This is a genomic window from Caulobacter sp. 1776, from assembly GCF_040545685.1.
GTDB lineage: Bacteria > Pseudomonadota > Alphaproteobacteria > Caulobacterales > Caulobacteraceae > Caulobacter.
The window spans coordinates 393321-446062 of sequence record NZ_JBEPMI010000005.1 but is presented as its reverse complement, the minus strand read 5'-3'; the positions used below and the strand labels follow the sequence as shown (position 1 = coordinate 446062).

Here is a 52742-nt window from a genome sequence, read left to right as displayed (position 1 = left end):
TCGGGCGCTGCTTGGCTGGAGCCAAGCGGTCGCCGCGGACGCGATCGACCCCCATCTGCTTCTCCTGCTCGAGCAGGCGAACCTTCTGATGCGCGACAACGGCCAGCGCCGAAGCCGCCTGCGGGTTTCGCGCCTGGCTGGAATGCTGTTCCTGCACTCGGCCTTCCCCGCCACGGCGAGCGACGCGGTCTTCCTTGGGCCGGATTCGTATCGCTTCGCGCGGCTCATCCAGGCATCGACCCGGGGCGACAGCGTCGGCTCGATCGCCGAGATCGGGTGCGGCGCCGGGGTGGGTGGGCTGGTCGCGGCGCGGCTTCATCCCGAGGCGCGATTGGAGCTGGGCGATGTCAACGCCGCGGCCCTGGAGCTCGCGGCGGTGAACGCGGCCCATGCCGGCGTGATCGCCCAGACCCGTCGGAGCCACGGCATGGCCGATCTGCCGGGCCCCTACGACCTGATCGTCGCCAACCCGCCCTACATCGCGGGGGCGTCGGGGCGGACCTACAAGGACGGCGGCGATTTGCACGGCGCGCGCGTGGCGCTCGACTGGGCGGCGCAGGCGCTCGAGCGGCTGACGCCAGGCGGCAAGTTCGTGCTCTACACGGGCAGCGCCATCCTCGACGGCGGAGCCGACGCCCTGCGCCTGGCGCTGGAAGGGCTGCTGGCGGGCCGGGCCTACCGACTGACCTACGAAGAGCTCGATCCAGACATCTTCGCCGGCGAGCTGCGGCGCGGAGCCTATAGCGACGTCGAGCGGATCGCCGCTGTTGGCGCGGTGGTCCAGCGCCTGGCCTAGCCGACCACGGCGGGCTGGCCCAGCGGGCGGCGCGTTTTCAGGTTCAGCCCGTCGCCGCTGGCCAGGACATGCAGGCGCACGTCGAAGATCGACAGGGCGCGCTCGGCCCGCGCTTCGGCGATGTTGGAAGCGCTGACGCCTTCGGCGTCGACCACATAGACCGCGCCGCTGCCGATCACCTCGAAGGCGTGGTTCTGCAGGATGATGGCGGTGTCCTCGTCGATCCCGACCCCGAGCACACGCGGGCTCTGAGCCACCGCCCCCAGCAGCCTCCCGATCCGGCCGCGCTCGGCGAAGTGCTGGTCGATGATCGTGTCGCGCACCAGACCCAGGCCCGGCGCCATCTGAAGGTCGCCGATCCGGTGGGTTTCGGCGCTGGAGCCGCGCACCATCATGGTGTCGCTCATGACCGACGCGCCCGCCGAGGTGCCGGCCAGCACGCCGCCGCCGCGCCAGATCTCGCGGATCCGCGCCTCGATGGGCGTGTCTCCGATCTGGCTGCTGATCCGAAGCTGGTCGCCGCCCGAAAAGAACACGCCGGCGGCGGCGTCGAGCAGGGCGAGCTTTTCGGCGGCGTGGGTTTCGGCGCGATCCTCGATGTAGAGTTCGACCAGATCGGTGACGCCCAGCGCGGCGAACGCCTTCTGGTAGGTTTCGAAGTAGCCGTCGGGCTCGTGCGAAGCGATGGTCGCCAAGACCAAGCGACCGCCTTCCAGGCGTTCGGCGACGGCCTTGAGGATGACCATCTCGCCTTCCTTATCCTCATGGCCCCCGATGATGATCAGCGGGCCCTCGGCGGCGGTATTGGTCATGCAAGGTCCTTTCGGGCGTCTTCGGCCCGGTTGACGAAGGCTCGGGCCGGCTGGGAAGCGCTGGCGTGGGCGACCGCGAACTGAGCGCTCGTGTGGTCCCAGTCGATGCGGCCGGCCGCGTCGATCACGATCAGCCCGGCCTCGCCGCCGACGCGCGCGAGGTGGCTCAGGGCCGTCTCGATCGCCGGGCCCGGCGGCAGGGTTTCCAGCCCTTGCATCAGACGGGCGGCTAGGGTGGTGCGGATCAAGCTTTCGCCGTCGCCCGAAAGCGACACCCCACCGACGGCGTTGTCGGCATAGAGACCGCAGCCCGGCAGCGGGCTGTCGCCGACCCGGCCAGGATGGCAGCCGCTCAAGCCGCCCGTCGAGGTCCCCGCCGCGATATTGCCGTGTCGGTCCAGGGCGACACACCCGACCGTGTCACAGCCGCGATCGTCGGGGCCGGCGGCCAGAAGATCGGCGGGCGCGCAGAATTCGCCACCGTGGGCGCGGGCGAAGGCCTCGGCCCCCTCCCCGACCAGCAACACCGGAACCTCGGGCAACATGGCCGCGGCCACCGAGATCGGGTGGCGCAAGGTCTTGACTGCGGCCACGCCGCCGACGGCCAGGGTCTGGCCATCCATGATCGCCGCGTCGAGCTCGACCTCCCCCCGGGCGTTGCGCACCGCGCCGCGGCCGGCGTTGAAGGTGGGGTCGTCCTCCAGGGCCCGCACGGCGGCCACGACGGCGTCGAGCGCGCGGCCTCCGGCCTCCAGGACGGCTTGGCCCGCCCCGAGCGCGGCCAGGCAGCCGTCGCGGTGGATCTGCTCCTGGCCCGGAGGAATGTCCTTGGCCCCGCCATGGACGATGATCGCCCATCGGTCCCGTCGCGAGGGCTCAGACATGGGCAAGGCCTGGCTCCGCGGCCGTGATAGACGAGGCCGTCGCGGCGGGCTCGAACGCGGTCACCTGCTTCCAGACCGCGTCGACGGCGGTGGGGAAGATCAGCACCAGATCGCCGGTCCGGGCCATGCGCAGAGCCGCCTCGACCGAGCGCGTCTCGCTGAGGATGCGGTGGATGCGCTCGCTCAGGAAGCCGGCCCCGAGCGCGCCCTCCGTGAGCAGGGACAGCACCGAACCCGCGGGCCGGCCGCGGCCGTCTGGACGTTCGCGGAAAATCAGGTCGTCGAACATCTCCGCGGCGATGGCGCCCATTTCCTGGATGTCTTCGTCGCGGCGGTCGCCCGGGATGCTGACCACGCCGATGACGCGATTGACGTTCGGGCGCAGCTGGGCGACGAGCTCGCCCATCGCGCGCATGGCGCCCGGGTTGTGGGCGTAGTCGACGATGACCCGAAAGCCATGGCCGTCATGGACATTGAACCGTCCCGGGTTTTCGGCGTGGGAGGACGTGAAGGCGCCCAGAGCCGCCGCCATGACCGTGGGGCTGGCCCCCAGGCCATGGCCGGCGAGGATCGCGGCCAAGGCGTTGGCGATGTTGAACCGAGCCAGGCCGTTCAAGGTCGAGGGAAGTTCGTTGGCGTGCATCAGCGGCCAGCGCTCACCCTTGTCGTAAAGGACCAGCTCTCCGCCATGGATAGACGGCTCCAGGGCGGCCAGCAGGCCGCCTTGGGCGACGTGCTTCTGCAGGAACGGGCTCATCTCGAAGCCGCCGCGCAGGGTGAAATAGCCAATCCGTCCGCCGGCGTGGCGGGCCATGCGCAGGGTCAGCGGATCGTCGGCGTTGAGCACGCTGACGCCGCGTCGCGACACCGCCTCGGTGACGATCGACTTGACGGCGGCTAGGTCCTCCAAGGTGTCGATCCCCTTGAGGCCAAGATGATCGGCCGTAACGTTGAGCACGATGCCGACATCGCAACGATCGAAGGCCAGGCCCTCGCGCAGCATCCCCCCGCGAGCGGTCTCCAGAACCGCGACCTCGACGGTCGGATCGCGCAACACCATCCGCGCGCTCTTGGGCCCGCTGGCGTCGGCCTCCAGGATGCGTTCGTCATTGATGTAGACGCCGGTGGTGTTGGTCAGGCCCACGGTCTTGCCCATCTGTCGGGCGATGCGGGCGACCATGCGCACGACGGTCGACTTGCCGTTGGTGCCCGTGACCGCGACGATGGGAATGCGGCTGCGCGCTCCCGGTGGGAAGAGTTCGGCGATCACGGCCTTGGCCACGTCGCGCGACTGGCCCTCGGACGGCTCCAGATGCATGCGGAACCCCGGCGCGGCGTTGACCTCGACAATGCCGCCGCCGGTTTCTCGGACCGAGCGGGTGATGTCGGGGGCCATAAAGTCGATGCCGGCCACGTCCAGACCCACCGTGAGCGCGGCGCGGCGAGCGATGGCGGCGTTGTCGGGATGGATGACGTCAGTGCGGTCGATCGCCGTGCCGCCGGTCGAGAGGTTGGCGGTGGCGCGCAGGGTGACCACCGCGCCGGGCGCGGGGATCGACTCCAGCGACAGCTGGGCCCGAGCCAGCATTTCCCGGACCTGATCGTCGATGACGATACGGGTCATGACCTGTTCATGCCCCGCGCCCCGACGCGGATCGCGGTTCACCACCTCGATCAGCTGGGCGACGGTGCTCTGGCCATCCCCCGTCACCTGCGCCGGCGCCCGCTCGGCCACGGCCACGACCTGGCCGCCGACCACGAGGATGCGATAGTCACGTCCAAAATATTGTTCTTCGACAATCACCCGCCGCCCATGCTTGAGGGCCTGCTCGAAGCCCCAGGCGATCTGCTCGGGTGTCACGAGGCCAACGCTGACGCCCCGGCCGTGATTGCCGTCCAGCGGCTTGAGCACCACCGGCCCCTTGATCCACTCGGCGTGAGCCATGGCCTCGTCCAGCGTGCGCACGACCGCGCCGCGGGGAACCGGCACGCCGGCCGCCGCCAACAGACTCTTGGTCAGCGCCTTGTCGCCCGCGGTCTCGACGGCGATCAGGCTCGTCTGGCCCGTAATGCTGGCGCGGATCAGTTTGCGCCGGGCGCCCCATCCCAGCTGGACGAGACTTTGGTCGTTCAGGCGTTGGACCGGGATGCCGCGCCGGCGCGCCTCGTTGGTCAACGACCGCGTGGTGGGCCCTAGTGCTTCACGGCGGGCGATCGCCTGCAAGCGTTCCAGCGTGCGCTTCAGATCGAACAAGGGCGGCGCGAGATCGGTGAGCGATGGCGCGATCGTCGCCAGACCCTCGAGGCCCTGCAGCTCGCGAGGCAACAGGCTATGAACCAGCTCGATGGCCGCTCGGCCAGCGGCGCGGCCCAGGTCCTCGCCTTCGTAGGCATAGAGAACATTATAGACCCCGGGCCTGCCCTTGACCGACCGGGTCTTGCCCCGGCCCAGAGCCACGCCCGCCAGTTTCTGCAGCTCCAGGGCCACATGCTCGATGACATGGCCAAGCCAGGTGCCTTCGCGCATGCGCAGGACCAGACCGCCATGGGTCTTGTAAGAGCAGCCGTGCGCCTCCAGGCCCGGCAAGGCGGCCAACAGGCGATCGGTGAAGCCCTGGATCCGGTTGGTCGGCCAGGCTTCGAGCGGGCCAAGATCAAGTTGGATCCGCACCATCGGACGAGAGGCGTAGAGATGGGGACCGCGATAGGTCGCGACTTCGAGCACGCGCATGGTTCAGGCCGCCTTCGCGGAGACTTGGGAGACCTCGGCGCCAGCGATCTCACAACGCGCCAGAAGAATGTCGCGGATGACCAGGGCCGCGGCCTGTTTGCGGGTCGGGGCCAAGCCTTGCGCGCGAAGCTGGCCATACGGCGCGAAGGTGCGCCAAAGCCAAGCGCCCTGCCCGGTCGGCGCGATCGAAAAGTGCGTGGTCTCGTCCCGCGAGGGCGGTTGGAGCGACCGGCCCGCCAGGAAAAGGCTATGCGCGCGAGCGGTCATGCCGGAACTCCCAAGGGATAGGCAAAGTCGCTCGCCGCGGGCGTCCAGGCTTCGACCACGGTGGCCCGGCGCGGGCGGACCCGGACCGTCGCCGCACAAGGCCAGGCGCGCGCCAAGGCCTCGGCTTCGGCGATCGCGCGCCGACGGGCCGAAAAGAACAACACTTCCCCGGTGTCGGCGATCTTCACGCACCAGCCGCCGTCATAGGGAAGAACCTCAAATACGCTGGCCATGAGGCTTACTCCGCGGCGTAGACGAGCGGGTGAGTGTGAGCCCAAAGGTGGGCTCGGTAGGTGTCGAAGCACTGCTCGCCGCAGATCAGGCGCATCAGCGCGCCCTCGGCGATGAAGCGCGCCCGGGTGGGATCCTCCGCCACCAGGGGGATCAAGGCCTCCGCGTTCCAAGCCTTGGAATGTTCGACGTCGAGGTGGGCGTGCAGCGCGAAATATTTACGGGCCTCGGGCGAGACGCCGACGCGCTTGAGGCCCGCGTCGACGCACGAGACCCGGGTGGGCGCGGTCAGCTCGACCACGCCCAGCGCGCCAATGGAGTGCCAGGCATAACGCCGGGTCGTGGCGAAGGCGGTCATGGTGTTGGCCAGGCACAGGGACTGCCACAGCGTCGTGTCGATCGTCGGCGCAAGGCCCAGGGTCGCGGTCGTCCGCGACAGCATCGGGCCATGCATGCCCTTGGCGTGACCTCGTCCCATCTCGTCCCAGTAGTTGCGGGCCAGTTCGAGCTTGGCGCGGTCGGGAATCTTGACCTGGGTCAGCGCCACCAAGTCATCGAAGCCGGCCTCGCCGGCCGCCTCCTGGGTCAGGAACCATTTCAGATCCTCCAGCGACGCCGCGCCTTCCAGCCAATCGAACAAAGGATCCCATTGGCCAGGACCGTGATCCTTCAAGGCTTCGAACCAAGCCACGAAGGCCTCGGCCTCTTGCGGAACGTTGTCGACCAGTGGAGCGACGTGACCGCGGAAGGCTTCGATGAACTCGCCTTCCAGCCGCCGCATCCAGCCTTCCTCGACGATGTCCTCGCGCCAATCGGGCGTGGGCGCCTGGGGAGAAAGACGGCGATGGTTCCAGTGCGCCAGCCCCTTGTGGAGGGCGTCGGCGTCAGGAAACTGCGGATTAAAGGCGCCCAAACGGGAAAGGCGTTCGCCACCGAACATACTGCTGCTCCGGACAAAAACTCGGCGAGGCGGCGGTGTTTGCAGGGTGTCCATGCCGCTTCCTCCTGATTGCATTGGTCGCCTCGACGGCGGGGAGTTGCGAAAACGGAGCCCTTCATCCAGCGTTCCAATGTCGACGACCCGGCTCAAGGGCGGAGGGGCCCAAAAACCCCAGGCGCGTGGGCGCTAAGGCCCAACCGACGCGAAAAATGAGGGCTTCATTTGATGGCCGCGCCGGCCGGGGTGGCCTCGCAGGCGGCGACGGGCGCGGAGGCCTAGTCGGCCGCGCCGCGGGCCGACCGCAGCCGCAGCGCCACCGCCTCGCTGTCGCCGCCCACGGCCAGGACGGTGTTGCGGATCGCTTCGGCGTCGACCCCCAAGCGCTTGGCCCAGCGCTCGACAGCGCTCGCGTCGTCGGGGTCGATGGTTTCGACGTGGCCCTGCTCGGCGCGATCGGCGGCGTCACGCAGACGCGCCCCCGTCTGGCGCGCCGCCTCCGGCGTCATGGAAACCCCCGTCGCGCCGGGACCGCGCATGGCGACCTCGCCCTCGACGGGGTCGACCTGGCTGGGCTGATCGAAAGGCTCGCGGGACATGGGCGGTCTCCTTGCCACCACAACCACCATTTCCCGCTCGGCGTTCCCCCATCCATGCCTCGGAGCCGCGACGGGAACGGTTTGGCCGAGTCGCGGATTCGTCTTGGCGAAGGAGGACTTACCGCCATGTCCAAACGCGAACTCATCGAACCCACGTCCGGCGACAAGCGCTACGCCCGCCGCGACGACCACGGCCGGTTTTCCGAGCAGGTTGATGTCGGCAAGTCGCTGGCCGCCGACCGGCGCCAGCACGCCAAGCATGACGCCGGCCCTGGCCAAGGCGACCGGGGTGACCGCCAGAAGGCCTGAAGATGCCCTCGTCGGTGATCAAGACCTTCGCCTATGACAGCCAGCGCCAGGTCCTGACCATCACATTCGTCAGCGGACGCGCCTACGCCTATCAGGACGTTCCGGCCGGCGTCGCCGACGGCCTGCGACTGGCCTTCGCCAAGGGCCAATACTTCAACAGGGCGATCCGTGACCGGTTCGACGCCAAGCCGTTGGCGCCCTCGTCTCGCCCATGAACGCGAACCAAGGCCGTCCTGACCCTTCGTCGTGGCGCGACCACGAGGAGGGTCAGCCTCTTGACGTCATCCGGCGAGGACCTAACTCATCCCATGCTTGCCGGGCGCCGAAAGGGTCCGGTGTCGGGCGTTCGCCTTGGCGTCGCCCCTCGTGTCCAACTTGCTTGCGAGAAGATGGAAATGAGCACCGCGTTTGACTTCACTCCAACCTATAGTTCGATGATCGGCGCCGACCGCATGGGCGATCGGGTCGAAACCGCGCTACCCGCCGTGGCGTGAGGCGTTAGCCATGCGGCCCCATTCATCTTCGCCAGAACCGGCTCGTCCAAGGCCTCTACGGCCCGCGGTCGGCTTCCTACATCCGCTCGAGGTTCTCAAGGATCGCGACCTCGACCTGGCGGCCAAGCGCGAGATCCTCGCGGCTTGGGCCTCCGACGCGAGCGCGGTGGAAGACCGACCGGCTCAAAGATGGCTCCTGGGGACGCCAACCCCCGTGCCGCTCACCGAGGTTCTCGCCGCGCTGGGCCGTCTGGATAGGGTCGAGTCCCATTGAGTGTCTCCCCCTTCGCAGCGCCACGGCGCTTCGGTCGCCATCAGCGTATCCAGACGGGTGCGCGGATCCCGCCGGCCTTGCTCAGAGATACGCGCGCGCGCAGGAGTGGAAGGATCAAAGTCCCCTACTCCGCCCCTTCGCGCTCCAGCAGCGCCTTGGCCGCGGCCTTCTCGGCTTCCTGCCGGGACTTGCCCTTGGCGATGGCGGGGTCGACGCCCTTAACGGCGACTTCGACGGTGAAGACCGGGGCGTGGTCGGGTCCCGAACGGTCCAGGACGCGGTAGGTCGGCAGCGGCCGGCCCTGGCCCTGGGCCCATTCCTGCAGCGCGGTCTTGGGGTCGCGCGGCTTGCCCTCGCCGGCGCGGTCGAACTCCTCGGCCCACAGGGTCAGGAACACCTGGCGCGCCGTGTCGAGACCGCCGTCGTGATAGAGGGCGGCCATCAGGGCCTCGGTGGCGCCGGCCAGGATCGAGTCGGTCTCGCGGCCGCCGATCTTGCTGGACGAGGCCGACAGCCGCAGAGCCGGCCCCAGCTCGGCCAGGCGAGCGACGCGGGCGCAGGTCTCGCGGCTGACCAGGGCGTTGAGGCGCGGGGCCAGCTCGCCTTCCTTGGCCTTGGGGAACCGCTGGGCCAGGGCCTCGGCGGCCAGCAGGCCCAGGACACGATCGCCGATGAACTCCAGCACCTCGTTGTCGCGGACCTTCTTGGCCCCGTCCCCGACGCTGGCGTGCGTCAGGGCGCGTTCGAGCAGTTCGCGGTCGTTGAACCGATGGCCGATCCGGCGCTCCAGGTCGCCGACGGCGGCGACCCGTCTATCCATGTCCGGCGATCACTTCAGCACGTGGAAGAAGCGGCTGGGACGGGCGTTCAGGAACCAGGTCCACGGCTTGAACAGGCTGGCCTCGGCATTCCAAGACAACAGGATGATCTGGGCGCGGCCGACCAGGTTCTCGGCGGGCACGAAGCCGACCCCAACCTCATCGCCGATATATTGGTCCAGCTCGTAGTCCCACTTGCAGGCGCTCGCCTTGAACGGCGAGACGCCCGGGTCGAAGCGGCTATCGGCCGAGTTGTCGCGGTTGTCGCCCATGAAGAAATAGCAGCCGGCCGGCACGGTGTAGACGCCGGTGTTGTCGCCGCGGCTGTCGGGGCCGAAGTCCTGGGTGTTGTACTGGCGGCCTTCCGGATTGGTCTCCTGGAAGCGCTGGACCTGCTGGGTGAAGCCATAGCCGGTGTCGACCAGGGCCGGGGCCTGTTCCTTGCGCGGCAGAGCCTTGCCGTTGATGTAGACCTGACCGCCGCGGATCTGGATCTTGTCGCCCGGCAGGCCGATCAGGCGCTTGATGTAGTCGGTGCGATTGTCGCGCGGCAGCTTGAACACGATGATGTCGCCGCGAGTGGGCGCGTGTCCCAGGATCCGGCCCTTGATGATCGGCGGGCTGAACGGGATCGAGTGCTTGCTCCAGCCGTAGCTGAACTTCGACACGATGATGTAGTCGCCCTGATAGAGGTTGGGCTCCATCGAGGCCGACGGGATCGTGAAGGGCTGGAACAGCAGGACCCGCAGCACCAGGGCGATGCCCAGGGCGTAGGCGACGGTCTTGATGATCTCGATGAACTCGGCGACGGCGCCCTTCTCTTCGGGCGGCGTGAGGTCGTCGGCGGCGTCGGTCATGCGGGCGCGGAGCTCTTCGAAGATGGATGGCCGGCGAACCGGTTCGGCTTTGCTAGACGGGCTTGGCTACTGGAGCAAGTGCGGCGCGTTAGCTTGGCTTTGCGGCGAAGGTTGGACAGGTCCTCAGACCTTGGGCAAGGCCTCGATGATCACGAACGCCTGGGCGTAGGGGTGATCGTCGGTCAGGGACAGGTGGATCACCGCCTCCATGCCGTCCGGCGTCATCGCCTTCAGGCGCTCCAGCGCGCCGCCGGTCAGGGCCATGGTCGGCTTGCCCGACGGCAGGTTGACCACGCCCATGCCGGCCAAGTGCACGCCGCGCTTCAGCCCGGTGCCCAGGGCCTTGGAGCAGGCCTCCTTGGCCGCGAAACGCTTGGCGTAGCTGGAGGCGCGGTCGGGCTTGCGCTCGGACCGCTTGCGCTCGATCTCGGTGAAGACCTTGTGGGTGAACCGGTCGCCGAACCGTTCGAGAGACTTCTCGATCCGGCGGATGTCGCACAGGTCCGAGCCGATCCCGATGATCACGCGGCCGCCTCGAGCCGGGCCGCGTCCATCAGGAGCCGCATCCGCTGGATGGCCTGCGGCAGGCCCACGAAGATCGCCTCGCCGATCAGGAAGTGGCCGATATTGAGCTCGGCGATCTGCGGGATGGCGGCGATCGGCTTGACGGTGGCGTAGTCGATGCCGTGGCCCGCGTGGACCTCGAGGCCGAGATCGGCGGCCAGGGCCGCGCCGGCCTTCAGGCGCTCGAGGATGGCCTCGGCGCGGTCGACATGGCCCTCGCGGGCGGCGTCGCAATAGGCGCCGGTGTGCAGCTCGATGACTTGAGCCCCAGCCGCGGCCGAGGCGCGAATCTGGTCGGGATCGGCCTCGATGAACAGCGACACCCGCGCGCCGACGGTGCGCAGGCGAGCCGTGGCGTCGGCGATGCGGTTCTGGCCCTTCACGACATCGAGGCCGCCTTCGGTGGTCACTTCTTCCCGGCGTTCAGGGACCAGGCAGGCGGCGTGCGGCTTGGCCCCCAGGGCGATGCCGACCATCTCGTCTGTGACCGCCATCTCGAAATTCAGCGGCTTGCCGCGCTTGTGGCAGAGGTCGGTCAGCACTGCGATGTCGGCGTCGCTGATGTGGCGACGGTCCTCGCGCAGGTGGGCGGTGATGCCGTCGGCGCCGGCGGCCAGGGCCAGCTCGGCCGCGCGGACGGGCTCGGGATACGAGGAGCCGCGCGCGTTCCGGATCGTGGCCACGTGGTCGATATTGACGCCAAGACGCAGCATGGCTCAGCCTTTCAGGCGGCGAGAACCCGGGTCCTCGATCGGGATCGCGGCCAGCTCCGGCGGCAGGGCGTCGGCGGGATAGGCCGGGACCTCCAGGCTGCACAGCGAGATCAGCGGCACGCCGACATCGACCTTGCCGCCCGAGCGGTCGACGATGCAGGCGGCGGCCACGACGTCGCCGCCGGCGGCCTTGATCGACTCGATGCACTCGCGCGACGACAGGCCGGTGGTGACGATGTCCTCGACCATCACGACCTTCTGGCCAGGCTCCAGGTGGAAGCCGCGACGGAACTTGAAGGCCCCGCCCTCGCGCTCGACATAGATCGACGGGACGTTGAGGTGACGGGCGGTCTCGTAGCCGGGAATGATGCCGCCGACGGCGGGCGACACGGCGACGTCGACCTGGCCGACCTGGGCGATGATCTTCTCGGCCAAGGCCTTGCAGAGCCGCTCGCAGCGCTCGGGACGCATGAACACCAGGTTCTTCTGCAGGAAGACCGGGCTGTGCAGGCCGGAAGACAGCACGAAGTGGCCTTCGCGCAGGGCTCCGGCGGCGCGGAATTCGTCGAGGACGTCGTCATTGGTCATGAGCGCTGGATATAGAGCAGGAGCCTGAGTCTTCAAACGCCGGCTTGTGCGAACCTTGCATTGGGGCGGACTTTTGGGCTCTACCGCGCGTCATGACCGAAGACATCAAACGCCCCCGCGTCGGCTGCGGCGCGGCCATCCTCGACGACCAGGGCCGCCTGCTGCTGGTCAAGCGGGTCAAGAACCCCGAGGCCGACCACTGGGGCGTGCCCGGCGGGAAGCTCGACTGGGGCGAGGCGGCGCGGACCTGCGCCGAGCGCGAGATTCACGAGGAGCTCGGCATCGTCATCAAGGCCGGCCGTGTGCTGGCGGTCACCGACATGGTGGCCGAGGACTATCACTGGGTGGCGATCACCTATGCCATCGAAAGCTTCGAGGGCGAGCCGGCGATCCAGGAAACCCACGCGCTCCACGAATGGGGCTGGTTCGCCCTGGACGCCCTGCCCGCGCCGCTGACGGCATCGACTCGGGACGCGGTGGCGGCGCTGAAAGGGCTGTCCTAGGCGCCTCAGTCGTGGCGGCGTTCCTCGTCGTTGGCCTGGAACGACCGCTTGGCGTGGGGATCATGGCCGTGATGGACGTCGCGCTCGCCGCCGCCGCCCGACTTGCGGGCGTGCTGGCCGCCGTGGTCGGGATCGTCGCGGTCCTTCACCACCGGATCCGGCCGGGGCTTGTCGCGGTTCTCGTGGCTGGCGCCGGGACCGCCCCAGCGGTCGACCTTCTGTTCGCCTTGCATCTTCATGCTCCGCTCGTTGAGACAGGGATGAAGACTAAGCGTCCGCCGCTGGCGGGTGTTCCTAAGGCCTAGCCTCGTGTCCGGTCCACCGTCTCGACCGACGGACACGCCCGCAGGGCGGCCGAGATGTTGGTCAGGTGCTTGGCGTCGCGGACCTCGACATCGATGTCGGTGTCGAAGAAGTCGCTCTGCCGGTGGTGCATGCGCAGGTTGACGATGTTGCCGCCGGCCTCGCCGATGATCGTGCAGACCAGGCCCAGCACGCCGGGCGCGTTCTGGATCGTGGCGTGCAGGCGGGTCAGCGAGATGGTCGAGCGTTCGGCCTCGGGCGTCCAGTTCAGGTCGCGCCACAGCTCTTCGCGGTCCTCGAACTCGGCCAGGCGCGGGCAGTCGATCGTGTGGACGTCCAGGCCCTCTCCGTCCTCGCGCAAGATGCCGACGATGCGGTCGCCGGGCACCGGGCTGCAGCAGTGGGCGAAGTGCAGGGAGACGCCCGGCGTCAGCCCGCCACCGCGCACATACAGCGTCGCGCCCTTGCCGCCCTCGATCTTGCGGCGCGCCGTGGCCGCCTCGCGCTCGGAGTCCTTCATGCCCGGATAGGCGGTTTCCAGCACCTGGCTGGGCGAGACGCGCCCGCGACCGACCGCGTCGAACAGCGCCTCGTCGCTCTCCAGCGCGAAACGTTCCAGGATCGGCCGCAGGGAGACGTCCTTGAGCTTCTTGCCGGCCCGCTCGAAGACCTGCTCCAGCGAGGCCCGGCCCAAGCGCAGGAACTCTTCCTTCTCGGTCTGGCGGATGTGACGGCGGATGGCCGAACGGGCGCGGCCTGTCACGGTCAGCGAGCGCCAGTCCGGCGGCACCACGGGCTTGGAGCCACGCACCACCTCGACGACGTCGCCATTGACCAGCGGGGTCCGCAGCGGCTTCAGCTCGCCGTTGATCTTCACGCCGATGCAGGTGTCGCCGACGCTGGTGTGGACGGCATAGGCGAAGTCTAGCGGCATGGCCCCGCGCGGCAGGCTGACCAGCTTGCCCTTGGGCGTGAAGACGAACACCTGGTCGAGGAACATCTCAAGCTTGGCGTGCTCGACCAGCTCTTCGCTGTCGCCGCCGTGCTCCAGCACCTGGACCAGCTGGCGCAGGTTGGCCAGCGGATCGCGACCGCCGGCCGCCTCCATGCCTTCCAGGTCGAGGCCGTAGGAGGCGTCCTTGTAGCGGAAGTGGGCGGCGACGCCCTCTTCGTTGACCCGGTCCATGTTCTCGGTGCGGATCTGCATCTCGATGCGCATGCCGCGCGGCCCCACGACCGTGGTGTGCAGCGAGCGGTAGTTGTTCCGCTTCGGCGTCGAGATGTAGTCCTTGAAGCGATCGGGCACGCTGGACCAGGCCCGGTGCACGACGCCCAGGGCGCGGTAGCAGTCCTCCTCGCTGTCGACGATCACGCGGAAGGCGTAGATGTCCGACATCTGCGAGAAGCCGATCGATTTGCGCTGCAGCTTGCGCCAGATCGAATATGGCGACTTTTCGCGACCGAAGACGCGGGCCGGCAGGTTCGAGGCTTCCAGCCGCGCGGCGATTTCCTGGCTGACCAAGGCCACCGCCCCGCCCTGCTCCTCGCGCAGCGAGTCCAGGCGGCGCATGATCGCGTCGCGAGCCACCGGATTGGTGTGCTGGAACGACAGCTCCTCCAGCTCGACGCAGATCCTGTGGCAGCCGATGTTGCGGGCCAGCGGCGCGTAGATGTCGCGCGTCTCGCGGGCGATCCGCTCGCGCTTGGCCTGGTTCTTGATGAAATGCAGCGTCCGCATGTTGTGCAGACGGTCGGCCAGCTTGACCAGCAGGACGCGGACGTCCTTGGAGATGGCCAGGATGAATTTGCGCAGGTTCTCGGCCTGGCGCATGTGCTCGGCCTGAAGCTCGAGCTTGCTGAGCTTGGTGACGCCCTCGACCAGTTCGCCGATCTCGTCGCCGAACAGCTTGGCGATCTCTTCCTTGGTGACCGGGGTGTCCTCGATCACGTCGTGCAGCAGGGCCGTGACGATGGTCGCGGTGTCCAGCCGGTACTCGGTGAGGATGCCAGCCACCTCGATCGGGTGGGCGTAGTACGGGTCGCCGCTGGCCCGGGTCTGCGAGCCGTGCATGCGCATGGCGTAGACGTAGGCGCGGTTCAGCAGCGCCTCGTCGGCGGTCGGGTCGTAGGCGTGGACCCGCTCGATCAGTTCGTACTGGCGAAGGAACTTGCGCGGCTTCGGAGCCGGGGTCTCGACGGCCGGGGCCGGAGACGAAGACGCGCCCGAGTCCCCCCCAGAAGCGGGAAAGTCGGGCGCGCGTTCAGACGTAGCGGTGTTTGGGGCCGCTTCGAGGGTCAGAGGGTCTGCGCCTTCGGGGCTCAGTACCGCTCCTCCTGACCACCGTCGCGGTCGCTCTGCAGCGCGCGAACCAGTTCCAGTTCGCTCATCTGCATGTGGCTCGGATCAGCCAGCAGGGCCAGGGTCTCGGCCTCTTCCTCGGCTTCGGTGTGCTCATCGACGCGCTGCAGCGTGCTGATAAGGTGTTCCTTCAGGGCCTCGTGGTCGATCACGTCGTCGGCGATCTCACGCAGGGCGACGACGGGGTTCTTGTCGTTGTCGCGATCGACCATCAGGGCCGCGCCGGCCGAGATGCCGCGAGCGCGGTGCGCCGACAGCAGGACCAGCGAGAAGCGGTTCGGAACCTTCTCGACGCAATCTTCGACGGTGACGCGGGCCATGGAATTCCTCGGGCTGAGAGCCGTAGCAATCGCAAAATAGGGCTCCGGGCGGCGTTACGCAACGCCGCAGGAGTGGAGTCCCAGCTTTCGCGAGGGGGCGCTTATGCCGTGTTCGCGGGTCAATGTCCAGGGCGGAGCTGGGACGGACATCAGCCAGCCCACCAAACATCCGTCATTCCCGCCCTTGTGGCGGGAACCCCTGGTTCAGCTGATACGTGCGATGCAAGCAAGCCGCCGGCGGCTTGCCCCTACTGCACCTGCGGCGGACAAAGGGGTTCCCGCCACAAGGGCGGGAATGACGGGGGTTAGGAAAATCGGCGAGTTGAATACCGCCGCCCTGCTCATTCAGCGCCTACCACACCTTCACCCGCTTCTCCGGCGGCAAGTACATCGAGTCCCCCGGCTTCACGCCAAAGGCCGCGTACCAGTCATCCAGGTTCCGCACCGTGAAGGCGCGGTACTGGTCCGGCGCGTGGCCGTCGGTGATCAGCTGCTGGCGCAGCGCCGCCGGCCGCGAATAGCCGAGCCAGCTCTGGGCGTAGGCCAGGAAGAAGCGCTGGTCGCCGGTCATGCCGTCGATCACCGGCGCCGGCTTGCCGCCCAGCGAGGCGTGATAGGCGTCCAGCGCCGCGCCCAGGCCGGCGACGTCGGCGATGTTCTCGCTCAGCGTCTGCTTGCCGTTCACCGCCAAGTCCGGGAACGGCTTGTAGGCGTCGAACTGGTCCGCGAGCGCGGCGCCGGCCTTCTGGAAGTGGTCGAAGTCGGCCGGGGTCCACCAGTTGCGCAGGCGCCCTTGACTGTCGAACTGCGCGCCCTGGTCGTCGAAGCTGTGACTGATCTCGTGGCCGATCGTGGCGCCGGTCGCGCCGTAGTTGGCGGCCGCGTCGCTGTTCAGGTCGAAGTTCGGCGGGGCCAGGATGGCGGCCGGGAAGTTCAGAGCGTTCAGGATCGGTAGGTTCACGGCGTTGACCGTCTGCGGCGTCATCACCCACTCGCCGCGATCGACCGGCTTGCCCAGCTTGGCCAGGGCGGTGGCGTAGTCGAACGCCTCCGAACGCCGGACATTGCCCAGGGCGTCGCCGCGCACCACCGCATAGCCGGAATAGTCGCGCCAGGTGTCCGGATAGCCGACGCCCACCTTCAGCACGGCGACCTTCTTGCGAGCCTCGGCCTTGGTGGTCGGGTCCATCCAGTCCAGGCCGTCGATGCGCTTCTCGAAGGCGGCCTTCATGTTGTCGACCATGGCCGTGACCTCGGCCTTGGCCTCGGCCGAGAAGTACTTGTCGGCGTAGAGCTTGCCGACCGCCTCGCCCAGGACGGCGTTGGTCGAGCCCACGGCCCGCTTCCAGCGCGGCGACAGGGCCGGCGTGCCCTGCAGCGCCTGACCGTAGAAGGCGAAGCGCTCGTCGACGAACGCCTTGGGCATCACGTTGCTGTAGTGGTCCAGCAGGTGGAAGGTCAGATAGTCCTTCCAGGTCTCCAGCGAGACGCCGGCCACGGCCTTGCCCAGGCCGGTGACCATGGTTGGATGCCAGACGATGAAGCGCGGCTGGCCCGACAGCTTGGCGGCGGCGAAGAACGCGGTCCAGTCCAGGCCCGGGGCCTTGGCCGTGAAGTCGGCCGGGGTCCAGCTGTTGTTGGCCTTTTGCACGTCGGCGCTGTCGGCGCGCGTGCCCGAGGCCTGGGCCAACTGGGTCTCCAGCGCCATGATCGCCTTGGCCTTACCCGCCGGGTCGGCGATCCCGCCCAGGGTCAGGATCTTCTCGACGTGAGCCAGGTACTTGGTCCGAGCCTCGACCATCGAGGCTTTGTCGGAAACGTAGTACTCGCGATCCGGCATTCCTAAGCCGCCCTGCAGCAGGAACGGCGCGTACTTGCTGGTGTCGTCGAACGCCGGCGAGACCCACAGGCCCAGCACGTTGTCGGTATAGAAGTCCGTGGAATTCAGGGCGTCGACGTCGGCGCGGATGTTGCCGCCCAGCACGGTCGCCAGCTGCTTCTTGTCCTTGATGGCGGCGATGCGGGCCAGATCCGTCTTCAGCGGCGCCAGGCCCTTGGCCTCGATGGCCGCCTCGTCCATGTAGCTTGCGTAGTAGTCGCCGACCTTCTTGCCGTCGCCGGTCCCGCCCTTGGCGGCGTCCTGGATCAGGTCGACCGTGCGCTTGCTGGCTTCCTCGGTCATCACCGCGCTCTTGCCGTAGCGGCTGCGGTCGGCGGGGATTGGGTGGGCCTTGATCCATTCGTTGTTGGCGTAGGTCCAGAAGTCGTCGCCCGGCTTGATCGTCTTGTCGATCGAGGCCAGGTCGACGCCACTGTTGGGCCCCGTTTGGGTCTGAGCGAAGGCGGCGGGAGCGGCGGTCAGCAGCGCGCAGACGGCGGCGCAGGCGAGCAGCGAGCGGGTCAGGTTCATCGGGCCAATCCTGGAAGCGCCCCTCTGGCCGGAGCGCTTGATGCGGAAATTTGGCCGGACTATGGGCGCCGCGCGCTCCGTTCGGGGATTAAACTTTGGCAATGGAGCGCGCGTCACGCCCCACGGTGGCCATGGCCGCCAGACGAAAGGCGGGCTCGCCGCTGACCGGATGGATCCAGGCCGAGGCCAGCTCGACCAGCGGGCCCATCACGAACAGGCGCTCGTGGGCGCGCGGGTGCGGCACCCAGACGTCGTCCTCAAGCACCGTCCGGCCGTGAGCCACGAGATCGAGGTCCAGGGTGCGCGGCGCGTTGGCCTCGCCCCTAGCCCGACCGAAGCGTTCCTCGACCCGATGCAAGGCTTTCAACGTCTCGACCGGCGGCAGGTCGGTCCGCACGATGGCCACGCCGTTCAGATAGTCGGGACCGGACGGGTCGGGCCAGGCCGCCGACGTCCACCAGGTCGAGCGCGTGACCAGCGCCATGCCCTCGTCCGGCAGCGCGGCCAGGGCGGCTTCCAACAAGGCCTCGCGACTCGTATAGGCTCCGGCCATATTGCAGCCGAGCGCCACGATAACGGCCTCGTCCAAGTCATTTTGAGCGACCTGATTTTTCAAGGGATTACCGTGACCTTCTATCCGACCGACCGCATCGCCCTGTTCATCGACGGGGCCAATCTCTATTCCGCCGCCCGGGCTCTGGGCTTCGACATCGACTACCGCAAGCTGCTCGACGAGTTCAAAAAGCGCGGCGTCCTGATCCGGGCCTATTATTACACCGCCATCGCCGAGAACGACGACTATTCGCCGATCCGGCCGCTGGTCGACTGGCTGGACTACAACGGCTTCACCCTGGTGACCAAGCCGGCCCGCGAGTTCACCGACAGCCAGGGCCGCAAGCGCTGGCGCGGCGACATGGACATCGAGATCGCCGTCGACATGCTGCAGATGGCCGAGACCGCCGACCACCTGGTGCTATTCTCCGGCGACGGCGACTTCCGCGCTCTGGTCGAAGCCGTCCAGCGCAAGGGCCGCCGCGTCACCGTGGTCTCGACCATGAAGAGTCAGCCGCCGATGACCAGCGACGACCTGCGCCGCCAGGCCGACAACTTCGTCGACCTCGCCGACCTGGGCGGCATCATCGGCCGTCCGCAGCGCGTTCAGCCCCGCCCGGTGTCGGACAACCGCACCCCCGCCGAACGCGAAGCCGACGACGAGTATTGAGATGAGCCAGGTCTCCAACATCGCCGGTGAGGTGGTTCCCAACCCCGCCGAACCGCCGCGCGACTGCCCGCTGTGCCCGCGCCTAGTGGCCTATCGCCGCGAGAACCAGGCGCTCTATCCGGACTGGTTTAACGGCCCCGCCCCCTCGTTCGGTGACAAGGACGCGCGGCTGCTGGTCGTGGGCCTGGCCCCCGGCCGCAAGGGCGCCAACCGCACCGGCCGGCCGTTCACCGGCGATTATGCCGGGACGCTGCTCTACGAGACCCTGATCAAGTTCGGCTTCGCCACCGGCAAGTTCGAAGCCCGCCCCGACGACTCCCTGAAGCTGGTCGGCGCGGCGGTGACCAACGCGGTCCGCTGCGCGCCGCCCGGCAACAAGCCCGAGACCTCGGAGGAGAACAACTGCCGCCCGTTCCTGACGGCGCGGCTGGAGATGTTCCCGAACCTGAAGGCCATCGTCACCCTGGGCGACGTCTCCCGGCGCAACATGCTCAAGGCCCTGGGCCTGAAGGCCTCGGCGGGCATCCCGGGCCACGGCTCGGAGTTCCAGGCCGGGCCCTACCGGATCTTCAACAGCTATCACTGCTCGCGGCTGAACACGAACACCGGCCGCCTGACGACGCCGATGTTCGAGGACCTGTTCGCCCGGGTGAAGGCGTATCTGGACCAGACGCCGTAGGGTCGAGTTTCGGTCAAGCTCCGGATCATCCACCCCCAGTGTCATCCCGGAAGCCTCGCAGAGGCTATCCGGGACCCAGGGGCCAAGCGCAGTGCGGCGGCCCCTGGGTCCCGGCTCTACGCTTCGCTTCGGCCGGGATGACACATGAGGTGCGGTCTGAAACGAGCCTCACCGCGCCTTCATCCAGCCGTTGTCGCTCAGCCAGTTGACCAGCAGGTTCGGCCAGCTCTTCAGCGAGGCCTGCTCCTTGCGCAGGCCCATGTTGAAGGCGTGGCCGCCGGCCTGGAACAGGTGCAGCTCGACCGGGACCTTGGCGGCGCGGAACTTGGGCAGCAGGTCGGCAAGCGGCGCCGAGCAGCATTCGTCGTCGTTCGCGGCGATCATGAAGGCCGGCGGCGTATCCGATGGAACCTTGTCGGGCGCGCCCAGGGGGCCGGGATAGACCAGCACCTGGAAGTCCGGCCGGGCGCTGACGTCGTCGATCGCGTCGATCCGCGGATCCTTGGCGCCGCCCTGATAGACCTCGAGGTTCACCAGCTCGCCGCCGGCCGAGAAGCCCATCAGACCGATCCGCTTGGGGTCGATCCCGAACTCGGCGGCGTGGCCGCGCACATAGCGCACCGCCCGCACGGCGTCCTGGCGAGCATGGTCGATCGTGTAAGGCGAGCCCTCCTCGCGGAACAGCCGATACTTCACGACGAAGACCGCCACGCCCTTGGGGTTCAACACCTTGGCGACGTCGTCGCCTTCCGAGTGGATCACCAGGATCCGGTGGCCGCCGCCCGGCAGCACGACCAGGGCCGCGCCGTTGGCGACGTCCTTGGGCGGCAGATAGGCCGTGACCGAGGGATTGTTGACGCTCTTGAGCCAGTAGTCGGCGGCCTGCTCGGGAATGGCCTTGCGGCTTTCGAAGCCCGGCGCGCCGTTCGGCCACAACGGAGTCTGCTGCTGGCCGTAGGCTAGGCCCGGCGCGAGCAAGACGGCGGCGAGGGCCAGCGCCCTCACAGCTTCACCGTCCGCCCTTCCCTCGCCGCGCGATAGATGGCCTCGATCAGGCGCAGGTCCTTCAGCCCCTCCTCGCCTGACACCAGCGGCTCGCGGCCGGTCAGGATGCATTCGGACAGGTGGTCCAGCTGGGCGGAGAACTGGTTCTTCGGCTGCGGCGCCGGCTCGCGCGGCGTGGGCGGCCCGCCCAGCGCGGCCCGCATCGCCTGGCCCTGGTAGCTGGTCGCCGGATCGATCTCGACGAAGCCCTTGGGGCCCGTGACCCGATAGCGATTGAAGTTGGCGCTGTAGGCCGAATAGCAATTGGCCGTCGCGCCCGACGGGAACAGCAGCTGGAAGCTGATGATGTCCTCCACCTCCTTGAAGCGCGGGTCGGACCGGTCGGTGGACGTCATGGCGTTGACGGCCACCGGCTCCTCGCCGGTCAGGTAGCGGGTGGCGTTCAGGCTGTAGATGCCGATGTCCATCAGGCTGCCGCCGCCGGCCAGGGCCTTGTTCAGCCGCCACTGCTTGGGATCGCCGATCGTGAAGCCGTGGTCGGCCACCACCGTCCGCACCGGGCCCAGCGCGCCGTCGCGGATCAGCTTGATCGCCTCGATATTGTGGGCCTGGAAACGGCTGCGATAGCCGATCATCAGCTTGCGCCCGGCCTTTTTGCAGGCCGCGATCATCGCCTCGCAGTCGGCCGCCGTGGTGGCCATCGGCTTCTCGCACATCACGTGCTTGCCGGCCTTGGCCGCTCGTTCGGTGAAGGTGCGGTGCAGGCTGTTGGGCGTCACCACATAGACGATGTCGACGTCGGGATTGTCGGCGATCCTGTCGAAGGTCTCGTAGCTGTAGCGGTGGCTTTCCGGGATTCCGTATTGCTCGCCGAAGGTCTTCAGCTTCTCCGGCGTGCCGCTGACCAGGGCCACGAGCTTCGAGTGCTCGCACTCGGCGAAGCGCGGCATGATGATCTTGGTGGCGTAGTAGCCCAGGCCCAGGATCGCGTAGCCGAGCTTGCGGCCCGGCTCGGCGGCGCGGGCGCCCAACGGCAGGGCCGTCACGCCGGCCGCGAGGCCGGCCGCCAGGAACGCGCGTTTGCTGATCTCGCTCATGACAATCTCCTACCAGACAGCGCCCGAGGTCCTGGTGCGCAGCCGCGCCAGGACGTGATTTGAAGTCAGGAACAGGGTCTTGCCGTCCTCGCCGAACGTGCAGTTGGCGGTCGCGAAGCCCGTCTCGATCACGCCCAGCAGCTTGGCCTCGGGCGTCAGGATCAGCACGCCGCCGGGGCCGGTGGCGAACAGCCGTCCCCGAGCGTCGACCCGCATGCCGTCCGGCAAGCCTGGTCCGCCGGCGGTCTGCAGTTCCATCGCATCGAAGAACACCTCGCGGCTCGTCGGCAGACCGTCGGAGCCCAGGTCGTAGGCCATGATCACCGGCCCCTTCGGATCCGAGACGGCGACATAGAGGCGCTTCTCGTCAGGCGACAGCGCCAGGCCATTCGGGAAGGTCAGCTTGTCGTCGACCACCACGACCTCGCCGTTCGGCCGGCGCAGATAGACGCCGTTGAACGCCAGCTCCTTGATCGGCGAGGCGTCCAGGCCTTCCAGGCCGTAGGGCGGGTCGGTGAAATACAGCGCGCCCTTCAGCGCGCCGCGCCGGCCTGCGATCACGTCGTTGGGGCTGTTGAAGCGCTTGCCCTGGAAGCGGTCGACGATGACCGTCTTCTTTTTCGTGGACCGGTCCAGCCTCGAGACCGCGCGGTTGCCGTGGTCGCAGATCACCACCTCGCCAGCCGGGTCCAGGGTCATGCCGTTGACGCCCGGCTCGCGGAAGGCCGTGGTCGGCGGGCCGTCATAGCCGGACGGCTTGAGGAAGACGGTCTTCCCGTCCCTCTCGCTCCACCGGTACATCGTGTTGCCGGGCACGTCGGAGAACAGCAGGCAATGCTGATCGCGGATCCAAACCGGCCCTTCGGACCAGATCATGCCGTCGGCCAGCTGCTCGATCACCGCGTCCGGCGCGATGACCTCGTCCAGCTCGGGCGACAGGCGGCGGATCCGGCCGATATGCGGATAGGCGGGCGCGGCGGCCTCAGCGGTCATCGATCGTCCTCCGGCGATCAAGGCGGCGCCCGCGCCGAGCACGGCGCCCAAGGCAGCGCGGCGGGTCGTCATGGCGGATCTCCGCTTCTGATTTTTGTCAGACGCTAGAAATCATGACAGCGATGTCGTCACAACCGGCCATCGACTAAAGTCTCACCCTGGGCACCGCATCGAGCCACCGGGCATAGGCCGCTTCGCGCTCATGCGCCTTCAGGCCCGGCGCCAGGGTCTCGGCGGCGGGACTGACCTCGGCGGCCGCCTCGACCGAGGCGTAGAGCCCCGCGCCGACCCCGGCGAACAGGGCCGCGCCCAGGGCGGTCATTTCCTGATAGCTGGCCCGCCGCACCGGGACGCCCGTCAGGTCGGCCAAGCGCTGCGAGAACCAGGCGCTCTTGGACATGCCGCCGTCGATGCGCATCTGCGCCGCCTCGCCGAACGCCGAGGGCGCGTCGGCCCGCATGGCCTCGATCAGGTCGCGGCTCTGCAGAGCGCAGGAGTCGAAGGTGGCCGCCGCGATCTCGGGCAGGCCGGCGTCGCGGGTCAGGCCGAAAATCCCGCCGCGCGCCTCGGCGTCCCACCAGGGCGCGCCAAGGCCCGTGAAGGCCGGCACGACGACGACGCCGTGATCGGGCTTGGCCGCCCGCGCCAGGGCCTCGGCGGCGCGCGGGCCACCGGTGATGCCCAGCCCCTCGCCCAGCCACTGAATCGCGGCGCCGGCGACGAAGATCGAGCCTTCCAGGGCGTAGGTCGTCTTGCCGTTCACCCGGGCCGCCACCGTGGTCAGCAAGCGCGAGCGCGACACCGGACGCGTCTCGCCCGTATTGACCAGCATGAAGCAGCCGGTGCCGTAGGTGGCCTTCATCTGCCCGGGGGCCACGCACCCCTGCCCCATCAGCGCCGCCTGCTGGTCTCCGGCCACGCCCCGGATCGGGACCTCTCGGCCCAGGATCTTGGCGTCGGCCGCGCCATAGTCGTCGACGCAGTCCAGCACCTTGGGCAGCAGAGCGCCGGGCACGTTGAACAGATCCAGCATCTCGGCCGACCAGGCTTGCGCCGCGATGTCGAACAGCAGGGTGCGCGAGGCGTTGGTGGCGTCGGTCGCATGGACCGCCCCACCCGTCAGCCGCCAGATCACCCAGGTATCCATAGTGCCGACCAACAGCTCGCCCGCCTCGGCTCGCGCTCTGGCGCCGGGGACCTTGTCGAGAATCCAGGCGATCTTGGTCCCCGAGAAATAGGGATCCAGCAGCAGGCCGGTGACCTCGGTGACGCGCGGCTCATGCCCCTCGGCCTTGAGCCTGGCGCAGACCTCGGCCGTGCGGCGGTCCTGCCAGACAACCGCCGGATGGATCGGCCGGCCGGTCCTGCGGTCCCAAATCACCACCGTCTCGCGCTGGTTGGTGATGCCGATCGCGGCGACGTCGGCCGCGCGGCCCGAACTCTCGACCGCCTCACGCAGCACCGCCACGCAGGCGGCGTAGATCTCCTCGGCGTCATGCTCGACCCAGCCATCGGCCGGATAGCTCTGGCGCAGCGGCCGCGAGGCCTCCGAAAGGGGCTGGCCGGCGCGGTCGAACAGGATGGCCCGGGTGCTGGTCGTGCCCTGGTCCAGGGCCAGGATCAGGTCTTGGCTCACGTGTCCTCCGCTCAAGCTTGCGACATCTCGACGCGGTTAGGGGGCGTCGGCGTTCTTGGCCTGTTTAAGCATGTTTTCATTTGGGGGCCGCAAGGTCATCCTTATCGGGTCTTCTGGATTCGAGGAGGCTGGTCATCCAAGCCATCGAAATCGCTTCGCTCATGAAGCTGGCACGCAGTCGCGAGGCCGGTGATCGTGAACGCCTGCTCACCGGCATCATCGATCTCTGCGAGGCCGGCCAGGCCAGCGGCGAGCCGACCCATCCCGATATCCAGGCCCTGCTGAATTCGATCTTCATGACCCTGGTGGTCGAGGCCGAGCGCGACATCCGTCATCGGCTGTCCGAACGCCTGGCCGACGCCGACTGGGCCCCGTCGGCCCTGATCAACATCATGGCGCTGGACGAAATCGAGATCGCGCGTCCGATCATCGCCCGCAGCCCGGTGCTGCAGGATCACGACCTGATCCGCCTGCTGGTCCAGGCCACGCTGGAGCACCAGATCGAGATCGCCCGCCGGCCGAGGCTGCAGGCGGCGGTCGTCGAGGCGATCATCGAGCGGGACGAACCGGCCGTACTGACCGCCCTGGCCTCGAACGACACCGCCGACATCTCGCCCACGGCCATGAGCCGGCTGGTGGATCGCTCGCGCGAAGTGGTCGCCCTGCGCTCGCCGCTGGCCCGCCACCCCAAGCTTTCCAGCGATCTGGCGGAACAGCTCTACCTGCTGGTCGGCCGTACGCTGCGCGACACCCTGACCAGCCGCTTCAGCCTGGATCCAGTCAAGATGCAGGCCGCCGTCGACGAGGCTCTGCGCGCCTCGCATCGCGGCGACTCCGACAACGAGATCGGCCCGGTAGAACTCGATGAGGACCGCGAGGAGATGGAGCGCTCGCTGATCGAGAAGCTCGACTCCGCCGGCCAGCTGCGGCCCGGCTACCTGCTGCGCGTGCTGCGCGAAGGCCGCCTGCAGCTGTTCGTCATGGCCCTGGCGCGCCTCGGCAAGTTCGAGGCCGCCCAGATCCGCCGCGCCATCGACAGCGGCCGCCCCGAACTGCTGGCCCTGGCCTGCTCGGCCGTCGGCATCGACCGCAGCGTCTTCCCGACCATCCTGGAGCATGTCCGCCAGCTGAACGGCGGCCGTCCGGGCGGCGGCGAGGAAGGCGTGCGGCGCGCCGCCAGCGCCTTCGGGCCCTTCACGCCCGACATCGCCGGCATGGCGTTCCGGCAGGCCGTCGGCTCCGCCTGACCACCGGTTTGACAAGCGGCCGGGCTTCCCGCCTCTTGGCCCCATGTACCAAGCGCAACCCTTCGTGACTCGGCTGTCCTTCAAGGCCAGCGATCGGCCCGAAGCCCAGGAAGCGCGCGAACGCCTGACCGCTCGCTATGGCGATGTCGGCGAGGAGAACGCCCAGGCGATCGTCGCCCTTGGCGGCGACGGCTTCATGCTGGAGACGCTACACGAGGCGATCGCCAGCCAGACCCCGATCTACGGCATGAACCGCGGCTCGGTCGGCTTCCTGATGAACGAGTACAGCGAGGACGGCCTGCTGGAGCGGATCAACGCCGCCGAGCGCGCCGTCATCCATCCGCTGGCCATGGTCGCCATCGATTCGCGCCGGACCCAGCATCGAGCCCTGGCGATCAACGAGGTCTCGCTGCTGCGCCAGACCCGCCAGACCGCCAAGCTGCGCATCTCGATCGACGGCAAGGTGCGGATGGGCGAGCTGGTCTGCGACGGCGCCCTGCTGGCCACGCCCGCCGGCTCGACGGCCTACAACCTCTCCGCCCACGGCCCGATCATTCCGATCGACGGCCGGGTGCTGGCCCTGACGCCCATCTCCGCCTTTCGCCCCCGCCGCTGGCGGGGCGCCCTGCTGCCGCAGTCGGCCCGCGTGACCTTCGAAATCCTGGAGGCCGACAAGCGCCCGGTCAGCGCCGTGGCCGACAATTTCGAGGTCCGCGACGTGCTGGAGGTCCATATCTCCGAGGATCGCGCGACCTCGCTGTCCATGCTTTTCGATGCGGGCCGCAGCCTTGAAGAAAGAGTTCTGGCCGAACAATTCTCCGCCTGACTTGAAGACCTCCTGGGACACCTGAGACGTTGGGTCGCATAGAAACCCTGGTCTCATCCAATGTTAACGCCTGCTATGTTAGCGGTGTTCAACTATCCGCCGCCGGGGAGGCGAACCCGTGACGAATAAGACCACCGCCGAGGTGATCCAGGTGCCGAATATGCTCAAGCTCAAGGTGGGTGGACGCGGCGGCATCGACATGGCCGCGATCGCCAAGGCCGAGGCGGCTCTCAAGAGCCTGTCCGGCAACTTCTCCCAATGGCTCAACGACGAGATCGTCAAGCTGGAAGCCGCCCGCCAGGCGGTGCGCTCGGAAGGCCTGACCGCTCAGACGGTCGAGACCCTGTATCTGCGCGCCCATGACCTGAAGGGCCTTGGCGCCACCTACGAGTTTCCGCTGATCACCCGCCTGTCGGCTTCGCTGTGCAAGCTGATCGACGAGCCGGAGACGCGCCTGTCGGCGCCGATGTTCCTGGTCGATGCGCATATCGACGCGATCAAGGCCTGCGTCCGCGACGACATCAAGGTCGACACTCACCCGGTGGGCAAGGCCCTGGTGACCGAGCTGGAAGCCCGCGTCGCCGACTATCTGAGCTCGGCCGCCTAGAGCGGCTAGGTCAGGCCGAACAGGCCCTTCAGGTACGGGTTCAGCATCCGGCCTTCCGGATCCAGGTCCTGGCGCACGGCCAGGAAGTCCTTCCAGCGCGGATAGATCGCCGCCAGCTGCGCGCCGTTCAGCGTGTGCAGTTTGCCCCAGTGCGGCCGGCCGTCGTAGCGGCGGAAGATCGGCTCGATCAGCGCGTACAGAAAACTGAAGTCGTCACGGTAGTAGGCGTGCACCGCCACCGAACCGCGCGGCCCGCCCTGGAACGGCGACAGCCAGGCGTCGTCCGGCGCGATGCGCCGCGCCTCGATCGGGAAGAAGACGTCGGGACGCTCCTTCTCGATGACGCGAACGACTTCGGCCAGAGCCTTCAGCTGGTTCTCGACCGGCAGATGGAACTCCATCTCGTTGAAGCGCACCGGGCGCTCGGTCGACAGCAGCTTCCAGCCTTCGTCGACGGCGGTCTCGGGCTTGGCGCTCGACAACAGGGCCTTGGCGGCCGCCTTGCGTAGCGGCGTGGCGAAGCCCAGCAGGTTGCGCAGGCCCCGTAGCGCCTCGAGGAACTCGGTATCCTGGTCGGGGCCGCGCGCCAGGGCCGGGTCGTCGGTCTCGTCGTGGCTGATATTGGCCGCCAGTCCGGTGAACGGCACGGCGTAGAACTCGAAATTGCGATGCTGGGCCCAGCGCTGGTCGGCCTTGGCCAGCGCCTCCTCGAGCGGCTCCAGCCAGACGCGGCGGCGCAGGCGGCGGTTGGCGCTGGTCCGGATCTTCACCTGGGTGATCACCCCCAGCGACCCCAGCGAGACGCGGGCGGCTTGGAAGATCTCGGGATGCCTCGTTGCGTCGGCGTCGATGACCTTGCCTTGCGGCGTGACCAGGCGCAGCGCCGTGACGTCGCCGTGCAGAGCGCGGATCGTCTGGCCCGTGCCATGGGTGGCGGTGCCCAGCGCCCCGCCCAGCGACTGCTTGTTGATGTCCGGCAGGTTCGGCAGCGCCCGGCCCTTCTCGGCGAGGAGCGGGCCTAGGGCGCCCAGCCGCGTGCCGCTGCGGACGATGGCCTCGTCGCCGTCCCAGCCCACGAGGCCGGCCATGGCGTCCAGCGACATCAAGGTCCCGTCGGTCGGAGCCAGGGCGGTGAACGAGTGGCCCGCGCCCACCGGGCGGATCGGGGCCTGGGCGACCTTGAGCGCCGTGGCCAGCTCGCCCTCGTCCTTGGGAGCCAGGCGGGCGGCGGGATAGGCGTGCTGCACGCCCGACCAGTTGCGCCAGAGCAGCTTGCCCCGCGGATCGACCGAGGCCGGCGACGGCGGTTCGGGCTTGTCTCCGGTGGCGACCACATAGGCCGCGCCCGCGCCGCCGGCGACCACCGCCGCTCCGGTTCCGCCCGCGATCAGGGCCCCGCGCCTGGAGATCATGTCGCCCCTCGCCTTACTTCGCGGAGTCTTCGCGCCCCGCCATGAACCTTATCAGGGCTCGGAAATCGGCCGGGGTGCAAGTCGCGCATTGGCCGGTGGCCGGCATGGCGTTGAAGCCCTGGATCGCGTGATCCAGCAGGACCGGCTCGCCCTGCTTCCAGCGCGGATCCCAGGCGGCGCGGTCGTGGACCAGCGGCGCGCCCGTACCCGGAACGGCGTGGCAGGCGTGGCACGAGGTTTCGTACAGGGCCGACAGCCGCGCGTCGGCCGGGCGCAGCGCCAGGGCCTGCTCCGGCGTCGGCGGCGGCGGCGGCTTGGCCCCGCAGGCGGACAGGATCAGGGCGGCCGCGACGAAGACGAGCGCCCCCATTCTTCCACCTAGAGGAGCCATCAAGCGATCCCCGACAGGCGCTTGGCGGCCGTCAGCGTATTGGCCAGCAGGCAAGCGATGGTCATCGGTCCGACTCCCCCCGGCACTGGCGTGATCGCGCCGGCCACGGCCTTAACCTCGTCGAAGGCCACGTCGCCGACAAGCCGGGTCTTGCCCGCCGCCGCGGCTGCCGGATCGCGGGCCGGGAAGCGGGTGATGCCGACGTCGATGACCACCGCGCCCGGCTTGACCCAGTCGGCCTTGACCATCTCGGCACGGCCGACGGCGGCCACGATGATGTCGGCCTGGCGGACGATCGACGGCAGGTCCTGGCTGCGCGAATGGGCGATGGTCACGGTGCAGTCGGCCGCCAGCAACAGCTGGGCCATCGGCTTTCCCATCAGGTTCGAGCGGCCGATGACGACGGCATTCTTGCCCGAGAGGTCGCCGACCACGTCTTTCAGCAGCAGCATGCAGCCCAGCGGCGTGCAGGGCGTCAGAGCTGGCAGGCCGCTGGCCAGGCGGCCGGCGTTGGTCACGGTCAGGCCGTCGACGTCCTTGTCGGGCGACAGGGCGGCCACGACGTCCGCCTGGCTGATGTGCGGCGGCACGGGGAACTGGACCAGCACGCCGTGGATCTTCGGATCGGCGTTCAGCTTGGCGACCAAGGCCAGCAGCTCGTCCTGCGAGGTCTCGGCCGGCAGGCGGTGGGTCTCGGAATACATGCCCGCTTCCTGGGTCTGCTGCCCCTTGCTGCGGACATAGACCTGGCTGGCCGGGTCCTCGCCGACCAACACCACGGCCAGGCCGGGCGTGATCCCGTGCTCGGCCTTCAGGGTGGCGACCTCCTGAGCGACCTTGGCCCGCAGATCGGCCGCGAAGGCCTTGCCGTCGATAATCGTCGCCTGGGTCATGGGGGTCTCCTGTCTTGGCCCGTCCCTAGCCGGTCGTTGTATGCCATGCAACGCCGAGGGGTTGACCCTGTCCCGGCCTCGGCGTGTGCTCACCGTATGACCCAGGCTTTCCCGTCCCCCGCCGCCGAAGCCCGCGCGCTGCTGGCCAAGCTCGGCGTCCCCGCGCTTCCCGCTGATGGCGGGCTCCCCGTCCGTAGCCCGATCGACGGCGCGGTGCTGACCCACGTCCCGCAGGACGACGCCCGCGAGATCGGCGCCAAGGTCTCGGCCGCTTGTCACGCCTTCGCGGCCTGGCGGATCGTCCCCGCCCCGCGCCGGGGCGACCTGGTTAGGCTGTTCGGCGAGGAACTGCGCGCCGCCAAGCCCGACCTGGCCGCCCTGGTCACCCTGGAGGCCGGCAAGATCGCCTCCGAGGCGGCCGGCGAGGTCCAGGAGATGATCGACATCTGCGACTTCGCCGTCGGCCTCTCCCGCCAGTTGCACGGCCTGACCATCGCCTCGGAACGCCCCGGCCACGCCATGCGCGAGACCTGGCACCCGCTGGGCCCGGTGGCGGTGATCAGCGCCTTCAACTTCCCCGTGGCCGTCTGGGCCTGGAACGCGTGCCTGGCTTTGGTCTGCGGCGATCCGGTGATCTGGAAGCCGTCCGAGAAGACGCCGCTCACCGCGCTCGCCACCCATGCGATCCTGCGGCGCGCCCTGGCCCGGTTCGACGACGCGCCGGAGGGCCTGTGCAGCGTCGTCCAGGGCGGCCGCGACGCGGGCGAGCGCCTGGCCCGCGATCCGCGCATCGCCCTGGTCAGCGCCACCGGTTCGACCCGGATGGGCAAGGCCGTCGCGCCGCTGGTCGCCGAGCGCTTCGGCCGCTCGATCCTGGAACTGGGCGGCAACAACGCCATGATCGTCACGCCGTCGGCCGACCTGTCGCTGACCTTGCGCGCCATCGTCTTCTCGGCCGCCGGCACCGCGGGCCAGCGCTGCACCAGCCTGCGCCGGCTGATCGTCCACGAGAGCCTGGTCGACAAGGTCGCCGACGCCGTCGAGACCGCCTTCCAGCGGCTGCCGATCGGCGATCCGCGTGACCCCAAGACCCTGCTGGGTCCGCTGATCGACCGGGCCGCCTACGAGGCCTTCGTCGAGGCCATGAACCAGGTCCGGGCCGAGGGCGGGACCGTCAGCGGCGGCGAGCGGCTGCTGATCGACGAGCATCCGGCCGCCTACTACGTCCGCCCCGCCCTGGCTCGCCTGCCGGCCCCCGCGCCGTGCATGCAGCGCGAAACCTTCGCGCCGCTGCTGCACGTCGTTCCGTATACGGACTTCGACGAGGCGGTGGCGATCCAGAACGACGTCCCGCAGGGCCTGTCCTCCTGCGTGATGACCAACGACGTCCGCGAGGCCGAGGGCTTTCTGTCGGCCGCCGGCAGCGACTGCGGCATCGCCAACGTCAATATCGGCCCCTCGGGCGCCGAGATCGGCGGCGCGTTCGGCGGCGAGAAGGAGACCGGCGGCGGCCGCGAGAGCGGCTCCGACAGCTGGAAGCAGTACATGCGCCGGCAGACGGCGACCGTGAACTATTCCGGCGCCCTGCCGCTGGCCCAGGGGGTGCGGTTCGATCTGTAGCCGCCCTTGCCGTCCGCGCTGGCAAACGGCATAAGCCCTGACCTCGGGCCTTCGGGTCCATGCCGGCTTAGCACAGCGGTAGTGCAGCGGTTTTGTAAACCGAAGGTCGCGGGTTCGATTCCTGCAGCCGGCACCATTCTCATTTCCGAGATCAGGGCGATGGCCGCCATCCTCTTCATCGACGCCGACGCCTGTCCCGTGAAGGACGAGTGCTACAAGGTCGCCGCCCGCCATGGGTTCAAGACCTTCGTGGTGTCCAACAGCTGGATCCGCGTGCCGCTGACGCCGGTGATCGAGCAGGTGGTGGTCGACGCCGGTCCCGATATCGCCGACGACTGGATCGCCGAACGCTGCGGCCCCGGCGACGTGGTGGTGACCAACGACATCCCGCTGGCCGACCGGGTGTTGAAGGCCGGCGGCGCGGCCGTGGCGCCGAACGGCCGGGTGTTCTCGGCCGACATGATCGGCTCGGCCCTGGCCTCGCGCTCGATCGGCGAGCACCTGCGTTCGATGGGCGAGGTCACCAAGGGTCCCGCGGCGTTCGCCAACGCCGACCGCTCGCGCTTCCTGCAGGCGCTGGACCAGTTGGTGGTCAAGGCCAAGCGCGCGGGCCCAAGATGATCGAGATCACGTCCTGGCTGCGGATCGACGAGGACGAGCTGGTCTGGAAGGCCACGCGCGCCTCGGGCCCCGGCGGCCAGCACGTCAACAAGACCTCGACGGCCATCGAGCTGCGGTTCGACGTGCGCAACTCTCCCGCCCTGCCCGAGGACGTCAAGGCGCGGCTCGAAACCCTGGCCGGCAGCCGCCTGACTCAGGACGGCGTGCTGATCCTGTTCGCGCAGGGCTCGCGCTCGCAGGAGATGAACCGCCAGGACGCCCAGGAGCGCCTCGTGGACCTGATCCGCCGCGCCACCGAAAAGCCCAAGCCCCGCAAGGCGACCAAGCCGACCTATTCCAGCAAGCTCAAGCGGCTGGAGGGGAAGACGCGGCGGTCGGGGGTCAAGTCGATGCGCGGCAAGCCTCGCGGCGAGGATTGAGACAAGCGCCCCCTCCGTCTCGCCGCGTATCCGCGGCGATCCACCTCCCCCGCATGCGGGGGAGGATGACGCGACCTCCCTCCTCACCCGTGAAACGGGGGAGGTGGCGCGGCGCCGATAGGCGACGTGACGGAGGGGGCGTTCTGACGCGCTTACGCCGTCTCCGGCGGCGCCGGCGTCGAGAACGCGATGACGTCCTGCTTCCAGTCCGGCTCGACGATCAGGCCGGTCAGCATTTTTTGCAGGTAGCGGGTCATGGCCGCCTGCTCTTCCGTGGTCAGGTTCGAGCAGATGTCGCGGTTCAGCGGCCGGATCTCGGCGCGGATCTTTTCCAGCAGCGCGCGGCCGGCGTCGGTCAGGCAGACGACGACGATGCGGCGGTCGCTGGCCGAGGCCTCGCGGGCCACCAGGCCGTCGGCGATCAGGCTGTCGATCGAGCGGGTCAGCGTCGTGCGATCGGTGGCGGCCAGCTTGGCCAGCCGGGTCATCGACAGGTCGCCGAACCGGCGCAGCGAAATCATCGCCACCCACTTGGCGAAGGTCAGACCGTGCCGGCCCAACAGGTCGGCCGCCATCGCGCGCCGATGCTGCTCGGTCTGATAAAGCAAGTAACTCAGATAGCTCGGTAGCGGCAGCGCGTGGTCGTCGACCACGTCGGCGCGCTTGTCCCCCTCACCCATAATCTGTTCCGCCCCCACAAAACGGCGATCTGTGTGTCATAAGGTTAACGGCCACGCAATCTGCGGTGTCCGCTACGGAAACGAAAAACCCCGCGAAAGGCTTCGCGGGGTCATCTGTTTCAATTTATACGGGAATTTTGAACGCGCTCGGCGAGGTTTCGGGCGATTCTTCCGTTCGCGATCATGACGATCGCGGAGCTGAGCCCTACGCGTCGGCCGTGGCGCGATTGCGGTTGCGGCCGCGGGTCAACCAGTCGTCGGGATAGGTTTCACGCACGGTGATCGACTTGAACTGGGTGACGGGGATCTTGGCGTGGTCCCCGGGGTTGAGGTCGCGCGACACCGAATGGCCGGCGAACTCCTCGATGATGGTGATCACTTGGCTGCTGCCGGCGGCGTTCTCGATCAGGACCATGTTCATGGGTTTTGCTCGGTGATCTCGAAGAGGTTGTGAAGGCGTTCGGAAGAGGCTCGAAGGATGCTTTAGGCCAGGCTGGGCTGGACCCGCTCCTTCAGGCCTTGCAGGGCCCAGGTCTCGACCGCCTTGCCGCCGGCCAGACGACGGAAGGCGCCCTGGCTGTGCTGCTCGCAGTACGAACCGCGGGCGCTGGTCTTGGGACGGCCGCAGAAGCCGAAGTCGTCGTTCTCGGGATGGCCGATCGGCCAGCGGCACGAATGGGCGCCCAGGCCCAGGATGCCCGAGGTCGGCAGCAGGTCCTCCTCGGTGCGCTCGAAGCGCGGGGCGACGTGGGGGGCCGCGGTGGTTTCGCGGGTCGGGCGACGCGCGGGGATCCGCGACGGCGAGCGCACCGTGGTGACGCGCTGGCGGACGGGAGTTTCGCGGACGGTGATGCCCAGACGATGCACCTTGCCGATCACCGCGCTGCGGCTGACGCCGCCCAGCTGACGGGCCACCTGGCTGGCGCTGAGGCCCTCGAGCCACAGCTTCTTCAGCGTCGCGGTGCGTTCTTCGCTCCAGTCCATGATCTTGTTTCCCAGCCCAGCCCGGAGCCAGCCCGCTCCGTGGAGAAAGGGGTAAGATTTATGGTTAACGACCGTCAAATGGTTATGTGCAGACCCACGGTTTGCGATTTCACTTTTCGCCAGAAGAATCACGTAGATACCGACAATTGTCGCAGGGCTCCGCTTGGGAGCCTCTTAAGGAACATTGTTCCGTGACAAGCTGGGGACCCTGATTTTATAAGGGTTTGGAATGCGTCGCGCCGTCGCAGACCGTGCGGCGAAACGTCAGTCGGGGACTATCATGCGCACGTCGAACCTGGCCGCCCTGGCCGCTCTCTGCGTTATCGCTTCGGCGTGTTCAAAGGATGGCGGCGGCTCCGGCGAGGCGCCGGCCTCGGCCCCGGCGGACGCGCCCGCCGCCGCCGCGGCCCCCACCGACGCGCAGAAGGCCGCGGCCCTGGCGGCCCTCCCCGCCCCGTACAACACCGGCGACCTGTCGAACGGCCAGAGCAAGTTCGCCCTCTGCCGCTCGTGCCACACCATTACCGAGGGCGGTCCGGACCTGACGGGTCCCAACCTCTACGGCGTGTTCGGCCGCAAGGCCGGGTCGAAGGCGGGCTACGCCTATTCCGACGCGGTGAAGGCCGCCGGCTTCACCTGGGACGCCGAACACCTGGACAAGTGGTTGACTAGCCCGCGCGAGTTCCTGCCCGGCACCAAGATGACCTTCGCCGGCCTGCACGACCCCAAGGACCGCGTCGATCTGATCGCCTATCTGAAGGTGGAGACGGGCTACAAGCCGGCTCCGTAGCCGTGCGCCCGGCCCCGCCCGAGATCGAGGCGCTGGTCCAGCGTCTCTACGACGCCAACCAAAGGCGCGACTTCGAGGCGTTCCGGGCCCTGGTCACGCCCGACCTGGAATGGCCCGACCTGACGCGCGGCGGCCTGCTGACCAGCCCCGAGGCGGTGCGCGACTACTGGACCTACAACGATGCGTCGATCCGTGTGGAGATTACGCCCGTCGAGATCCATGTCACGGACGACGGCCGCGTCGTGGTCGACGCCAACCAGGTGGTCTGGAACCGCTCCGGTCAGCTGTGGTCGGACATGTGCGTGCGGCATTGTTACACGCTCCGCGGCGGCCTGTTCTGGCGCATGGATATCCTCGACAAGGGGGACTCGGATCCAGGCCCATGACGCCCGACGAGGATCGGATCGCTAAGCTGTACGCGGCCATCAACGCCCGTGACCTCGACGCGATCGTTTCCTGCTACGCCCCCGCCGCGCGCTTCACCGACAACCTGGAAGGCGGCGTGATCGACGGTCTGGACGGCGTCCGCGCCCATTTCACCCAGTTGCTCGGGTCCGTCCGGCTGGAAATCAAAGCGATCGAGCTGGCGCGCGAGCCCGATGACCGTCTGCGGGCCCATCTGCGCGTGGTGACCCGGGGGCCCGGCGGCGGGCTCTGGCAGGACGGCGAGATCACCGTCTGGTATCGTCTGGAGCGGGGGCTGATCGTCGAACAAGTCGTCGACGAGGGCGGCCGAGACGGAACAGCGCCATGAGCAGGCTGCAAGCCGTGCTGGAGAAAGCGTTCGCGGCTTTCAACGCCCGCGATCTGGCGGGCATACGCGCCAGACTGCATCCCGAGGTGATCTGGCCCGACACGCTGGAGAGCGGCCCGCCGTTCGTCGGCCGCGAAGCCGCGATGGCCCAGTTCGCCCACATCTTCGCGACCATCGTGCCGAACATCGAGCTGATCCGCGTGCTGGAGGAAGGCGCGGACGTCCTGACGGTCGAGGCCCAGTACTCGGTCGAGAGTCCGGACGGCCACATCTGGACCGACACCCGCGCGACCCTGACCTATCACTTCCGCGACGGACTGCTGAGCGGGATGACGATCGTGGGCGGGTTCTAGGCCAGCAGGTCCGCGCAGGCGTCCAGCACGGCCTCAGCGTCCAGGCGGTACTTGCCGTAGAGATCCGGCAGGTCGCCGGACTGGCCGAACACCTCCAGGCCCAGGGCCCGCACGCGCTGGCCGCGCACCGAGCCCAGCCACGACAGAGCCAGGGGCGCGCCATCGGTCAGGGTGACGAGGCCGGCGTCGCGATCCAGCGGGGCGAGAAGCGTCTCGATGGTCGAGGCGCGCGCGCCCTCCCCTGTCCAGCGCGCCCGACCGGCGGCGGTCCAGTCGCGGTGCAGGACGTCGGCCGAGGTCACGGCCAGCAGCCCCGCCTCGGGCATGTCCTCGGCCAGGGCTTCGAACGCGGCCAGGGCCTCGGGGGCCAGGGCGCCGCTGTAGACGACCGCCAGCTTCGCACCCGGCGCGGGCGGCTTCAGCCAATAGGCCCCCTCGACCACGCCTCGGCGCCAGGCGTCGTCAGTCCGCTCGGGCTGGGCGATCACCCGGGTGGACAGGCGCAGATAGGTCGAGGCGCCGTCCTTGGCCTGGATGCGGTCGAAGGCGTGGGCCATCAGCACCGCCGTCTCGTCGGCGAAGGCCGGCTCGTAGGTGTCCAGGCCCGGCTGGGCCATGCCGATGACGGCGGCGTTGATCGACTGGTGCGCGCCCCCTTCGGGAGCCAGCGTCAGGCCCGAAGGCGTGGCGACCAGCAGGAAGCGGGCGTCCTGGTAGCAGGCGTAGTTCAGCGCATCGAGACCGCGGGCGATGAACGGGTCATAGAGCGTGCCGACCGGGAACAATCGCTCGCCGAACAGCGGTGCGGTCAGGCCCAGCGCCGCCAGGGCGATGAACAGGTTGTTCTCGGCGATGCCCAGCTCGACGTGCTGACCGGTCTCGGCCTTGGACCACACCTGGGCCGAAGGGATGCGCCGGCGCTTGAAGACGTCCTCGTGGGCGCGGCGCTGGAACACGCCCCGCCGGTTCACGAAGCCGCCGAGGTTGGTCGACACCGTCACGTCCGGCGAGGTGGTGACGACGCGGCCAGCGAATTCGTCCTTCCGGGCGGCGATCTCGAACATCACCTTGCCGAAGGCGGCCTGGGTCGACTGCTCGCCGTCGTTCTTGCCCCCGACGACGGCGGCCAGCAGGTCGTCGGCGGTCGGGGTCGGGATGGTCGGGGCGACGTGCTGGCGCTCGACCTCGGCGGCGAAGGGCGCGCGGGCGATCAGACCCTTCAGCGCCGTGCGCTCGGCCGCCGACAGGCCCGACAGCGGATCCCACTCCTCGCCCTCGACGACGCCCAAGCGCTCGCGCAGCTCGGCGATCTGGGCCGGGGTCATCAGGCCGGCGTGGTTGTCCTTATGGCCCTGGAACGGCAGCCGCAGGCCCTTGACCGTATAGGCGATGAAGAAACGCGGCCGGTCGTCCTGCCCCGCTTTCTCAAACGCTTCCAGCAGCGTCTCCAGACAGTGGCCGCCCAGTTCGGTCATCAGCTCGGCCAGGTCGACGTCCTTGTAGGATGCGATCAGGGCCAGGGTCTTGGGACTGTCGGCGAGGTCGGCGTTCAGCCGCTCCCGCCACGCCGCGCCGCCCTGGTAGCTGAGGGCCGCGAACAGGTCGTTGGGGGCGGTCTCGATCCAGTCGTGCAGCCTGTCGCCGCCCGGCTTGGCGAAGGCCTCGCGCTGGCGCTTGGACCACTTCAGCGTCTCGACGGTCCAGCCGGCGGCCTCGAAGATCTCGCCATAGCGGGTGAACATCCGGTCCTGGGTGGTCGCGTCCAGGCTCTGACGATTGTAGTCGACGATCCACCAGGTGTTGCGGATGTCGTGCTTGCAGGCCTCGATCAGGGCCTCGTAGATGTTGCCCTCGTCCAGCTCGGCGTCGCCCAGCAGCGAGATCATCCGCCCCATGCGCTCCGGCTTCACCGACCCGCGCGCGGCCAGATAGTCCTGGGTCAGCGAGGCGAAGGCGGTCATGGCCACGCCCAGGCCGACCGAGCCGGTCGAGAAGTCGACGTCGTCCACGTCCTTGGTGCGCGAGGGGTAGGACTGGGCCCCGCCCAGCGCGCGGAAGCGCTTGAGGTTCTCCAGGCTCTGACGGCCGAACAGGTGCTGGATGGCGTGGAAGACGGGGCTGGCGTGCGGCTTGACCGCCACCCGGTCCTGCGGCCGCAGCGCCTTCATGTAAAGCGCCGTCATCAGGGTGGTCATCGACGCGCTGGACGCCTGGTGGCCACCGACCTTCAGGCCGTCGCGGCTTTCGCGGAGGTGGTTGGCGTTGTGGATCGTCCACGCCGCCAGCCAGAGAATCCGTTCCTCGAGACGGCGCAGCAGAGCTATTTCCTGCCGCTTGGCCGTCAGAGAGCCGTCAGCCATGCTTCCTCACCTGCACTATGCAGGCGAGGTTTGCCCCTCGCCCGTCTTTTCTTGGGCTTCATACTCTTCGATCTGGCGCGTCGTCCACTCCGGCGACTTCGTGAAGCGCGCCAGCAGGTCATAGAACACCGGAACGATAAACAGCGTCAGCAGGGTCGCGAAGATCGAGCCGGTGAAGATCACCGAGCCGATCGTCTTGCGGCTGCCCGCGCCCGCGCCGGCCCACAGCATCAGCGGCAAGGCGCCCATGGCTGCCGAGATCGAGGTCATGATGATCGGGCGCAGGCGCAGGGCCGCCGCCTCGATCACCGCCTCCCGCACGGTCAGCCCTTCGTCGCGTAGCTGGTTGGCGAACTCGACGATCAGGATGCCGTTCTTGGTGGCGATGCCGATCAGGATGATGAGGCCGATCTGGCTATAGGTGTTGATGGTCGAGCCCATCACCAGCAGGCCGAACAGGCCGCCCAGCGCCGCCAGCGGCACGGTCAGCATGATCACGGCCGGGTGGATCCAGCTCTCGAACTGGGCCGCCAGCACCAGGAACACCAGCAGCAGGGCCAGGCCGAAGGCGATGGCGATGCCGCCCGAGCCTTCCAGATAGTCCTTGGCCTGGCCGCCCCATTTGATGCTGATGCCGGGCGTCGGGCGCTGATCGGCTTGGTCCTTCAAGAAGCGCACGGCATCCTCGACGGTGAAGCCGGGGTTCAACTGGGTGGTCAGGGTCACCGAGCGCAGGCGGTCGACGCGCGGACGATCCGGCGTATCGCCCCGCAACTGGGTCGTCACCACCGTCGATAACGGCACCAGGGCGCCGGAGCTGGTGCGGACGTTCAGCCGGTTCAGGTCCTCGACACTGCGGCGCTGGTCGAGGTTGGTTTGCAGGATGACGTCGTATTCCTGGCCGTTCTTGATGTAGGTCGTGGCCTTGCGCGAGCCGAACATGGTCTCCAGCGCGCGGCCGATCGACTGGGCCGAGACGCCCAGGCTGGCGGCCTTGTCGTTGTCGATCTGCACCGACAGACGCGGCGAGGTCGGCTCATAGTCCAGGCGCGGCCGCGAGAAGCCCGGATTGTCCTGAGCCTCGGCCAGGATCGGCTTCAGCCAGTCGGCCAGCTGGACGTAGTCGTTGCCGACGGCGATCAGGTCGACATTGGTGCCGCCGCCACCGCCGCCGCCACCGCCCCGCTGGAACGGGCCGCGCACGCTGGCGATGGCCCGCACGCCGGTGATCTTGGAGAGGTCCTTGTTCAGCTCGGCGGCGACCTGGTCGGCGGTCTTCTTGCGCTCGCCCCAAGGCTTCATGACGACGACGCCGTTGCCGCTGTTGAACTGGCTCTGACCGAAGCGCGGAATGGTCAGGATGGTGCGCTCGGCCTCACCCTGCTCGCGATACTTGCCGATGATTTTCTCGACCTTCAGGCCGATCGCCTTGGTGTAGTCGAAGCCCGAACCCTCCGGCGCCGTGATCGAGACGTCGACTCGGCCGCGGTCTTCCGGCGGGACTAGCTCCTTGGGCAGGGCCGCGAACAGCAGGGCCGCGAAGGCCGCCAGGATCACGACCATGCCGCCGGCGATCGCCGCCGACCAGCCGCCCAGGATGCTCTCCAGCGAGGCGCGGTACGAGGCTTTCAGCGCGTCCATGGCCGCGTTGACCCGGCGGGCGATGAAACCCTCGCCGTGAGCGGGGCGCAGCAGCTTGGAAGCCATCATCGGCGACAGCGACAGGGCCAGCAGGGCCGAGAAGCCCACGGCGGCGGCGATGGCCACGGCCAGCTCGACGAACAGGCGGCCGATATAGCCGGGCAGGAACATCAGCGGCGCGAACACCGAGATCAGCACGATCGTGGTGGCGACGACGGCGAAGAACACCTGGCGGGTGCCGCGCTCGGCGGCGACCAGGGCCGGCTCGCCCTCGTCCACGCGGCGCTGGATGTTCTCGACCACGACGATGGCGTCGTCGACGACCAGGCCGACGGCCAGCACCAGGGCCAGCAAGGTCAAAAGGTTCAGCGAGAAGCCCAGCGGGGCCAGGATGATGAAGGTCGACAGGATGCAGATCGGCGCGACGACCGAGGGGATCAGGGCCGAGCGCCAGCTGCCCAGGAAGATCAAGTTAACCAGCACCACGAGGCTGATCGACATGCCCATGGTGATCCACACCTCGTGGATGGCCTCGGCGGTGAACACCGAGTTGTCGACGGCCACGACCATCTTGGTGCCCGGCGGCAGGGTCTCGTTGATGACGTCCACTTCCTTGCGGACCGCCTCGGAGATGGCGACGTCGTTGGCCTGCGACTGGCGGGTCAGGCCGATGCCGACCTGGTCGACGCCGTTGCCGCGGAACAGCTTGCGGCGATCGTCCGGCCCCTCCTCGATCCGGGCCACGTCGCCCAGGCGCAGCACGAAACCACTGGCGTCGGCGGGCCGCAGCGGCAGGCGCGCGAAGTCCTCGGGCTTGGCGTAGCTGCGGGCCACGCGGATGGTGAAGTCCTTGGCGGTGCTTTCCAGCGCGCCGGCCGGCAGTTCCAGGTTCTGGGCGTTCAGGGCGTTCTCGACGTCATCGACCGAAATGCCGCGCGCGGCCATCTCGTTGGCGTCCAGCCAGATCCGCATGGCGTAGATCTTGGCGCCGAACAGATTGGCCTGGGCCACGCCGTCGATCGTCGACATGCGCTCGACCAGATAGCGGTCGGCGTAGTCGGCCAGCTGCAGCGCGTCCAGCGTCGTCGAGGTCAGGTTCAGGACGATGATCGGCGAGCTGTCGGCGTTGGCCTTGGCGATCTGCGGCGGGTCGGCCTGGTCCGGCAGGTTGCTGGTCACCCGGCTGACGGCGTCGCGCACGTCGTTGGCGGCCGCGTCCAGATCGCGGTCGAGGTTGAAGGTGATGGTGATCTGCGAGCGGCCGTCGCGGCTGCTGCTGTTGACGCGATCGATGCCCTGGATGCCAGCCACCTGGCGCTCGATCACCTGGGTGATGCGCTCTTCGATGACCTCGGCCGAGGCGCCGCGATAGGCCGTCGAGACCGAGACCACGGGGGGATCGACACTGGGCAGCTCGCGGATCGGCAGCGACGAGAACGCCGCCAGGCCGATCACGCAGAGAATGATCGCCGCGACGGCGGCGAAGACGGGACGACGGACGGAAAGATCGGACAGCATCAGCCGGCCTTGCGGTCGGCGCCGCCCTTGTCTCCGCCTTTTTGGCCCTTGCCGCTTGGCTTGTCGCCGCCCTTGCCGCCCTTGCCGCCACCGACGGGCGCGCCGTCCTGGATGCGGTTCAGGCCGTCGGCGACGATCTTGTCGCCCTTTTTCAGGCCGGAGCGGATCTCGACGAAGCCGTCGGCGGTGATGCCGGTGTCGACGTCGGTGCGGCGGGCGATCATGCCCTTCGGCCCCTTGGCGATACGGAAGACCGAGGCCTGGTTGCCTTCGAACTGCACGGCCGCTTCCGGCACGGCGACGGCGGTGCGCACGCCCTGGTCGATGGCGACCTTGACCAGCATGCCCGGCTTCAGGCGGGCGCCGGCGTTCGGGAACTCGGCGCGAGCCTTGATGGCGCGGGTGGCGGGGTCGATGCGGGTGTCGATCTGGGCGATGTAGCCCTGGAAGGTCTCGCCCGGCAGGGCGTCGGGCCGCGCGGCGATCGGCAGGCCGACCCGCAGCGTCTGCAGATAGCGGTCCGGCACCGAGAAATCGACGCGGATCACCGAGACGTCGTCCAGGCTGACAATCGGGGTGCCAGCGGCGATCAGCATGCCCGGCGCCACGTCCGAGATGCCGACCCGGCCCGCGAACGGCGCGCGGAGCACGCGATCCAGCTTCTGGGCCTGGGCCGTGCCGACGGCGGCCTTAGCGACCTCGAGGGCCGACAGATACTGCTCGGCCGTGGCGCGGGGGGCGATGCCCTTGTCGGCCAGCGTCTTCCAGCGGTTGTAGTCGCGCTCGGCCTGGGCCAGGCGCGCCTTGGCCTCCGAGATTCCGGCGTTCTCCTGGTCGGCCTTCAGCTCGACCAGAACCTGGCCGCGCGAGACGGCTTGGCCGTCGGTGAAATGAACCGCCGTGATCAGTTCGGGGGTGTTGGAGGTGATCGTCACCGACTGCCGGCCCTTGGCCGCGCCCAGCACCTCGATGCGGTCGGTGAACGGCCGCTCGCCGACCACCATCTGCGAGACGTTGGTCGCCCGGCCGCCACCGCCCGCGCCCTTGGCGTCCTTGTTGGCGAAGGCCAGTTTAAGGCCGCCCACCACCAGCATCAGGACAACGGCGACCAGGGCCACCACGAGGAAGAAGTGCCTACGGATCAAGGAAACGCTCCGGGCGCCGAGCGGACTCGGCGAAGCTATCAAGTGCGGCGAGATATGACCGCAGCCTAAAGCGGCGTCCAGTGACAGGCGGATGACCGACTATTGCAGTTTTGAAACAAGCTACAGCTTGCGCCACAAGGCGAGCACCACGCCTTGGTCACGGGGGGTCTCGCGGCCGGAGACGGTGTCGCGCCATCCGGCCTGGACGCTCCAGTCGCCGAACGCTCGAGCGACCGAGATTTCGCTCTTCAGCCAGCGCGAGCGCACAGGACTGCGATCGGCCTGGCCGGCATAGGTCTGGGCCAGCAGGAGCCAGCGTTTGCTAGGCCGAAGGCCCAAGGTGGCGTCGACCCGCGTCTCGTCCGCCAAGCCCTGACGCTTCAGCCTAGCGGCCTCCAGATCGACATAGACCTCGCGCCCGCGCCACACGCCCGAACGGCCGTAGAGGACCCGCGCCTCCAGATCCAAGCTTCCTTGCCCGGGCGCGGCGTAGCCGGCGTTGCGGCCCGCGCCCGCTTCGCCGGCGCCCAGATAAACGGCAAGTGATGAGCGTTCGGTGCGCCGAACCGCCCAGCGCAAGCCCAGCTCGAGCGGTCCGCGTCCGGAATAATCGACCCAGCGATCGTGGCCGCGCGTGACGCCAGCCTTGGCCTGCAGGGTCAGGCGCGGGGTCAGGCCGCGTTCGACGAAGACCGACAGGGTCTCGTCGCGGCGGTGATCGATATCGACCAGCGCCGCGTCCGGGTCATAGCCTTGGTCGGCGCTCGTGCGCTCGTACTTGGCGATGAGCTGGGCGCGTCCCGGCTCGATCGGCCAGGCGCCGGCCCGCGCCAGATCCGCTGGACATGAAAAAGCCGCCGCGATCGCCAGGACCGCGGCGGCTTTCCAAACCTTCGAAGAGACAGCTAGTCCGCGTAGCCGGGCGACTCGCGGTCCAGTTTGCGCAGGCAGCCGGGCCAGGCCAGGCCGCCGATCAGTCCCATGCCCATGCCGGTCTGCTTGCGCACCTCCTCCTGCGCGCCGTCGGGCGCCAGAAGGACGTTGTCGCGTCCGATCGACAGAGCCATCACCTGCTGTGTGCACGCCCGCTCCAGGAAGAACATCCCCAACCAGCACTCCGCCGCCGAGGCGCCCACGGACAGGGTGCCGTGGTTGCGCAACATCATCAGCTTCTTGGACCCGAGGTCGGCCACCAGCCGCTCTCGCTCGTCCAAGTTGAGCGCAATGCCTTCATAATCGTGATAGGCGACCTGAGGCAAGACAATCAGTGAGTGTTGCGTCAACGGCAGCAGGCCTTCGCGATGGGCCGAGACCGCCACGCCCTGGTCGGTGTGCAGGTGCATGACGAAATGGGCGTCCTCGCGCGCGGCGTGGATGGCCGAGTGGATCGTGAAGCCCGCCGGATTGATGTAGTACGGCGTCTTGTCGACGACATTGCCCTCCAGATCGACCTTGACCAGACACGAGGCGGTCATTTCGCCGAAGAACATGCCGTACGGATTGATCAGGAAGTGATGCTCGGGCCCCGGGACGCGGGCCGAGATGTGGGTGAAGATCATGTCGTCCCAGCCGTGCAGGGCCACGAGACGATAGAGGGCGGCCAGATCGACCCGCGCCTGCCACTCCGCGTCGCTGACCTTGCCCTTGAGGGATGTAATCGGCAGAGCACCGTCGGCCATGGGGGCCTCCCGTAGGTTATCATTGTTACGTTGAGCGTCGCGCCGGGGCGCCTGACCGTCAAGAGGCTCGATAAGACGCCCTCCCCGCTTGCCAGCCTCGCCGGGGCGTCGGACCGTGTTTTCGAACGACACGAGTTTGGGGAATCGGGGCGGATGCTGACCTTGCTGGGCGTGGCGGTGATCGTGCTGGGCTTCGCCCTGCGCTTCAATCCGCTGCTGGTCGTGATCGCCGCCGCCCTAACCTCGGGGCTCACGGCCGGTCTTTCGCCGATCGAGGTGCTGGCCGCGTTCGGCAAGGCGTTCAACACCAACCGCTATGTCAGCGTCGTCTGGCTGGTCCTGCCCGCCATCGGGGTTCTGGAGCGCGCCGGCCTCAAGGAACAGGCGCGCAAGACGATCCAGGGCCTGCGGGCGGCGACGCCGGGGCGGATCCTGCTGGCCTACCTGGCCCTGCGCCAGCTGGGCGCGGCGCTGGGCCTGACCCACATCGCCGGTCAGGCCCAGACCGTCCGACCGCTGCTCGCCCCCATGGCCGAGGCCGCCGCCGAGCCGCTCTCCGATCGTCGTCGCGAGGCCGTGAAGGCGATGAGCGCGGCCACCGACAATGTCGGCCTGTTCTTCGGCGAGGACATCTTCCTGGCGATCGGCTCGGTCCTGCTGATCGTCGGGTTCCTCGACCAGAGCGGCATCGCGGTCGAGCCGCTGGCCGTGTCGATCTGGGCGATCCCGACGGCGATCGCCGCCTTCCTGGTCCACGGCGCGCGGCTGCTGCTGTTCGACCGCAAGCTCTCCAAGCCGGAGATCCAGGAATGATCGGCCTGCCGCTCGTCTATCTGCTGGCCGGCCTGATGTTCGCGGCCTTCGCCGGCCTCAGCGCCGCCGATCGCGAGAATCGCAAGCGCTTCGGCAACGCCGCATTCTGGGGCCTATTCGCGGTCAGTTTCCTGGCCGGCGACCGCCTGGGCGACCTTGGCAACGGGATCCTGGCCCTGGCTCTCGCCCTGATCGCCGGGACCGGCCAGCTGGGCGTCGGCGCGCCGAGAACCACCCCGTCAGAGGAGCGCGAGACGCTGGCGGCGATCCACGGCGCGCGCCTGTTCGTGCCGGCCCTGGTCATTCCCGTCCTGGTGCTGGTCGGCTCGCTGACCTTGAAACGCCTGTCGCTGCACGGTGCGCCGCTGGTCGACCCCAAGCAGGCGACCTTGATCGCCCTGGCGTTCGCGGCCCTTGTCGCCGCGATCCTGGCTCAGCTAATGTTCCGTCAGCCCGCCACCGCGCCGTTGCAGGAAGGCCGGCGGCTGATGGACCTGGTCGGCTGGGCCGCGCTCCTCCCGCAGATGCTGGCGGCCCTGGGCGCGGTGTTCGCGGTCGCCGGTGTCGGCAAGACGATCGGCGAGATCGCGGCGCAGATCACCCCGGTCGACAGTCGCTTCGCCGCCGTGGCCGCCTACTGCCTGGGCATGGCCATCTTCACGGTGTTGATGGGCAACGCCTTCGCGGCTTTTCCAGTCATGACCGGCGGCATCGCCCTGCCCCTGGTCATCGGCCGCTTCGGCGGCGATCCGGCCGTCGTCTGCGCCATCGGCATGCTTTCGGGCTTCTGCGGCACCCTGCTGACGCCGCTGGCCGCCAATTTCAACCTTGTGCCCGCGGCGCTACTGCAGTTGAAGGACCGCTACGCCGTGATCCGCGCCCAGGCGCCGACCGCGCTCCTGATGCTGATCGTCAACGTGGTGCTGATGAACGCCCTCGCTTTTCACCGATGAGCCTGGCCCGTTCCACCGCCTCGCGCTTCGCCAGGATCGCCCTGGGCCACCTGACCCGCGAATATCCGAACAAGCTTGACCACGTGATGGGCGGACTGGACGACGTCCGTTCGCCGCGCGATCTGCACCCGATCTTCTTCGGCAGCTTCGACTGGCACTCGTGCGTGCACGGCTACTGGCTGCTGGCCACCCTGCTGCGTCTGCGCCCGGAAATGGCCGAGGCCGAGACGATCGTCGCCGTGTTCGACGACGCCTTCACCCCCGACAAGGTCGCCGGCGAGCTGGCCTATCTGGCCCGCCCCGAGAGCCGGGGCTTCGAGCGTCCCTACGGCTGGGCCTGGAGCCTGATGCTTCAGGCCGAGCTGCTGCGCCATGACCGTCCGTGGGCCGACGTCCACGCGCCCCTGGCCGCCGCCTTCAAGGCGCGCTTCGAGGCCTTCCTGCCGATCGCCGACTATCCGGTCCGGGCGGGGACCCACTACAACACCGCCTTCGCCCTCGCCCTGGCCTACGAATACGCCGAGATGACCGGCGACCAGGCGTTCTTCGACCTTATGCAGAGCCGGGCCCTGGTCTGGTACGGCCAGGACGCCGCCTGCCAGGCCTGGGAGCCGTCGGGCGACGACTTTCTCTCGCCGGCCCTGATCGAGGCCGAGGCCATGCGCCGCCTGTTGCCGCGCGAGCGCTTCGAACTCTGGTTCCCGCGCTTCCTGCCGGATCTAGCTCAAAAGCAGCCCGCGACCCTGTTCTCGCCCGCCCGGGTCGCCGACCGCACCGACGGCAAGATCGCGCACCTGGACGGCCTGAATCTTTCGCGCGCGTGGTGCTGGCGGCTGCTGGCCGGGGCCATGCCCGAAGCCGACCCGGGCAAGCATCACGCGATCAACGCGGCGATGAACCATCTGGCGGCGGCCGTTCCGCACGTGTCCGGCGATTATATGGGCGAGCACTGGCTGGCGACTTTCGCCCTGCTGGCCCTGGAAAACGGCTGAGCGCCAAGCTTGGCCATACAACCCAGGCGTCACTATCGGCTTGCGCGAACCTCCGCATACGGTTTACAATCGTTGACAATGCGGGGGAGCCGGTTCGCGTTAAGGATGTTAACGCGTCCGGGCTCAGGGGCGCTTTCTAGTCCGAGGAGCTCGTCGTCATGTCGGACGCCGCGCACTGCCAGCGTATTGAAATCGCCCACGTTTCCGAAGGCTGGGTTGTCACGGAGGACGGCCGTCTCGCCGGCTACTTCGACACCGTCGAAACCGCCTACACCCGAGCGCTGGCCATCTGCGCCGAGCTGTTCGAGCGTGGCGTACCCTCCAGGGTCTACGAACTGCCTGTCATGGCCTGAGCCGAAACGACGGCAGTCGAGAGCATCCGATGCGCGGCGATGACGGCCTCGGGCGCGTCGACGCCGCCGTTCTAGAGCCACAGGCGTAGCCGACGACGGTCCACTACACGCTGGCCATGATCGCCATCGGTCTTTTCAGCCTGGCCCCGCTGAAGCCGGCGCGCGGCCTGGCGATCGGCGTCCTCGTGCTATCGATGGGTTTCCTGGCCTGGCTGGCGACCGGGACGTGGCAGCCGAGCGTGCACGGCGCGCTGGTCGTCGTGATCGCCTTCGCCGTCCGGACGATCGCGGCCGCTTCGCGGATGCGCGAGACCGCCCAAGCTGCGCCGCAGCTTTAACAATCGTTGACATTCTTTCTCGGCTGTCAGGCCTAACGTCTTGATCGGGGACTGATTTTGACGCGCCTGGGGAGGCGCGGACAACCGGAGGCCACGCCATGGCCCAGTCGACGCGTAACCACCTGCGTACCGAAGTCCGCACCTTCCTGTTCATCAGCGCCGGCGCCTTCGTCCTGGGCCTGGCTATCGGCTTCGGGTTCATGGGACTGCCCTAACCGATCGCCGTCCACGCTATTTGAGCGGCAGGAATAGTTCGACGACCACCTCGTGCGCCGGCCCGTCCCGGAAGAACGAGAAATGTCTCCGGCAATAGACCGGGAAATCTCGCGCTTCCTCGCCGCTGGCCGGCAGCCAATCCCGATATAGATACAGCGCGGCCGGCTCCAGATTGTGGGTTTCGTGGACGACGCGCAGCACCGCGCAGCGTCCGCCCGGGATCACGCCGGCTTTCATCCGCTGGTCGTTGGGGGCGATCGGTTGGTCGGTCCCGACGCAGATGTCCATGCTGTAGTCGGCGGGATTTTCGGGAATCCTCTCCGATCGGAAGATATTGAAGGTCGGGCTCGTCTCGGGCGACAGACCGGCGGCCTTGCGCCAGGCGATGAACCGCTCGATCGTGGCGGGCAGGGTCGCCCGATCGCCCCGATGTTCCATGATCGCCACCTGGGTTGGCGGCACGTCGCGGATCGTCACGTCGCCGGGTTCGTAGATAATCTGCATGAGCTTGCTCCTGGCATTGTTCAGAGGCCCGAAGGCCGCAAGCCACGGCGCCCAGTCGGGCGATCGGCGGAACGATGAGGGCGATTGCCCGAACCGCCGCCGAAAGGCGCGGGCGAAGGCGTCCGGCGCGTCGTAGCCGGCTTCCAGCGCGATCTCCGTGACGCTCGGCGCATCCTTCGAGGCAAGCCGGTGCGACGCGCGCTTCAGGCGGGCAAGCTGGACATAGCGATGCACGGACACCCCGAACGTCGCCATGAACTGCCGATGGAAATGGAACTTGGAGAAGGCCGCGACGCGGCTCATCGTTTCCAGGTCCAGATCATCGTCGAGATGCTGGTCGACGTGATCCAGCACGCGCTGCATCCGCGCTTGGTAGTTTTGAAGCGCCGCCTTCATCGTCACCCTTTTTCCGTGGCAGCGCCAGTTAGTCGCTCGCCGCCGGAACGCGCTCGACCGATCTTGCGGTTTAGCACGCGAGGCCGACTTCGAGCCTCTTCTGCCGGCCGGGATGGCCGCGCCCCGAAAGGCGCGGCCAAGGATAGCGGCTAGGCCGGTTCCAGCGCCCGTTCCAGGCTGTAGCCTTCGTCGAGCCAGCCGGTCACGCCGCCGGCCATGATCTTCACCGGCCGGCCCAGCTTGGCCAGACGGACAGCGCCGCGGGCCGCGCCGTTGCAGTGCGGACCTGCGCAGTAGGTCACGAACAGAGTGTCCTGCGGATAGGCCTCCAGCTTGCTGGCGATGATCTTGCCATGCGGCAGGCTGATGGCGCCGGGCAGGTGGCCTTCGTTGTACAGCTGATGACTGCGCACATCGAGAAGGACGAAATCAAAGCCGCCCGACTGGGCCGCGGCGTGGACGTCCGAGCAATCTGTTTCGAACGTGAACTCGTCTTCAAAATGCTTGAGAGCCTCGGCCGAGGGCGCGGCCGGAACGGCGGTGACGTTGGACATGGAAGTCTCCGGTTGGATCGACGGCCGCTTCAATGCGCGTTGGCGAGCCTTGCCGCGAGTGGCGGATTTGCCCATCATCGTCAGCATCATGCCAAAGCCCTCTCGACCCGCTCCGCCCGCTTCTCCGCTCGTCGCGGTGCTCGTCTATGACGGCCTTTGCACCTTCGAGTACGGCATCGCCGTCGAGGTGTTCGGCCTGCCCCGCCCGGAGCTCGGGCCCGACTGGTATCGGCTGGTGACCTGCGCCGTCGACGAAGGCCCCATGCGAGCCTGCGGCGGTCTGCGGGTCGGGGCCGACCAGGGCCTGGACGCCCTGGAGACCGCCGGCACGATCATCGTGCCAGGATGGAAGGGTCCCGATGTCGCGCCGCCACCGGCCCTGGTCGAGGCGCTGCGGCGCGCCCATGCGCGCGGCGCGCGGCTGATGTCGATCTGTTCGGGCGTGTTCGTGCTGGCGGCGACCGGGCTGCTGGCGGGCCGCCGGGTCACCACCCACTGGCGCTACGCCGATCAGCTGGTCAGCGCCTTCCCGGAGCTGACCTTCGACCACGACGTGCTCTATGTGGACAGCGGCGAGATCCTGACCTCGGCCGGCAGCGCCGCCGGCCTGGATCTGTCCCTGCATCTGGTCCGCCGGGACTACGGCCCGGAGATCGCCAACCACGTCGCCCGGCGGCTGGTTCTGCCCGCCCATCGCAATGGCGGGCAGCGGCAATATGTCGAAAGACCCGTCGCGCGGCGCGAGCGCTCTCGACTTTCGGATCTGCTGGACCAGATGCGAGAGCGGCTCGATCATCCCTGGACGATCAACGAGCTGGCCAAGCTGGCGGCGATGAGCGAACGCACCTTCAACCGCCGCTTTCTGGACGCCACGGGCTTGACCCCAGGAGCCTGGCTGGCGGCCGCGCGGGTCGACAGCGCGCGCGAACTCCTGGAGTCCGCCGACCTCTCCATCGAGGACATCGCCCAGCGGAGCGGCTTTGGCAGCCCGGCCACCCTGCGCCACCACTTCCGCCGCCAGCTGGGCGTCAGTCCCACCGACTATCGCGCCCAGTTCGGCGGAGCGCCGGATGCGGCCAAAGGGCAATGAAAAAGGGGATGGCGGAGACGGAGGGATTCGAACCCTCGATACCCTTTTGAGGTATGCCGCTTTAGCAAAGCGGTGCCTTCAGCCTCTCGGCCACGTCTCCTCCTGAGAGGGAGCGGTTCGATAGCGTGTTCGCTTCGACATGACAACGGCGGATGTCGGAAAATTCCGGTGTTAACGTGACGCTCAGACGGCGACGCTAGGTTGAACGCGGTTTTCTCAACGTCGAGCGCCATGCATCCCGTCACGCAGCCCATCGCCAACGCCGAATCCGCCTCGGCTTTCGTCTCTTCGACGGACGCTTCGCCGCGCTCCGCCAGTGGCGGCGGCGATCCCGGGCGGGCGCGGCGGGGCCCGTTCCGCCCCGGTCAGCTGGTTCCGAGCCGGGCCCGGTTGGAGGCCCGCTTGTTGGCCCGCATTTTCCGCGTCGTCGACGCCCTGGTCGCCTTCGGCGTCGCCGTGGGCGTAACGGTCGAAGGCCATCCCGTGGCGGCCGGCCTGTGGGCGGTCACGGCGCTGGTCGCCCTGCGCGCCCTGGGCGCTTATGCCTTTCCGCGCCGGCAGACCCTGCCGCGCCACCTGGCCCGCGCGACGTTCGCGCTGGGCGCGGCTCTGCTGGTCGCCGCATCGGCCATCCTGATCTCCGGCCGCGCCGACGCCCCGACCTTGTGGACCCTGCTCAGCGCCGCCACCGGGGTCATCGCGCTGCACGCCGTCTGGTGGACGCTCATCGCCCGCGGTCGCGCCCAAGGCAGCCTGACGCCGAACATCATCGTGGTCGGCGCCACCGCCACCGCCGAGCGCTTGATCGATGCGGCCATGCGCACCGGCGAGGTCAATGTCCTCGGCGTGTTCGACGACCGCCTGGACCGCGCACCCGAGAACATCATGGGCGTACCGGTGCTGGGCGACACCAGCGCCCTGCTCGACCACCGCATCATGCCCTATGTGGACCGCGTGGTGATCGCCGTCGCCTCGACCGCCCAGGGCCGCGTGCGACAGCTGGTCGACAAGCTGGCCGTCCTGCCCAATCCGCTGAACCTCTTCATCGACATCGGCGGCCCCGCCGATCACGACGCCACCCTGGCCCGCATCGTCGCCGGCGGCGAGAACGAGTTGTCCGGCGCCGTGGCCAGTTCGCGCCACGCCTGGATCAAGCGCGCCCAGGATCTGGTCGTGACGCTCCTGGGCTTGATGGTCGCCGGCCCGGTCATGCTGATCGTCGCCCTGGCCGTGAAACTGGACAGCCCCGGCCCGATCTTCTTCCGCCAGCGTCGCCACGGGTTCAACAACGAGGAGATCCTCGTCTGGAAGTTCCGATCGATGCGCCACGAGATGGCCGACGCCAGCGCCGCGCGTCAGATCAGCGCCGATGACGACCGCGTCACCAAGGTCGGCAAGTTCATCCGCAAGACCAGCCTCGACGAGCTGCCGCAGCTGTTCAACGTGCTGCGCGGCGAGATGTCGATCGTCGGTCCTCGCCCTCACGCCATTGGCATGAAGACCGGCGGCGTCGAGTCCGCCAAGCTGGTCGCGCAATACGCCCACCGTCATCGCATGAAGCCCGGCCTGACCGGCTGGGCCGCCATCAAGGGCTCGCGCGGCCCGGTCGACACCCCCGAAAGCGTCCGCCTGCGCGTGGCGCTGGACGTCGAATATATCGAGCGCCAGTCGTTCTGGCTGGATCTCTACATTATCGCCATGACCATCCCCTGCCTGCTGGGGGATCGGTCGGCGGTGCGCTAGGCGACCCGGCGATGTTCTGGCGCGGCGTCCTCGGCTATCTGCCGGTCAATATCGTCCAGGGCGTGGTGGGCCTGCTCACCATCGTCCTGTTCACGCGCGTGCTGGATCCCGCGCAATACGGCGTCTACGCCCTGGCCTTCTCGGTCGGCAGCCTGACCCAGACCGCCGTCCTGGCCTGGACCGAAGCCTCGATGGCCCGCTTCCTGGCCGCTCGAACCCGGGATGGCCGTGTCGCCGACCATTTCGCCACGCTCTATCGCTTGTGGATCGGCGCGGCCGTGGCCGTCCCGGTCGTGGGGGTCATCGTGGCCCTGCTGCCGCTGAACGCGGCCCTGAAGAGCGCTGTGTTCGCGGCCCTGGGCTCGATCCTGGCCGGCAGCCTGATCAAACTGGCCCTGGAGCGTCGCCGCGCCGCCGGCGAGGTCGCGGGCGCGGCCCTGCTGACCATC

59 protein-coding genes, 2 tRNA genes and 2 pseudogenes (2 of these 63 cut by a window edge) are annotated in these 52742 nt (G+C 68.5%); 28 read left to right on the top strand and 35 right to left on the bottom strand.

Annotation, left to right across the window (positions count from 1 at the left end):
- Window positions 1–796: the 3' portion of a methyltransferase gene (locus tag ABIC66_RS15940; RefSeq protein WP_354071240.1), read on the top strand. 167 nt of this gene lie to the left of the window's left edge; only the last 796 of its 963 coding nucleotides appear in the window; the start codon falls outside the window, past its left edge; the stop codon is at window positions 794–796.
- On the opposite strand, the gene ABIC66_RS15935 is transcribed toward ABIC66_RS15940, so the two are convergent.
- The 7 genes from ABIC66_RS15935 to ABIC66_RS15905 all read right to left on the bottom strand — a co-directional run bounded on the left by ABIC66_RS15935 (window position 793) and on the right by ABIC66_RS15905 (window position 7257).
- Entirely contained in the window at window positions 793–1608 is an 816-nt protein-coding gene (locus tag ABIC66_RS15935) for a cyanophycinase (protein WP_354071239.1), read from the bottom strand. The two genes, ABIC66_RS15940 and ABIC66_RS15935, sit on opposite strands and share 4 nt — an antisense overlap.
- Window positions 1605–2492 (bottom strand): isoaspartyl peptidase/L-asparaginase family protein, encoded by an 888-nt coding sequence (locus ABIC66_RS15930; protein WP_354071238.1) that lies wholly within the window; start codon window positions 2490–2492, stop codon window positions 1605–1607. Before ABIC66_RS15930 ends, ABIC66_RS15935 begins: the two co-directional genes overlap by 4 nt.
- Window positions 2485–5223, bottom strand: a complete 2739-nt coding sequence (gene cphA / locus ABIC66_RS15925; RefSeq protein ID WP_354071237.1) for a cyanophycin synthetase — start codon at window positions 5221–5223, stop codon at window positions 2485–2487. Before cphA ends, ABIC66_RS15930 begins: the two co-directional genes overlap by 8 nt.
- A gap of 3 nt (window positions 5224–5226) precedes the next feature.
- Entirely contained in the window at window positions 5227–5490 is a 264-nt protein-coding gene (locus tag ABIC66_RS15920; protein WP_354071236.1) for a hypothetical protein, read from the bottom strand.
- Window positions 5487–5723: a hypothetical protein gene (locus ABIC66_RS15915; protein WP_354071235.1), complete on the bottom strand. Its 237-nt coding sequence runs from the start codon at window positions 5721–5723 to the stop codon at window positions 5487–5489. Before ABIC66_RS15915 ends, ABIC66_RS15920 begins: the two co-directional genes overlap by 4 nt.
- Window positions 5724–5728: 5 nt before the next feature.
- On the bottom strand, window positions 5729–6634 hold the full coding sequence (locus ABIC66_RS15910) for an iron-containing redox enzyme family protein (RefSeq protein ID WP_354071234.1): 906 nt from the start codon (window positions 6632–6634) through the stop codon (window positions 5729–5731).
- Window positions 6635–6936: 302 nt separating this feature from the next.
- Window positions 6937–7257, bottom strand: coding sequence for a DUF3606 domain-containing protein (locus tag ABIC66_RS15905; protein WP_354071233.1), 321 nt, complete (start codon window positions 7255–7257; stop codon window positions 6937–6939).
- Between the two features lie 126 nt (window positions 7258–7383).
- Here ABIC66_RS15905 and ABIC66_RS15900 point away from each other — a divergent pair, with 126 nt between their 5' ends.
- Together ABIC66_RS15900 and ABIC66_RS15895 are read left to right on the top strand one after the other, a co-directional pair.
- Window positions 7384–7566, top strand: a complete 183-nt coding sequence (locus tag ABIC66_RS15900; protein WP_354071232.1) for a hypothetical protein — start codon at window positions 7384–7386, stop codon at window positions 7564–7566.
- A gap of 2 nt (window positions 7567–7568) precedes the next feature.
- Complete coding sequence (locus ABIC66_RS15895; protein WP_354071231.1) at window positions 7569–7781, top strand: KTSC domain-containing protein; 213 nt, start codon at window positions 7569–7571, stop codon at window positions 7779–7781.
- 677 nt (window positions 7782–8458) lie between these two features.
- Here the strand turns inward: ABIC66_RS15895 and rnc are convergent.
- The 5 genes from rnc to pyrE form a co-directional block, all read right to left on the bottom strand.
- A complete protein-coding gene (gene rnc, locus ABIC66_RS15890; protein WP_354071230.1) occupies window positions 8459–9154 on the bottom strand; it encodes a ribonuclease III in 696 nt (231 codons plus the stop codon).
- Between the two features lie 9 nt (window positions 9155–9163).
- Complete coding sequence (gene lepB / locus ABIC66_RS15885; protein WP_354071229.1) at window positions 9164–10009, bottom strand: signal peptidase I; 846 nt, start codon at window positions 10007–10009, stop codon at window positions 9164–9166.
- A gap of 123 nt (window positions 10010–10132) precedes the next feature.
- Window positions 10133–10534, bottom strand: a complete 402-nt coding sequence (gene acpS, locus ABIC66_RS15880) for a holo-ACP synthase (protein ID WP_354071228.1) — start codon at window positions 10532–10534, stop codon at window positions 10133–10135.
- Window positions 10531–11286 (bottom strand): pyridoxine 5'-phosphate synthase, encoded by a 756-nt coding sequence (locus ABIC66_RS15875; RefSeq protein ID WP_354071227.1) that lies wholly within the window; start codon window positions 11284–11286, stop codon window positions 10531–10533. The genes acpS and ABIC66_RS15875 overlap by 4 nt, the downstream gene beginning before the upstream one ends.
- A gap of 3 nt (window positions 11287–11289) precedes the next feature.
- A complete protein-coding gene (gene pyrE / locus ABIC66_RS15870) occupies window positions 11290–11874 on the bottom strand; it encodes an orotate phosphoribosyltransferase (protein ID WP_354071226.1) in 585 nt (194 codons plus the stop codon).
- Between the two features lie 92 nt (window positions 11875–11966).
- On the opposite strand from pyrE, the gene ABIC66_RS15865 reads away from it, so the two are divergent.
- Window positions 11967–12377, top strand: coding sequence for an NUDIX hydrolase (locus ABIC66_RS15865; RefSeq protein WP_354071225.1), 411 nt, complete (start codon window positions 11967–11969; stop codon window positions 12375–12377).
- 5 nt (window positions 12378–12382) lie between these two features.
- Here ABIC66_RS15865 and ABIC66_RS15860 read toward each other — a convergent pair whose 3' ends face one another.
- The 5 genes from ABIC66_RS15860 to folK all read right to left on the bottom strand — a co-directional run bounded on the left by ABIC66_RS15860 (window position 12383) and on the right by folK (window position 18358).
- Window positions 12383–12616: a hypothetical protein gene (locus ABIC66_RS15860; RefSeq protein WP_354071224.1), complete on the bottom strand. Its 234-nt coding sequence runs from the start codon at window positions 12614–12616 to the stop codon at window positions 12383–12385.
- A gap of 62 nt (window positions 12617–12678) precedes the next feature.
- Window positions 12679–14757, bottom strand: a complete 2079-nt coding sequence (locus ABIC66_RS15855) for a RelA/SpoT family protein (protein ID WP_502910358.1) — start codon at window positions 14755–14757, stop codon at window positions 12679–12681.
- A 242-nt stretch (window positions 14758–14999) separates the two neighbouring features.
- Window positions 15000–15359 (bottom strand): DNA-directed RNA polymerase subunit omega, encoded by a 360-nt coding sequence (gene rpoZ / locus ABIC66_RS15850; protein ID WP_047413437.1) that lies wholly within the window; start codon window positions 15357–15359, stop codon window positions 15000–15002.
- A gap of 352 nt (window positions 15360–15711) precedes the next feature.
- On the bottom strand, window positions 15712–17769 hold the full coding sequence (locus tag ABIC66_RS15840; RefSeq protein ID WP_354071223.1) for a M13 family metallopeptidase: 2058 nt from the start codon (window positions 17767–17769) through the stop codon (window positions 15712–15714).
- Between the two features lie 88 nt (window positions 17770–17857).
- Window positions 17858–18358, bottom strand: coding sequence for a 2-amino-4-hydroxy-6-hydroxymethyldihydropteridine diphosphokinase (folK, locus tag ABIC66_RS15835; protein WP_354071222.1), 501 nt, complete (start codon window positions 18356–18358; stop codon window positions 17858–17860).
- 36 nt (window positions 18359–18394) lie between these two features.
- On the opposite strand from folK, the gene ABIC66_RS15830 reads away from it, so the two are divergent.
- Together ABIC66_RS15830 and ABIC66_RS15825 are read left to right on the top strand one after the other, a co-directional pair.
- Window positions 18395–18991: a LabA-like NYN domain-containing protein gene (locus ABIC66_RS15830; protein ID WP_354071221.1), complete on the top strand. Its 597-nt coding sequence runs from the start codon at window positions 18395–18397 to the stop codon at window positions 18989–18991.
- 1 nt (window position 18992) lies between these two features.
- Window positions 18993–19670: a uracil-DNA glycosylase gene (locus tag ABIC66_RS15825; RefSeq protein ID WP_354071220.1), complete on the top strand. Its 678-nt coding sequence runs from the start codon at window positions 18993–18995 to the stop codon at window positions 19668–19670.
- Between the two features lie 168 nt (window positions 19671–19838).
- Here ABIC66_RS15825 and ABIC66_RS15815 read toward each other — a convergent pair whose 3' ends face one another.
- The 4 genes and pseudogenes from ABIC66_RS15815 to glpK form a co-directional block, all read right to left on the bottom strand.
- Window positions 19839–20786: an alpha/beta hydrolase gene (locus tag ABIC66_RS15815; protein ID WP_354071219.1), complete on the bottom strand. Its 948-nt coding sequence runs from the start codon at window positions 20784–20786 to the stop codon at window positions 19839–19841.
- Window positions 20672–21875, bottom strand: a pseudogene (locus ABIC66_RS15810) (Gfo/Idh/MocA family protein). The gene ABIC66_RS15815 and the pseudogene ABIC66_RS15810 overlap by 115 nt, the downstream one beginning before the upstream one ends.
- Window positions 21782–22837 carry an SMP-30/gluconolactonase/LRE family protein gene (locus ABIC66_RS15805; RefSeq protein ID WP_502910357.1) on the bottom strand — a complete coding sequence of 352 codons (1056 nt, stop codon included), beginning with the start codon at window positions 22835–22837 and terminating at the stop codon, window positions 21782–21784. Before ABIC66_RS15805 ends, ABIC66_RS15810 begins: the two are co-directional and overlap by 94 nt.
- Before the next feature lie 73 nt (window positions 22838–22910).
- Complete coding sequence (gene glpK / locus ABIC66_RS15800; protein WP_354071218.1) at window positions 22911–24401, bottom strand: glycerol kinase GlpK; 1491 nt, start codon at window positions 24399–24401, stop codon at window positions 22911–22913.
- Window positions 24402–24562: 161 nt separating this feature from the next.
- Between glpK and ABIC66_RS15795 the strand changes: the two genes are divergently transcribed.
- The 3 genes from ABIC66_RS15795 to ABIC66_RS15785 all read left to right on the top strand — a co-directional run bounded on the left by ABIC66_RS15795 (window position 24563) and on the right by ABIC66_RS15785 (window position 27081).
- Window positions 24563–25648 (top strand): DUF2336 domain-containing protein, encoded by a 1086-nt coding sequence (locus tag ABIC66_RS15795; RefSeq protein WP_354071217.1) that lies wholly within the window; start codon window positions 24563–24565, stop codon window positions 25646–25648.
- A 43-nt stretch (window positions 25649–25691) separates the two neighbouring features.
- Window positions 25692–26474 carry an NAD kinase gene (locus ABIC66_RS15790; protein ID WP_354071216.1) on the top strand — a complete coding sequence of 261 codons (783 nt, stop codon included), beginning with the start codon at window positions 25692–25694 and terminating at the stop codon, window positions 26472–26474.
- 118 nt (window positions 26475–26592) lie between these two features.
- Window positions 26593–27081: an Hpt domain-containing protein gene (locus ABIC66_RS15785; RefSeq protein ID WP_354071215.1), complete on the top strand. Its 489-nt coding sequence runs from the start codon at window positions 26593–26595 to the stop codon at window positions 27079–27081.
- A gap of 5 nt (window positions 27082–27086) precedes the next feature.
- Here ABIC66_RS15785 and ABIC66_RS15780 read toward each other — a convergent pair whose 3' ends face one another.
- The 3 genes from ABIC66_RS15780 to folD are packed head-to-tail and all read right to left on the bottom strand — an operon-like array spanning window position 27087 to window position 29777.
- The gene (locus ABIC66_RS15780; RefSeq protein ID WP_354071214.1) at window positions 27087–28493 is read right to left on the bottom strand and encodes a D-arabinono-1,4-lactone oxidase; all 1407 of its coding nucleotides are present in this window, start codon (window positions 28491–28493) and stop codon (window positions 27087–27089) included.
- A 13-nt stretch (window positions 28494–28506) separates the two neighbouring features.
- Window positions 28507–28863: a c-type cytochrome gene (locus ABIC66_RS15775; protein WP_354071213.1), complete on the bottom strand. Its 357-nt coding sequence runs from the start codon at window positions 28861–28863 to the stop codon at window positions 28507–28509.
- A 20-nt stretch (window positions 28864–28883) separates the two neighbouring features.
- Window positions 28884–29777, bottom strand: a complete 894-nt coding sequence (folD, locus tag ABIC66_RS15770; protein WP_354071212.1) for a bifunctional methylenetetrahydrofolate dehydrogenase/methenyltetrahydrofolate cyclohydrolase FolD — start codon at window positions 29775–29777, stop codon at window positions 28884–28886.
- A 96-nt stretch (window positions 29778–29873) separates the two neighbouring features.
- Between folD and amaB the strand changes: the two genes are divergently transcribed.
- The 5 genes and pseudogenes from amaB to ABIC66_RS15745 form a co-directional block, all read left to right on the top strand.
- Window positions 29874–31397, top strand: coding sequence for an L-piperidine-6-carboxylate dehydrogenase (gene amaB, locus ABIC66_RS15765; RefSeq protein ID WP_354071211.1), 1524 nt, complete (start codon window positions 29874–29876; stop codon window positions 31395–31397).
- A 61-nt stretch (window positions 31398–31458) separates the two neighbouring features.
- Window positions 31459–31533 (top strand) — tRNA-Thr (locus tag ABIC66_RS15760).
- A gap of 23 nt (window positions 31534–31556) precedes the next feature.
- Window positions 31557–32018, top strand: a complete 462-nt coding sequence (locus tag ABIC66_RS15755; protein WP_354071210.1) for a YaiI/YqxD family protein — start codon at window positions 31557–31559, stop codon at window positions 32016–32018.
- Window positions 32015–32437: an alternative ribosome rescue aminoacyl-tRNA hydrolase ArfB gene (gene arfB / locus ABIC66_RS15750; protein WP_354071209.1), complete on the top strand. Its 423-nt coding sequence runs from the start codon at window positions 32015–32017 to the stop codon at window positions 32435–32437. The genes ABIC66_RS15755 and arfB overlap by 4 nt, the downstream gene beginning before the upstream one ends.
- Window position 32438: 1 nt before the next feature.
- Window positions 32439–32577 (top strand): annotated as a pseudogene (locus ABIC66_RS15745) (hypothetical protein); the annotation flags it as partial.
- Window positions 32578–32589: 12 nt separating this feature from the next.
- Here ABIC66_RS15745 and ABIC66_RS15740 read toward each other — a convergent pair.
- The 3 genes from ABIC66_RS15740 to ABIC66_RS15730 form a co-directional block, all read right to left on the bottom strand.
- A complete protein-coding gene (locus ABIC66_RS15740; protein WP_354071208.1) occupies window positions 32590–33117 on the bottom strand; it encodes a MarR family winged helix-turn-helix transcriptional regulator in 528 nt (175 codons plus the stop codon).
- Between the two features lie 205 nt (window positions 33118–33322).
- Window positions 33323–33538 carry a hypothetical protein gene (locus ABIC66_RS15735; RefSeq protein WP_354071207.1) on the bottom strand — a complete coding sequence of 72 codons (216 nt, stop codon included), beginning with the start codon at window positions 33536–33538 and terminating at the stop codon, window positions 33323–33325.
- 62 nt (window positions 33539–33600) lie between these two features.
- A complete protein-coding gene (locus ABIC66_RS15730; RefSeq protein ID WP_354071206.1) occupies window positions 33601–34101 on the bottom strand; it encodes a GcrA family cell cycle regulator in 501 nt (166 codons plus the stop codon).
- Between the two features lie 280 nt (window positions 34102–34381).
- Here ABIC66_RS15730 and ABIC66_RS15725 point away from each other — a divergent pair, with 280 nt between their 5' ends.
- The 4 genes from ABIC66_RS15725 to ABIC66_RS15710 are packed head-to-tail and all read left to right on the top strand — an operon-like array spanning window position 34382 to window position 35998.
- Entirely contained in the window at window positions 34382–34891 is a 510-nt protein-coding gene (locus tag ABIC66_RS15725) for a c-type cytochrome (RefSeq protein WP_354071205.1), read from the top strand.
- Between the two features lie 2 nt (window positions 34892–34893).
- The gene (locus ABIC66_RS15720; RefSeq protein WP_354071204.1) at window positions 34894–35277 is read left to right on the top strand and encodes a nuclear transport factor 2 family protein; all 384 of its coding nucleotides are present in this window, start codon (window positions 34894–34896) and stop codon (window positions 35275–35277) included.
- Window positions 35274–35645: a nuclear transport factor 2 family protein gene (locus tag ABIC66_RS15715; protein ID WP_354071203.1), complete on the top strand. Its 372-nt coding sequence runs from the start codon at window positions 35274–35276 to the stop codon at window positions 35643–35645. The genes ABIC66_RS15720 and ABIC66_RS15715 overlap by 4 nt, the downstream gene beginning before the upstream one ends.
- A complete protein-coding gene (locus ABIC66_RS15710; RefSeq protein ID WP_354071202.1) occupies window positions 35642–35998 on the top strand; it encodes a nuclear transport factor 2 family protein in 357 nt (118 codons plus the stop codon). The genes ABIC66_RS15715 and ABIC66_RS15710 overlap by 4 nt, the downstream gene beginning before the upstream one ends.
- Here the strand turns inward: ABIC66_RS15710 and ABIC66_RS15705 are convergent.
- The 4 genes from ABIC66_RS15705 to ABIC66_RS15690 all read right to left on the bottom strand — a co-directional run bounded on the left by ABIC66_RS15705 (window position 35995) and on the right by ABIC66_RS15690 (window position 43241).
- Window positions 35995–38358 carry a thiamine pyrophosphate-binding protein gene (locus ABIC66_RS15705; protein ID WP_354071201.1) on the bottom strand — a complete coding sequence of 788 codons (2364 nt, stop codon included), beginning with the start codon at window positions 38356–38358 and terminating at the stop codon, window positions 35995–35997. The two genes, ABIC66_RS15710 and ABIC66_RS15705, sit on opposite strands and share 4 nt — an antisense overlap.
- Window positions 38359–38373: 15 nt before the next feature.
- Complete coding sequence (locus ABIC66_RS15700) at window positions 38374–41517, bottom strand: efflux RND transporter permease subunit (protein WP_354071200.1); 3144 nt, start codon at window positions 41515–41517, stop codon at window positions 38374–38376.
- Window positions 41517–42662: an efflux RND transporter periplasmic adaptor subunit gene (locus ABIC66_RS15695; RefSeq protein WP_354071199.1), complete on the bottom strand. Its 1146-nt coding sequence runs from the start codon at window positions 42660–42662 to the stop codon at window positions 41517–41519. Before ABIC66_RS15695 ends, ABIC66_RS15700 begins: the two co-directional genes overlap by 1 nt.
- Before the next feature lie 120 nt (window positions 42663–42782).
- Window positions 42783–43241, bottom strand: coding sequence for a hypothetical protein (locus tag ABIC66_RS15690; RefSeq protein ID WP_354071198.1), 459 nt, complete (start codon window positions 43239–43241; stop codon window positions 42783–42785).
- 45 nt (window positions 43242–43286) lie between these two features.
- Here ABIC66_RS15690 and ABIC66_RS15685 point away from each other — a divergent pair, with 45 nt between their 5' ends.
- A complete protein-coding gene (locus ABIC66_RS15685) occupies window positions 43287–43511 on the top strand; it encodes a hypothetical protein (protein WP_354071197.1) in 225 nt (74 codons plus the stop codon).
- 56 nt (window positions 43512–43567) lie between these two features.
- Here ABIC66_RS15685 and ABIC66_RS15680 read toward each other — a convergent pair whose 3' ends face one another.
- Window positions 43568–44341 (bottom strand): class II aldolase/adducin family protein, encoded by a 774-nt coding sequence (locus tag ABIC66_RS15680; RefSeq protein ID WP_354071196.1) that lies wholly within the window; start codon window positions 44339–44341, stop codon window positions 43568–43570.
- Between the two features lie 153 nt (window positions 44342–44494).
- On the opposite strand from ABIC66_RS15680, the gene ABIC66_RS15675 reads away from it, so the two are divergent.
- The 6 genes from ABIC66_RS15675 (at window position 44495) to ABIC66_RS15650 (ending at window position 48005) form a co-directional block, all read left to right on the top strand.
- Window positions 44495–45154: a DUF969 domain-containing protein gene (locus tag ABIC66_RS15675; RefSeq protein ID WP_354071195.1), complete on the top strand. Its 660-nt coding sequence runs from the start codon at window positions 44495–44497 to the stop codon at window positions 45152–45154.
- The gene (locus tag ABIC66_RS15670; RefSeq protein ID WP_354071194.1) at window positions 45151–46107 is read left to right on the top strand and encodes a DUF979 domain-containing protein; all 957 of its coding nucleotides are present in this window, start codon (window positions 45151–45153) and stop codon (window positions 46105–46107) included. The genes ABIC66_RS15675 and ABIC66_RS15670 overlap by 4 nt, the downstream gene beginning before the upstream one ends.
- The gene (locus ABIC66_RS15665) at window positions 46104–47099 is read left to right on the top strand and encodes a DUF2891 domain-containing protein (protein ID WP_354071193.1); all 996 of its coding nucleotides are present in this window, start codon (window positions 46104–46106) and stop codon (window positions 47097–47099) included. Before ABIC66_RS15670 ends, ABIC66_RS15665 begins: the two co-directional genes overlap by 4 nt.
- Before the next feature lie 158 nt (window positions 47100–47257).
- Window positions 47258–47452 (top strand): hypothetical protein, encoded by a 195-nt coding sequence (locus ABIC66_RS15660; protein ID WP_354071192.1) that lies wholly within the window; start codon window positions 47258–47260, stop codon window positions 47450–47452.
- Between the two features lie 116 nt (window positions 47453–47568).
- Window positions 47569–47790, top strand: coding sequence for a hypothetical protein (locus tag ABIC66_RS15655; protein ID WP_354071191.1), 222 nt, complete (start codon window positions 47569–47571; stop codon window positions 47788–47790).
- Between the two features lie 98 nt (window positions 47791–47888).
- Complete coding sequence (locus ABIC66_RS15650) at window positions 47889–48005, top strand: hypothetical protein (protein ID WP_354071190.1); 117 nt, start codon at window positions 47889–47891, stop codon at window positions 48003–48005.
- Between the two features lie 16 nt (window positions 48006–48021).
- Here the strand turns inward: ABIC66_RS15650 and ABIC66_RS15645 are convergent, their stop codons facing one another.
- The gene (locus ABIC66_RS15645) at window positions 48022–48906 is read right to left on the bottom strand and encodes an AraC family transcriptional regulator (protein ID WP_354071189.1); all 885 of its coding nucleotides are present in this window, start codon (window positions 48904–48906) and stop codon (window positions 48022–48024) included.
- A 149-nt stretch (window positions 48907–49055) separates the two neighbouring features.
- Window positions 49056–49460, bottom strand: coding sequence for a rhodanese-like domain-containing protein (locus ABIC66_RS15640; protein ID WP_354071188.1), 405 nt, complete (start codon window positions 49458–49460; stop codon window positions 49056–49058).
- Between ABIC66_RS15640 and ftrA the strand changes: the two genes are divergently transcribed.
- Complete coding sequence (gene ftrA / locus ABIC66_RS15635) at window positions 49459–50550, top strand: transcriptional regulator FtrA (RefSeq protein WP_354071187.1); 1092 nt, start codon at window positions 49459–49461, stop codon at window positions 50548–50550. The two genes, ABIC66_RS15640 and ftrA, sit on opposite strands and share 2 nt — an antisense overlap.
- Before the next feature lie 9 nt (window positions 50551–50559).
- Here ftrA and ABIC66_RS15630 read toward each other — a convergent pair.
- Window positions 50560–50650 (bottom strand) — tRNA-Ser (locus ABIC66_RS15630).
- A gap of 131 nt (window positions 50651–50781) precedes the next feature.
- Here ABIC66_RS15630 and hfsE point away from each other — a divergent pair.
- Both hfsE and hfsF read left to right on the top strand, forming a co-directional pair.
- Window positions 50782–52293, top strand: a complete 1512-nt coding sequence (hfsE, locus tag ABIC66_RS15625) for a polysaccharide biosynthesis protein HfsE (RefSeq protein WP_502910356.1) — start codon at window positions 50782–50784, stop codon at window positions 52291–52293.
- A gap of 11 nt (window positions 52294–52304) precedes the next feature.
- Window positions 52305–52742: the start of a polysaccharide biosynthesis protein HfsF gene (hfsF, locus tag ABIC66_RS15620; protein ID WP_354071186.1), read on the top strand. Its footprint extends 1002 nt past the window's final position; the window shows 438 of its 1440 coding nt (coding positions 1–438); it begins with the start codon at window positions 52305–52307; its stop codon lies off the right edge, out of view.

Excerpts from the sequence above, each read along its gene's own strand:
- ABIC66_RS15935 (WP_354071239.1), bottom strand. The coding sequence starts at position 1,608 with ATGACCAATACCGCCGCCGAGGGCCCGCTGATCATCATCGGGGGCCAT.
- ABIC66_RS15930 (WP_354071238.1), bottom strand. The coding sequence starts at position 2,492 with ATGTCTGAGCCCTCGCGACGGGACCGATGGGCGATCATCGTCCATGGC.
- cphA (WP_354071237.1), bottom strand. The coding sequence starts at position 5,223 with ATGCGCGTGCTCGAAGTCGCGACCTATCGCGGTCCCCATCTCTACGCC.
- ABIC66_RS15920 (WP_354071236.1), bottom strand. The coding sequence starts at position 5,490 with ATGACCGCTCGCGCGCATAGCCTTTTCCTGGCGGGCCGGTCGCTCCAA.
- ABIC66_RS15915 (WP_354071235.1), bottom strand. The coding sequence starts at position 5,723 with ATGGCCAGCGTATTTGAGGTTCTTCCCTATGACGGCGGCTGGTGCGTG.
- ABIC66_RS15905 (WP_354071233.1), bottom strand. The coding sequence starts at position 7,257 with ATGTCCCGCGAGCCTTTCGATCAGCCCAGCCAGGTCGACCCCGTCGAG.
- ABIC66_RS15900 (WP_354071232.1), top strand. The coding sequence starts at position 7,384 with ATGTCCAAACGCGAACTCATCGAACCCACGTCCGGCGACAAGCGCTAC.
- ABIC66_RS15895 (WP_354071231.1), top strand. The coding sequence starts at position 7,569 with ATGCCCTCGTCGGTGATCAAGACCTTCGCCTATGACAGCCAGCGCCAG.
- rnc (WP_354071230.1), bottom strand. The coding sequence starts at position 9,154 with ATGGATAGACGGGTCGCCGCCGTCGGCGACCTGGAGCGCCGGATCGGC.
- lepB (WP_354071229.1), bottom strand. The coding sequence starts at position 10,009 with ATGACCGACGCCGCCGACGACCTCACGCCGCCCGAAGAGAAGGGCGCC.
- ABIC66_RS15875 (WP_354071227.1), bottom strand. The coding sequence starts at position 11,286 with ATGCTGCGTCTTGGCGTCAATATCGACCACGTGGCCACGATCCGGAAC.
- pyrE (WP_354071226.1), bottom strand. The coding sequence starts at position 11,874 with ATGACCAATGACGACGTCCTCGACGAATTCCGCGCCGCCGGAGCCCTG.
- ABIC66_RS15865 (WP_354071225.1), top strand. The coding sequence starts at position 11,967 with ATGACCGAAGACATCAAACGCCCCCGCGTCGGCTGCGGCGCGGCCATC.
- ABIC66_RS15860 (WP_354071224.1), bottom strand. The coding sequence starts at position 12,616 with ATGAAGATGCAAGGCGAACAGAAGGTCGACCGCTGGGGCGGTCCCGGC.
- ABIC66_RS15855 (WP_502910358.1), bottom strand. The coding sequence starts at position 14,757 with ATGCGCATGCACGGCTCGCAGACCCGGGCCAGCGGCGACCCGTACTAC.
- rpoZ (WP_047413437.1), bottom strand. The coding sequence starts at position 15,359 with ATGGCCCGCGTCACCGTCGAAGATTGCGTCGAGAAGGTTCCGAACCGC.
- ABIC66_RS15840 (WP_354071223.1), bottom strand. The coding sequence starts at position 17,769 with ATGAACCTGACCCGCTCGCTGCTCGCCTGCGCCGCCGTCTGCGCGCTG.
- ABIC66_RS15825 (WP_354071220.1), top strand. The coding sequence starts at position 18,993 with ATGAGCCAGGTCTCCAACATCGCCGGTGAGGTGGTTCCCAACCCCGCC.
- ABIC66_RS15815 (WP_354071219.1), bottom strand. The coding sequence starts at position 20,786 with ATGCATCCTGACCGGCCGCGAGCCGCTGGTGTCAGGCGAGGAGGGGCT.
- ABIC66_RS15805 (WP_502910357.1), bottom strand. The coding sequence starts at position 22,837 with ATGACGACCCGCCGCGCTGCCTTGGGCGCCGTGCTCGGCGCGGGCGCC.
- ABIC66_RS15795 (WP_354071217.1), top strand. The coding sequence starts at position 24,563 with ATGAAGCTGGCACGCAGTCGCGAGGCCGGTGATCGTGAACGCCTGCTC.
- ABIC66_RS15790 (WP_354071216.1), top strand. The coding sequence starts at position 25,692 with ATGTACCAAGCGCAACCCTTCGTGACTCGGCTGTCCTTCAAGGCCAGC.
- ABIC66_RS15780 (WP_354071214.1), bottom strand. The coding sequence starts at position 28,493 with ATGATCTCCAGGCGCGGGGCCCTGATCGCGGGCGGAACCGGAGCGGCG.
- ABIC66_RS15775 (WP_354071213.1), bottom strand. The coding sequence starts at position 28,863 with ATGGGGGCGCTCGTCTTCGTCGCGGCCGCCCTGATCCTGTCCGCCTGC.
- folD (WP_354071212.1), bottom strand. The coding sequence starts at position 29,777 with ATGACCCAGGCGACGATTATCGACGGCAAGGCCTTCGCGGCCGATCTG.
- amaB (WP_354071211.1), top strand. The coding sequence starts at position 29,874 with ATGACCCAGGCTTTCCCGTCCCCCGCCGCCGAAGCCCGCGCGCTGCTG.
- ABIC66_RS15755 (WP_354071210.1), top strand. The coding sequence starts at position 31,557 with ATGGCCGCCATCCTCTTCATCGACGCCGACGCCTGTCCCGTGAAGGAC.
- arfB (WP_354071209.1), top strand. The coding sequence starts at position 32,015 with ATGATCGAGATCACGTCCTGGCTGCGGATCGACGAGGACGAGCTGGTC.
- ABIC66_RS15740 (WP_354071208.1), bottom strand. The coding sequence starts at position 33,117 with ATGGGTGAGGGGGACAAGCGCGCCGACGTGGTCGACGACCACGCGCTG.
- ABIC66_RS15735 (WP_354071207.1), bottom strand. The coding sequence starts at position 33,538 with ATGAACATGGTCCTGATCGAGAACGCCGCCGGCAGCAGCCAAGTGATC.
- ABIC66_RS15730 (WP_354071206.1), bottom strand. The coding sequence starts at position 34,101 with ATGGACTGGAGCGAAGAACGCACCGCGACGCTGAAGAAGCTGTGGCTC.
- ABIC66_RS15725 (WP_354071205.1), top strand. The coding sequence starts at position 34,382 with ATGCGCACGTCGAACCTGGCCGCCCTGGCCGCTCTCTGCGTTATCGCT.
- ABIC66_RS15715 (WP_354071203.1), top strand. The coding sequence starts at position 35,274 with ATGACGCCCGACGAGGATCGGATCGCTAAGCTGTACGCGGCCATCAAC.
- ABIC66_RS15710 (WP_354071202.1), top strand. The coding sequence starts at position 35,642 with ATGAGCAGGCTGCAAGCCGTGCTGGAGAAAGCGTTCGCGGCTTTCAAC.
- ABIC66_RS15705 (WP_354071201.1), bottom strand. The coding sequence starts at position 38,358 with ATGGCTGACGGCTCTCTGACGGCCAAGCGGCAGGAAATAGCTCTGCTG.
- ABIC66_RS15700 (WP_354071200.1), bottom strand. The coding sequence starts at position 41,517 with ATGCTGTCCGATCTTTCCGTCCGTCGTCCCGTCTTCGCCGCCGTCGCG.
- ABIC66_RS15680 (WP_354071196.1), bottom strand. The coding sequence starts at position 44,341 with ATGGCCGACGGTGCTCTGCCGATTACATCCCTCAAGGGCAAGGTCAGC.
- ABIC66_RS15675 (WP_354071195.1), top strand. The coding sequence starts at position 44,495 with ATGCTGACCTTGCTGGGCGTGGCGGTGATCGTGCTGGGCTTCGCCCTG.
- ABIC66_RS15670 (WP_354071194.1), top strand. The coding sequence starts at position 45,151 with ATGATCGGCCTGCCGCTCGTCTATCTGCTGGCCGGCCTGATGTTCGCG.
- ABIC66_RS15665 (WP_354071193.1), top strand. The coding sequence starts at position 46,104 with ATGAGCCTGGCCCGTTCCACCGCCTCGCGCTTCGCCAGGATCGCCCTG.
- ABIC66_RS15660 (WP_354071192.1), top strand. The coding sequence starts at position 47,258 with ATGTCGGACGCCGCGCACTGCCAGCGTATTGAAATCGCCCACGTTTCC.
- ABIC66_RS15655 (WP_354071191.1), top strand. The coding sequence starts at position 47,569 with ATGATCGCCATCGGTCTTTTCAGCCTGGCCCCGCTGAAGCCGGCGCGC.
- ABIC66_RS15650 (WP_354071190.1), top strand. The coding sequence starts at position 47,889 with ATGGCCCAGTCGACGCGTAACCACCTGCGTACCGAAGTCCGCACCTTC.
- ABIC66_RS15645 (WP_354071189.1), bottom strand. The coding sequence starts at position 48,906 with ATGAAGGCGGCGCTTCAAAACTACCAAGCGCGGATGCAGCGCGTGCTG.
- ftrA (WP_354071187.1), top strand. The coding sequence starts at position 49,459 with ATGGAAGTCTCCGGTTGGATCGACGGCCGCTTCAATGCGCGTTGGCGA.
- ABIC66_RS15640 (WP_354071188.1), bottom strand. The coding sequence starts at position 49,460 with ATGTCCAACGTCACCGCCGTTCCGGCCGCGCCCTCGGCCGAGGCTCTC.
- hfsE (WP_502910356.1), top strand. The coding sequence starts at position 50,782 with ATGCATCCCGTCACGCAGCCCATCGCCAACGCCGAATCCGCCTCGGCT.